The following is a 57,671-nucleotide window of genomic DNA, read 5'->3' on the forward strand; positions in this document are numbered from 1 at the left end:
TTAGATGTCATCTCAACAGACGACTTAATTATCTTACCGAAGATGCAAGATCAAGTCAAGCATTTCTTTAAAATAATTTGGAATCAACAGCCAAGCGATAAAGCTTGAAAGCGTTGATGCCATTGCTCTGTCGCAACAACAAGATATATATTACCAATTAGCAAAGAGGTGTGCAACCCTTTTTTACAAAAAAGTTCATTTTTTTTGATTTTTGTCTTTAATTCGACTCATAGCTTCATTCACCCAGTCACTTTTATGCTGTGCTATGGTCTTATAACCTATCTTATTTCGATAATTGGTCCAAAAATGCTTATGTAGAATTGGTCTTCCCACTTTCATTGGATGCAATGCTCGTGTTGATAAACTAATTTTTTGATTATACTCATCAATATCCATTACAATTACATCGATTTCATCTCCGACTGAATACTTGTCATTCAGATCCGAAACAAAACCATGTCTTAATTCTGAAATGTGTATGAGTCCTTGATGCTCATCATCTAGCTTTACAAATACTCCATATGACTGAATACCAGAGATAGTCCCTGTTAGTTTATCTCCTATTCTCATTAATTTTCCTCCCTTTTTGATTTTCAAATGTGTAACAATGTATTTATAGATTATATAACAGAAAATGGTGACTAAGATTATGAATGATAAAATTTACGACATTTCAATTATTGGTGGTGGCCCCGCGGGTATGTTCGCTGCTTATTATGCCAGGTTACGTAACCTTGATGTAGCTTTAATAGAAAGTTTGCCTAAACTTGGTGGTCAACCTGAGACACTCTATGCCCAAAAACACATTTATGATGTGGCAGCTTTGCCTAAAATATCAGGTACCGATTTAACTAAACAATTAACTGATCAACTAGCCATTAGAAACTGTGATCAATATCTCAAAACATCCGTTTCTTCTATAGAAAGAAACAATGATCTATGGGAACTTACAACTACTCAGGGTGTATTAAAAACTAAAGCTATTATTATTGCAATCGGTAATGGTGCTTTTCATCCCCGTAAATTAACCTTTGATTACAATAAAGAGCTTGAACTTAATAATTTAAATTATTTTGTTAATAGTATCGACGATTTTAAAAACAAAGACGTCTTGGTGGCTGGCGGTGGAGATTCAGCTGTTGATTGGGCTATAGACTTGAGCAAAGTTTCTAAACGTACATCCCTAATTCATAGAAGAAACCGATATCGTGCTATGGAATCAAGTGTTGAAAAACTTAATCAATCCTCAGTAGAACAATTGAATCCATATATTATAAAAAATGTTGAGTTTAACCAGAAGGATCACAAGAAAATAGACGTTACTCTAAAGATGATTAAATCAGATGAACTAAAAATTGTCACCACAGATAAACTATTAGTTAATTATGGCTTTATCTCTGATTCAAAAATCCTTCATGATTGGAATGTGGAACTAAGTGGTCCCTTCATTAAGGTATCTCAAGAGATGGAAACTAATTTACCGAATGTTTTCGCCATTGGCGATATTGTAACTTATCCTGGCAAATTACAACTAATTGCCACAGCTTTTGCTGAAGGACCAATAGCAGTAACTAAAGCTCTAAGAAATCTGTATCCTGATAAAGATTATTTTGAACACAGTACCTCGCTTTTTGACAAATAATCTTTAAATTCTATTAATTTTAAAGTTATTTTAAGTTATGCTGGTATAATGGAATTTAATTTGAAATCTGGAGTTGATTGATTGAGTTACGTAATGGGTCTAATTGATTTTATTCTTCATATTGACAGCCATTTAGTTAATATCGTGAATAATTTTGGTATTTGGACATATTTAATACTGTTTCTAATCATCTTTATTGAGACCGGAGTTGTTATCTTACCGTTTCTTCCCGGGGATTCACTAATCTTTGCTGCAATGGCATTAGCCGCTAACCCAAAATATGGATTAATATCTTGGTTAATGTTCATCATCTTTTTAGCAGCTGCTGTCTTAGGTGATTCGCTGAATTATGAAATTGGTGAACACTTTGGAGAATATGCAACGAGGAATAAATACCTTAGCAAATTAATCAATAAAGATCATTTAGATGAAGCACATACTTTTTTTGAAAAACATGGTGGTAAGACTATTGCCATTGGTAGATTTATTCCACTAATTAGAACCTTTGTACCTTTTGTTGCTGGTAGTGGAACAATGCATTATGGAACTTTTCTAAAATACAATTTTATTGGAGCGTTCCTTTGGGTAACAGTATGTTCATTGGCTGGACACCTCTTTGGTAATATTCCCGCAGTTCAAGAACATTTTTCAATGATTATTCTCGGAATAGTTCTTGTATCATTAGTACCTGTTTTAATTACTGCACTTAAAAATCGCAAAAAGAAAAAAGCTTAGGAAATTATTCCTAAGCTTTTTTTTGTCTAGCTTTCCAGAAATTCAATCCTTCAAATAGAATGAAGAACAAAACAAAACACTGTGTAAAGAAATCCTCAGGCAATATATTAATAACCGGATCCTTGTTAGGATCAAAAAGCCAATCACTATTTCTGAACAATACTTCATGAAAAATAACAAAAAACTGATCAAAATTTAATACCATTAGAATTGCAACTGCTATTCCTACTACTCCAATCCATAAAAAGGTCCGATTAAACTTAGCACGAATCTTCTTATACTTGGCTACAATCAATCCTGTTCCAATAAATACACCAAAATTTAGCAGAAAAAGTTTTTTACAATCTTGAAAATGTAATCTACCTGCCGCTGACGAGGCAAAATTGCTCAAATGAAAATGCCAATTAAACGGATTGATCAAATAATCCATCATCTGGACATAATTTTTCATAATCGTTCCATAATCCATATTAACCACTAAATCTAGCTGATAATACCTTATATCAACAGCAAACAATAAATAACTAGCAAAGATTGTAATTGTGATAGATGCTGTTAACAGGAAAAAGGCCAACGTAACAGTATATAACAAGTCTTTTTGTGAGTTAGACATCCCATTGATCCAAGCTTTCTACTTGATGAGTTGGTTTAATTGGAGCATTGTCAATATCCTCATGCGTACTTACACCAGTATTAACCCACAACGTATCAACGTTAGCATTAATTCCAGCTTTAATATCAGTATTATAATTATCGCCAACCATCACGGCCTCTTTGGGATCAAATCCCTTAGCTTTAGCTGCAAAATCAATCATATCTCGTTCAGGCTTACCAATATAATGAGCCTTTTGTTGAGTGGATGTTTCGACAAGAGAGATAACCGAACCAGCACCTGGTACTAAACCTCTTTCATTAGGCAAATTAGTATCTGCATTAGTTCCAATGAAAAATGCTCCACGTTTAATAGCCAAAGTAGCCAACTCAAATTTATGATATGTAACATCATAGTCCAACCCAACAATAACAATATCGGGATTAACCTCATTCAGCTTAATACCTGTTCCAAAAACAGCACTCTTTAAACCGTACTCCCCAATAACATATGCAGAATGATTTTCCATATCGTCATCAAACATATTCTGAATATAAGCTGCCGTAGCAAGTGATGGTGTAATTATTTGATCGATATGAGCTGTAATCTGATGATTATTAACCAAATTATCCGCTACTTGCTGCGGTGTCTTAGTAGTATTGTTTGTCAAAAAATAATACTCTGCACCTGAATCAATCAAATTATCAATAAAAATCTTTGCTTCTGGAATCTTATCCTTGCCACGATACATCGTTCCATCTAGATCAATTAAATATGTTTGATACTTCATTTATTCTGTTCACCTATTTTTCTAATTTTAAAAGTTTTCTTAACACTTGCGGTCTTCTTACTATTGGCTGACCGACGTTTGGAGAACTTATTTTTTTTATTTGAACTATTATGATTCTTATTGTTCTTAACGGGACCAGCTTTTGGTTTAACAGAATTATTTCTAGTTCTAAATTTATGACTGTTAGTTTTATGATGATTTTTTAAAGGTGCTTTTCTAACCTTTTCCAAAACAAAATAAGCACAACCAAAATTACAATATTCTATTAGATAATCTTCTAAGTGAGAAATTCGATTATCTAATGTGGCCTCTTTACGTTCATCTTCGTAAAAGCCCTTAAATCTTAATTGATCATAACCCCAATCGCCAACGATATAATCATATTTATCCAGAACGTTATTATAACGTTCTTCAATTTTTTCTTTATCAAAACCACTATCGTGGTCTTCTACAATTTTATACTGAGCTTTATCAATAGTAATCAATTTGTCAGCCAAAACGATCACATCAACTAGCTTAGTTGTATTATCCTCAACTTCCTGCAAGTAATCACCTCAAATCGGATATTTTTTACTTAAGTAATCGCCAAATACACTTCGCAAAAACTTAGGATACAAGATTTCATTCTCACCTGATATTTCAATTGATGGGAAATAAGGTACAAATAAATAATGATCCAATAATGCTAAAGTATACTCCTGATTCTTATTTAATTCTTTTCCATTTATATAAACATTACGTTTATCGTCAATTTTAATACCACGATAAACCAATTCGCCAAATATCTTACCACGAAAACCCATCCCTTTTTGCATATGACTACGCAAATAAAGACGATTTTTCTCCATTTCCATAACTAAATGCCAAACATTATCACCCGTCATGGTTGTTCTCATTACGTGGATTGCGTGTGGCATAACATCATGCATATTTTTCTCGGTAACAATCCCTTTGGGAATATCCTCTAAGAATAATCCTGAACTCAAAACTGACACATCTGTATTAGCATATTCTTGTACGGCCAACAGAGCCTCCTGAATAATCGAATCATCATCTTGATAGTTACTACTTAATGCTTGGGGCAAATCAGCAATTTTCTTTTGATCTAGCAGATTTTCACCCTTATCATATTGAGCTTTAATCCACTCATCATCACCCGCCTCTTCAAGCATAGTTTCAGTTTTGGTAGTAAATGCAGTTTTCTTCACTATTTTTTTATCATTTAATTCCAAATTAATTGTACCAACATGTTGCCCATATTTACCGGCAGCAGCTAGCAAAACGCCATTATCTAATTCTCCTTTTGGAAAAAGATGATGTGTATGCGAACCAATAATAATATCAATTTCTGGATGATCCTTAGCAATCAGTCGATCCATCGACACTCCTAAGTGAGATAAGAGGATTTTTACGTCACAATTTTTTATGCTTTCAAGTGCTTTCGGCAATGCCTCTTGAACCAATTTAATATCCCAGTCTAATAAAGGATACGTCAAAATGTATGGTGCCGTTAGACCAATCAGACCTATTGTAGTCTTTTGTTTGGTTTCTATGATTTTATATGGCACGGCAAAATCTGCCAATCTCGAAGGATCATTTTCATAAAGATTAGCTAAAACAACCGGAAAATTAGCATGATCATACAGATGTTCCAAATGTTCATGGCTATTTCCCAAACCTTCATTATTACCAATTGTTGCTGCATCATAATGTAGCGGATTCATCCATTCAATATTACTTTGTCCATTAGTTGCTTCACTAAGTGGATGGGCTCGATCCATGGCGTCCCCTAAATCAAACAAATAGAATTCATCTGCTTTATTTCTTGATTGTTCAATAAATCTTTTTACTCGTGGAAAATTTTCGAAATGAGAATGCAAATCGTTCGTATGTACTATCTGAATTTTTTCCATGATATCCTACTTTCTTTGTAGTTTAGCCAAATCTAATTTTTTCTTGTCATACATCTCAAGAATTTCCTCACCGCGTAATGGAGAACCCCATGGTAAATTTTCAGACAAATAATCCCTTTCAGGAGCATCAACTCCAACGTTAATATTCTCAGGAATTGGCACTGCATAATGATGAATATGGCCATGTAAATTGATGATTTTTTCTACTTTTCCTAATAATAAAGGATAATGAGTACAATAAAACTGATGATGATCGAATTTTAACAAAGCTCCAACGTCTTCAAATTCAAATCTTTTTTTACCATCTGACATTAATTCGTTATGTTTATCCAAATATTTAAATAATGAACGATAATCATGATTCCCCTTGATCAAAGTCATATGACCATTCAATTGGCGTAACATATCGTAAGTCTCTTCATCTGTGGGTGTTTCTTGCGGACGCATTGAGATGTCGCCTAAGTGATAAACACGATCGTTTTCATTCACCCTTTTATTCCAAGCCGTTATTATAGCTTGATTCATTTCATCAACATCACTAAAATGACGTGGTGCAAAATTATTTGGCTCCAATAATTGATAATGATAAAAGTGTGTATCCGCTATAAAGTAATTCATTCTTCAGTTTTATCTTCCTTTGAAATTATTCGGTTCGCTTTTAAAATCTCGTTGAACGCATCACGAACTTTACCTTCTGGTTTCTTATATTCAACCCATTCTTTTAAATCCATCGGTGGAACTGTATAATTTTCGTTGACGTAATCTTCGTAGACGCTGACAGCTGATGAATGTGGAATATTAAGTTTTAAAATTCTAACTTCTTTAATTAAGCCTAATTCAGCAGCCTTTTCTGCTCTACCGTTCATTACGATATTAGCTAATTCGTAGTACTTAGTTCCATCATTACGAGTAATTTGTTCAATTATGTCTAATATTTGTTTTTCATTGTCCATTTATTAATACCTCACATTTCACTACTTATCTTAGTATATAATATCTAAAAAGTTAGGGAGCTAATTATGATTTCAAAAAGTTTCAATTTTTTTAAAATATTACTAGCTTTATTCATATTTATTTTTGCCAGTGGTTTCACTGTAATTGGTCATCGTGGCGATCCTATTAATGCACCTGAGGAAACCTTTGAAAGTTTTGACAAAGCATTCTCTGAGGGCGCCGATTATGTTGAATTAGATCTACACGTTTCTAAAGATAATGTACTTGTTGTCAGCCATGATCGTGATCTGCAACGTGTTACAGGTACACCAGAAATAGTTTCAGAGCATAATTTTTCAGATCTATCACAATTACATCAAAAAAATGGTGAATCAATCCACAGTTTAAATCAAGTCTTTGAGCATTATAAAAATAATCCTAACGCTAAATTTCTGATTGAAACAAAGAAAACGAAAAAGGGTAATCCTCAAAATATGGAGGAATTACTCAAACAAACAATTGATCAGTATGGCATGCAAGATCGAGTTATGTTTCATTCGTTCTCAACCAAAAGTTTAGAGAACGAATCTCAACTAATGCCAGATATTCCTAGAATATTTATTGCTGGAACTATTAAGCGAGTTAATTTTGATATTTTACAGTATGTTACTGGAGTTAATCTTTCATCAACAATCGTTACACCTCAAATCATCGATACACTTCATTTCATGGGCAAAAAAGTTTATGTTTGGGATGAAATGAATGAAAGCCCTAAAAAATGGAATACTTTAATTAATATGCCTATTGACGGTGTGGTTACTAATTATCCCGCCACTGGTAATGAATATCGGGAACTAAAAGATCAATCTAAAAGTGAAACAATGAATCAAAACGTCTTTTATATGAGTAATAAATCAGAACCAATCTACGAAAACCCTTATCGTCTGATCAAAACTGAAAAAGTAGTTAAACCATTAGACGGATATCATATTTCAAATATTGTTAAGTTTAAAGGTAAAGAATATGTTCAATTAAGTGAAAATGAATTTGCCAGTGCCACTGGTTTTAACTCAGAATATTCACTTCGTGATCTTAGACAATATTTTGGAGCAAAAGCCATTTTTAGAAACCAACAACCCAATAATTTCCTATATAGCACTCCAGGAGATACAACAACAATCATTAATAGAATGGAACTAAACAAGCCTGAACAAATTTTAACTATTCAAAAAGTTGGAACACAAACTTGGCTTCGATTAAAAGACGGTTGGATTAATGCTCACAATGTTTTGATTCAATTGAATCCTGATAATTACTTAGGTAACAATTCTGAAGAAAGTTATTATGACTTACCAAAGGGACAAAGAATTAAGAATATTGATCTTCTGGAAAATATTTCTCTTACTAGACCGAGTGATGACCAAACTCTCAAAAGTACTGATTTAATAAGAGATTTCAATAATATTTTTGTTTATTATTCCTTTAACAATGACAACGATTCCATAAATAAGATTTAGGTAGATTAGCCTTTAAGTTCAACCTTTGGTAAAATATAAAAAACTTCATGTGGAGGTCAAAGATATATGTCTATAGATTGGGAAAAGGAAGTTTCGCATCGTTCGGATGAACTAATCAACGATCTTTCTGAATTAGTAAGTATTGATAGTTCTAGAGATACAGAACATAAAACTAGTGATTTTCCACTAGGACCAGGTCCTGCTAAGGCTCTTCAAACATTTCTACATTTTGCAGATCGTGACGGTTTTGAAACAAAGAACGTTGACAATCTTGCTGGAAGAATTCAATTTGGAGATAATGATGAATCAATTGCCATTTTGTCTCATGTTGATGTTGTGCCTGAAGGTCCAGGTTGGGAAACAAATCCATTTGAACCAGTTATTAAAAATGGCAATTTCTATGCTCGTGGAGCCTCTGATGATAAGGGACCCGGATTGGCTTCCTACTATGCCATGAAAATTATCAAAGAGTTAAATTTGCCTACAAGTAAAAATGTTCAACTTATTCTAGGTACCGATGAAGAAAGTGAATGGGTTGGCATCAACCATTATATGGAAAAAGAGACTATGCCTGAAACAGGATTCTCTCCAGATGCCGAGTTCCCTGCTATCAATGGTGAAAAGGGGATTGTCTCCTTCAGAGTTAGTTTTCCTACACCAATAATCGGATTAGTTAAGAATTTTGTTGCTGGTATCAGACCAAACATGGTTCCTCAAAACGCTGAAGCTGAACTTGACTTAAACATTGCCGATGTAGAAGAACTAAAAACTAAATTGTCTGATTTTTTGAAAGATAATCCTGAAATTAAAGGTGACATTAAAGTTGAAGCCGACACTGCCAAAGTTATTATTATTGGTAAAGGTGCTCATGCAATGGAACCATTCAATGGTATCAACGCTGCTACTTATTTGGCTAAATATCTAACAACTTTAAACTTAAATAATAGTGAATCAAGTTATTTTGGATTCATTGCTAACGATCTACATCTTGATTTTGCTGGTCAACATCTTGGCATTGCAAATTCTGATCAAGTTATGGGTGAATTAACACTTTCTCCTAATATTTATGAATACAATACTAACAAGGCAAATATTTTATTAAATATTCGTTATCCTAAGGGTGACAATGGTGATACTTTAACTGAAAAAATTAATCAACATCTTCCGGAAAATGTTTCTGCCGTTATTGAAGGACATAATCAATTGCCACATTTCGTTGATGCAGATGATCCATTGGTTAAAGCATTAGTTGGTGCTTATAGAGATCATACTGATGATCAAACAGAGCCATTCACCGTTGGTGGTGGTACTTATGGACGTATTCTAAAGCATGGAATTGCCTTTGGAGCTATGTTCCCCGGTGATGAGAATGTTATGCATCAACCTAATGAATATATTAATATCGATAAGTTATTAAAGTCGACTGCAATCTACGCAGACGCCATTTACCGCTTGATTAAGTAGTCAGTTAAAAAGTTCTGTAGAGCTTCTTTTCTACAGAACTTTTTTTGTTTTCTCACTTTAAAATCGATTTTATTATATAATTACGGTATGTAACTTTTTAAGGGAGCTTATTTAAAAGTGAAAAATTTATGGAATAGCATCGTCAACAGCTTCAAAAGTATCAAAAGCTGGTCTGATTTTGCTAACAAAGCTAATCTAACGATTGAGATTATTCGAAGGATTATCCTCTACTCTATTGCAGGGTTAATGATTCTTTTGAGTTTAGCAATCGGTTTAGGGATGGGGTATGTTTCTGCTTTAACTAATCAAGTGGCTGTCCCTACAAAAAATGAAATGAAAACTCAACTCCAAGATGTTAATAATTCGGCCACGTTATATTTTGCTGATGGCACTAAAGTCGAAAGTTTGCAAAAGGATCTTGAGGGTAAAAAGATCTCACTATCTGAAATGTCACCATATTTAAAAAAGGCTATCGTCTCAACTGAAGATAGTGATTTTTACCGTCATAAAGGTGTTGTTCCTAAGTCAATTCTTAGAGCTATTATCTCTGATGTTACAGGAATCGGTGCACAGACTGGTGGTTCAACTTTGACCCAGCAAACCGTTAAAATGCAAATGTTATCTTCAGAAACGACTTGGAAACGTAAAGCTGTAGAAATTTTCTTAGCTATGCGAGTAGATAAATACTTCTCAAAAGACCAAATTCTTGAAGATTATCTCAATGCTGCTACTTTTGGTACTAACAATAAAGGTCAAAATACTCAAGGTGTTCAGGCCGCTGCTCAAGGATTGTTTGGTAAAAGTGCTAGTGATTTGAATCTGGCTGAATCTGCCTTCATCGCAGGTTTGCCTCAGAGTCCTTCGGTTTACACGCCATATACTAAGGTTGTTAATGAAAACACCAATAGTCAACGTGGTGATTTTAAGGATGATATCAGTCTCGGCATGAAGCGTAAAGATATTGTTCTTTACCGTATGTACCGTGATAAAAAAATCACTGAACAGCAGTATAATGATGCTAAAAGCTTCGATTTAAAAGGTGATTTTCTAAAACCTGCTAAAGCAAGCTCAAAAGAAATTAAATATGGCTACATTTACAATCTTTTAACCGAACAGGCTAGAACAATCCTCATTAAACGTTTAGTCAAAAATGATGGATTAAAGTATAGTGATGTTGTAAAAGACAATAGTCTTTATGAAAAATACTATACTCAGGCCGATACTGAACTACATAACAAAAACTACAAAATTCATAGTACTATCGATAAAAGTCTTTATGTTGCTATGAATCAACAAGCTCAACAATTCAAAAATAACCTAGGAACAACTCATTCTGACAGTGCTACTGACTCAGCAACTGGTAAGTCTATTAAGGTGTCTGAACCGGTTCAAAACGGTTCCGTCTTACTTGATAATAAGACCGGTCAGGTTCTCGCCTTTGTTGGTGGTGTCAATTTTAAAAAATCTCAAAATAACCATGCCTTCGACACTAAGAGATCCCCAGGTTCATCAATTAAACCATTGATTACCTTTGCCCCCGCTATCGAGAATGGGTTGATTGGTTCACAATCAATGCTTGCTGATTTTAAGACTAAGTTTAAAAAATATTCACCAACTGATTATGGTGAAACTATTCAAAATCGTTTTGTTTCAGCTCGTGAAACTTTGGAGGAATCGTATAATATTCCTTCTGTTAACCTTTATAATTACATCAGACAACATAATGTCAGCTCTAAGAGTTATATGTCAAAGATGGGTATTAACCTAAGCGATAATGAGTATAACCAACTAGGTATTACACTTGGTGGTACGGAAACTGGTGTAACTGTATTACAGCAAGCTAGTGCCTTCTCAACTTTTGCAAATAAAGGTGTCCATGTTGATCCATATGTAATAACTGATGTTATTGAACCTTCTGGTCAAACGATCTATAAGCACAAGGGTGCAAAGAAACGTGTCTTCTCTAAACAAACTGCTTATATTATCAAGAACATGCTCCATGGGGTAGTTACAAAGGGTACTGCTTCAGCACTTTCATATGAATCTAATTTCAATACTAAAAACCTCTTTGGTAAAACAGGTACTTCTAATGATTACCGTGACAATTGGTTTATTGGTAGTACTCAAGGTATGACCTTGGCCTCTTGGATTGGTTACGATAATTTTTATGGTCACAATTACAACCTGGCAAGTAATTCTACCGATATTAATCAAGAGTTATGGGCGAATATGGCTAATGCCCTTTACAAAGAAAACAAGAGTACTTTTGATGTCAATAATACCTTCTCTAAACCTGCTGGAGTTAAAACTTATAAAGTTGATAAAGAAACTGGAACATACACTGGTTCAATTGATTACAATGGTATGACAACTAAGGTCAACCAACATACGGCCAATTCTCTTTATTACAAGGGCAGCCCTAGTTCTATGTCTTATAGTGGCTTTGCTATCGGTGGAAAATCTAAGAATTATAAACTATTCTGGGATAACTACTTTGGTCGTGATAATGGTTACGCAGTAGTTAAACAATTAGGAGATAATTCAAAGACTGCTTCAGATTTAGCTAATGAAAATGGTAGTGGTCGTACATCTGGATTTAGTAATAGTACTAACGGTAATGACTCATCTGAGGTCGTCACAAATAGTACTTCATCTTCTACATCTAGAACTAATTCAGCGACTGATTCAACTACCTCGAACGGTACATCTGAAACTGGTACTGGCTCATCTGGATCAGGCAGAGATACTTCTTCTGATTCCACATCTACTGGCGATACTGTTACTAGCAATACAACCGGAGACACTTTAACAAGTGATACTGGAACAAGTGAAACGCCTAGTTTGGCACAATAATGATAAGACGGATATAGTAACCTTAAAGGTTACTATATCCGTCTTTATTCTGTTCCGATTCTTTTATTTATATAATATGATAAAATAAGTAAGTCAATTTGATTAAGGAGAATACTATGTATTTTAGTCCAACATTTTTACAAAATTCACTTTATATTGTGGCAGCCATTTTAATTATCTTTATGATTGCCGTTATTGTTTATAAATTAAAACACAATATTAAAATTTGGGATCGATCACTTACTTTGGCCATTATAGTATTAATCAACACGCTGTATTCAATTCTTGGAGGCTTTATTGATCTCCCTTATGAATTAAGTTCCGTAGTAACTGGTGGCCTGTCATTAGTCGCTTTTGGCTATATTGTAGTCATAATCTGGGACTTACATAAACAACGAAAAACAATTAATAATAAATAAAAAGAGTTGCCAGTAGGCAACTCTTTTTATTTATTTAGTTGAACCACGTTTAACAATACTGTATGGCAACTTAATTGTATTATCATCAATTTGTTCTTGATTCATCATCTTAGTTAGAAGGCGCATTGAGACAGCACCAATATCATATAAAGGCTCTTCAATTGAACTCATCTTTGGACGAGTAACCTCACAAAGAACTGTGTCATTACTTGTTACTAATTCAAAATCATCAGGAACTTTAACACCTGATTTAATGGCTGAGTTTAAAATGCCTGAAGCAAGTAAATCTTCAGTTACGTAGGCCGCAGTTGCACCGCTACTACGAATAGCATCCCAAATTGCTTCACCAGCTCGAACAGAATATTCAGCTTCAAAGACCAAATTAGAAGAGAAATTTAAGTGTGCTTTCTTCAAAGCCTTCTTATAGCCATCTAATCTATATTTTCCATCAATTGGATTTTCAAGTGAACCTCCAACAAAGGCAATCTTTTTGTGACCATTTTGTGTCAATTGGCTAACTACGCTTGCAACAGCATCAGTAAAATCAATATTTACACTGGCACTTTCATTATTTTTATCGACTGAACCAGCCAAAACAATTGGCGTCTTTGAGTTTGCTAAAATACGTTTTAATTTCTTAGAAAGTTGCTTGCCCATGTAAATAAGTCCATCAACTTGCTTTGATAACAAATTATTCAAAATTTGCTCTTCATCACCAACAGATTCTTGCAAACTAGTTAAAATGATATTGTACTTATACATTGAAGCAACATCATCGATACCCTTAGCCAATGATGAATAATACAAATTAGTAATATCTGGTAAAATTACACCAATAGTTGTACTCTTCTTACTTGCAAGACCACGAGCAACAGCATTAGGACGGTAATTTAATCGGTCAATAACCTCTAACACACGTTTTCTAGTTTCTTCTTTTACATTTGCATTACCATTAACAACACGAGAAATTGTTGCCATTGAAACATTAGCTGCTTCGGCTACATCATAAATTGTTACTACTTTTTTCTCCATTAGTACTCACTCTCTCAAACAATATTTTCATTAATTATCTCTAATTTATCAAAGTTTTTTACATTTTGCAAGCGGTTTCTACATCATTAGCTTATGTTTTCATATTTTTTCAAAAAGAAAATCATTTTCAGTGATATACTACTAATAAATATTATCGTAAAGGAGTATTTTCATGAAGAAACAATTAATAGCACTACAAGAATATTTAGCACAAAATGGACTTGATGCAGCTTATGTTTCAAATCCAACTGATATTAACTATTTTACTGACTTTTATAGCGACCCAGTAGAGCGTATTCTTGCTCTTCTAGTTTTCCCAGATAAAGATCCTTTTATCTTTGCTCCTCAACTTGAAGTCGAAGCTGTTAAGGAAGTTGGGTTTGATAAGAATGTCTTCGGATATCTTGATCACGAAAACCCATTTGCTTTAATGGCAGGTCATATTAAAGATATTGCCGGTACACCTACAAATTGGGCCATTGAAAAAGATGATCTATCAGTTCAAAAGTTAGAAGCCCTGACGCAACAATTCCCTAATGCGTTATTCCCTAATAACCTTTCCCGTTATATGGAGAATGCAAAGTTAATCAAGACAGAAGAAGAAATTGCCGAATTAAAAGCCGCAGGTGCTGAAGCCGATTACGCATTTTCAGTCGCTTTTAATGCTATTAAAGAAGGACGCACTGAACAAGAGGTTGTAGCTGAAATTGAATATGCCATGATGAAAAAGGGTGTCATGCATATGAGTTTTGATACCATTGTACAAGCTGGTGCCAATGCTGCTAATCCCCATGGTGGCCCTGAAAAAACTCCACTAAAAAAAGACGAATTAGTTCTTTTTGATCTTGGAACAGTTCATAATGGATATATTAGTGATGCTTCCAGAACAGTAGCCTTTGGTAAACCCGATGAAAAATCACTTGATATTTATAAAGTAGATTTAGAAGCACAATATGCTGCTATGGATGCTGCCAAACCTGGCATTACAGCTGCTGAACTAGATAAAGTTGCTCGTGATATTATTGATAAGGCCGGATATGGAGAATACTTTATCCACCGTCTTGGACATGGTATGGGAACATCCGAGCACGAATTTCCATCCATCATGGAAGGCAATGATATGATTCTCAAACCAGGTATGTGTTTCTCAATCGAACCCGGAATTTATATTCCTAATGTTGCTGGTGTTCGAATTGAAGACTGTGTTTATATCACAGAAAATGGCTGTGAACCTTTCACACATACAAGTAAAGAATTGAAGTATATTAATTAATAATCTCACATTATCCATGCCATATTAGAACACTGGTCATTCTACAAAGAATCCTTTCTATGTGGCATGGTACGAAATAATCATTCACAAAAATACAAGCATCAAAAAAATCCTAGCTAATAATTAGCTAGGATTTTTTGATTTATAAAATACTAATCAGTAATATCATCTTCAGTAAAAACAATATCTGATGTATCTTCATCATCTTTAATTTTATCAACTGTTGATGCCATATGTTCTTTTAGCGCATCAGTCTTTTCGTTGAATGAATCAACTAGATCGCCATTAGTACTTAAACCAACGCCACCATTGTTGAAATCACCACGAATAGTTTTAATATTCTCTATGAGCTTTTGACCAGCTTCACTTGTTAAATACTTAGAAGCAGCATAACCTGATGCACAGCCCAAAATTAAGCCTAATAAAAAACGATTATTATTCATAATTAATTATTCTTCTTTCTTGGCCAAATTCTTGCAGCCGTTTTTGCAATAGTTGCTAAGTTACCAATAGTCATTAAATTTTGAAAATTAAAACCACTATTTGGTTTCTCTTCTGTGGCTTTAGCTGTCTTTTTACCAAGGTTTTCTACTGTGTCGAACAATGGATTCAATTTACTTGATTTACTATTTACATCGTCCATCAAAGTGTTAGTCTTATCAACTAACTTAGTACTTTGATCCATAATCTGTTCAGTGTTTCTTGATAATACATCAACCATCTTGGTTGTTTCCTTCATTGTTTCTTGTAATTCTTGAAGCAACTTAGCTGTCTGAACCAAAGTTCTAGCTAAATATACAACTAATACTACGAAAGCAATTGCTGCGATTAAACCTGCAATTTGTCCACCAGTCATAATATTACCCTCCTGTATTTTAATAGCACTTTCATACTAGCATTATAACAAGACATCGGCAATAAATTACCAATTTATCCAATCTTGCCACTGCTTTTCCAGCTTTTCAATGGCATGACCACGATGGCTAATTTGATTCTTTTGATCAACACTCAATTGTGCCATTGTTTTGTCTAATTCAGGGATATAAAACAAAGGATCATAACCGAATCCATCATCTCCCTCAGGAAAATCAGCAATCAATCCCTTAACCTCACCCTCAACAATTAGATCATGTTCATTCTTGGGATTAGCAAATACTAATGTGGAAACAAACCTAGCAGTTCTCTTTTCTCTAGGAACGCCACCAAGTTCACTTAACAACTTTGCGTTATTGGCTGCATCATTGTGATCACCCGCATATCTTGCCGAATAAATACCTGGTTGGCCGTATAAAGCATCAACTTGCAAACCCGAATCATCAGCAATGGTTGGTAAACTAAAGCGTTCCATCACTGCATGAGCCTTGAGAGTGGCATTTTCTTCAAAAGTAGTTCCATTTTCTAATATCTCTGGAAAGTCTGGGAAATCTAGCAAAGTTTTTAGAATAAAATCTTGATCATTGAAAACACGTTTGAACTCACGAGCTTTGCCAGGATTCTTAGTTGCTATGATTATTTCTTTCATCGTTTCCTCCAATATCAACCAAACTGATTTCATCAATTTCGGTATCTAACCAACGTTTTGCCAATTTAGAAAAATCAGTTATATTTGCTGTAGCGTGTAGCTTCAAACTTCTAACACTTTCATCTGATAATAAATTATTCTTAGTTAAATAATCTTTAGTTACTTGTACTGTACTTAGTGCTGGGTCAACTAACGTAATAGCTGGCAAATACTCATTAATTTGTTGCTTCAACATTGGAAAATGTGTACATCCCAAAATCAAAGTATCACATTTACTATCCTTAAATGGTAATAATGTCTGGGCGATACTATCTTTCGCCATTTTGCTGTTAGCTTCATCGCGTTCAACGATTGAAACAAAACTTTGTGCTGCTTTCCCTATTACTTTAACATTAGGGTCAATTGCAGCTATAGTTTTACTATAACTCTTTGAATTAATTGTTGATTCAGTACCAATAATACCAATATTCTTTGTTTTCGTCGTCTTTACAGCTTCTTTAGCTCCTGGTTCAATGACGCCTAACATTGGTATAGTGAATTCCTGACGTAATTCTAAAAGTGCATTGGCTGTAGCTGTATTGCAACCAAATATAATTAATTTTGCATTTTGACTAATTAAATACTGTACCATTTCTCGAGTATAAGATATGATTTGTTCATGCGTTTTTACTCCATATGGCATCCTTGCCTCATCACCAATAAAAACAACGTTCTCATCGGGCAATTGGCGAATTACTTCTTTCACAACGGTTAAACCGCCCAAGCCAGAATCTAGTACTCCAATTGGTCTTTGATCACTCATAATGTTACCCCTGCCTTCATCTAAGCGAATTATCTGTATTTTTATGAAAGTATTTATGTTCTATCTTTTACATTGACTTAAAAAGCAATTATTCTAATGATATAATAAATTGTCTGAAAAAAGGAGTTAAAGCAATGGCCGAAAAATCAAAAGATCTTAACAAACCAACGTTAACTGATGTTCTACCCAAAGATAAAGATGGTGAAAGCGCAGATACGTTAACTGAAAACTACTTTGCAGTTTCGGTACTCCGTGATTTTATCCTTCCCGATCTTCTCGATAAGGATACCGTTGAATTATTATATTGGGCAGGCAAAAATCTTAGCCGACAATTAATTCTTGATATGGAAAGCCTACCTGAACTATTTAATAAAGCTGGCTTTGGAACATTGGAGATTATTAAACAAACACCAAGTAGTTATACTTACAAGTTATCTGGTCCCGAAGTAGCTCAACGCTTCGATACTAATAACGATGATCCAGAATTTTCATTAGAAACTGGAATAATTGCTGAAACTGTTGAAAAAACAATCGCAGCATATTGTTTAGGAACATATACTGTAAACAGTAAAGCCAAAAGCGTTTCAATTAAAATACAAATTGATCGAAACTAAAGTATACACCAAAATTTGATTAATGTGGGCAGGCTTCAAGCCATTTCCACTGAAAAGTTATCAATTCAATTAGGATTGATAACTTTTTTATTTAAATAAAAAAGGCCTCATAACTGTTGTAATAACAATTATGAGGCCTTTTAAAACTATTAATCTGAATAACCATCAAGTATCTTAGTCAATTGTGCCTTATTGTGAAAACCTGTTAATTTTTCAACAACTTCGCCATCTTTTTTAATAACCAAAGTAGGAATAGCCATAATTCCAAAATCTTTAGGTGTATTAGGATTTGCATCGACATCCATCTTTAAAAACTTAACTGAATCATCATTTTCTGATAGTTCCTCAATTACTGGTGATTGCATGCGACAAGGACCACACCATGTTGCCCAAAAATCGACTAATACAACTCCATCTTTAGTTTCTTCAGCAAAATCTTTATCTGTTACTTCATCAACCATTTTAATCACTCCTTTGACAAATTAAATATTATCATTAATAACTACTATTTAGAAAACATTTGCTCTCATTAAAGATCAACAATCGTTGCCCCTGAACCGCCTGAACTAGCTGGAGCATAACCAAATGATTTAACTCTTGGATTTCTTTGCAGATAATTAGTTACACCTTTTCTAATAACACCAGTACCAAATCCGTGTACGATCGTAACCTGATTATAGCCTGCCAAAAGCGCCGAATCGATATAAGAATCCAATTCAGTCATTGCTTCTTCATAACGTTTACCACGTAAGTCTAACTTACTTGATAAACCTGAACTTTTCGTTCTTCGAACCATAGTTGGTTTCTTTTCAGGTTCTGGTTCAGAACTTTGAACTTTTTCCAAATCTTCTGCGCCGAATTTCATCTTCAAAATACCCAATTGAACCTCGAATTGACCATTTTTATCTTTTCGCACAATTGTACCAATTTGGTCATAAGGTAAAGCCTTAACATCATCGCCTACTTTTAAGTTTTGACGACGTTTATTTCGACGTAAGACCTTATTCTTTTTAATGGTTTCATCCTGATGCAAACTCTTCAAATCAGTCTTAGCTGAAATTATTTGATCTTCTTTGACAGCTACGCCATCTTGTTCCATTTTATGGAGTTTGTCAATGATCTTATCTGATTCTTTTCGAGCCTTAGAAACAATTTGATTGGCTCGAACCTTAGCTGCCTGAATTTCAGAATTCTTTGATTTATCTAATGCATCACTTTTCTTCTCATATTCCTTTTGAACATCTTTGTTCTTTGACAATTGTACTTTTAATTGTTCATTCTTTTGTTCAAACTCTTTACGGCGATTCTCAAGATCAGCAATCATATTATTAAGATCCTGACTTTCACCATCCATTAAAGACTGACCACGGTCAACAACTCCCTTATCCATACCCAATCGAGCTGCAATATTAAAGGCATTACTTGCCCCAGGGATTCCAATCAACAATCGATAAGTAGGTTTTAATGATTCATCATCAAACTCCATACTTGCATTAATCGTTTCAGGTGTGTTGTAAGCAAAAACTTTTAATTCTGGATAATGAGTGGTTGCCATAATAAAACAATGAGACTGAGCTAATTTTTCCAGAATAGCAATAGCAATGGCTGCTCCTTCCTGAGGATCAGTCCCAGCACCCAATTCATCAATTAAGACCAAACTATGTTCTGAAACTTTTTTGATGATATTTATAATATTATCCATATGTGAAGAGAAAGTACTCAAATTTTGTTCAATCGACTGTTCATCACCAATATCAACAAATACCTCATCAAAAACAGCAACCTCACTCTCTTCTCGAGCAGGAATAAACAATCCAGCTTGTGCCATTAATTGAATCAATCCCAAAGTTTTCATAGTGATAGTTTTACCACCAGTATTGGGACCAGTGATTAACATTGTTTTGTAGCCTTCACCCATTTTAATATTATTAGCCACAACTCTATTGGGATCAATCAGGGGATGTACCGCATTATGTAAATCGACCACATGTTCTTTAGAAATGATTGGTTCAGTAGCCTTAATTTCTTTGGCATACTTTGCCTTAGCATTAATTAAATCAAACTGTGCTAAAACTTCGTTGTTTTTCACAATTTCATCAATTTCCGGACGAACCATATCTGATAATCTATTTAAAATTCTAATTTCTTCAGACTTTTCAGAAATCTTTGCTTCATGTAATTGATTATTTAATCCTACAACAGCCTGTGGTTCGATATAAAGTGTTTGACCACTAGCACTTTGATCGTGTACTACACCACCAAACTTGGCCTTATATTCGGTCTTAACAGGGATAACAAACCGATCATCACGCAAAGTAACTAGAGATTCAGTTAAATACTTGGTATTTTTACCTCTAGTAAATTGTCCCATTGTCTGACGAATTTGATCATTAAGTTTCTCCATATGATTACGAATATACTTTAGATCCTCCGAAGCAGTATCTAATACTCTACCTGTATCATCTAACGAACGGGCAATTCTTTTAGTTAATTCTGGATTATCAACCAGATTATTATTTAGGTCATAAAGTTGACGTAATTCAATTTGATTATCTTTTAAATCTTCAAAAAACTCTTTTAATTCACTAGTATTTTGAAGAACTTGACCTATTGCGGCCAATTCTGTTCCATTTAAGTTTCCATCTTTTTTAAGACGATTAGCCTGATCATGAAGATCAGCTAACTTTCTAACCGGGATTTCGCCCTTAATACGAATAATATCGGCTCCATCTTTGGTTTGATCAATTAATCTCTGAACAATTGATTCCACCGACATTGGCATTAATTTATTTAAGAGAGTTTTCCCGCGCGTTGTGATTAGATATTTGGCAATTTCAGTTTTGATCTTGTCAAACTCTAATACTTTCAAAGCTTTATTATTCATGTATCTCTCCTATACTACAAAATAAGGCCGAAACAATATTGTCTCAGCCTAAAAGTTAAATAGCTCCAATCCATAAATGACTAAGCATCTCCGTAAGTACTGGCGTACTCTTAATCATTGCTGAAGCTACGAATGAATGTTGCAAAGCATGTTGAATACCGGCTACTGGAATCATTGCCAACAATAACAACACCATAAAAATGGTGACATATGTGACAACCAATCCAATAATACCCCCGCTCAAAAGGTTTACATCATTGTACATTGGAAAATATGTTAGTTTCTTGAAATACAAACCGACAAATCTAACAATTACCCAACCAATAAAACAAACAAATATAAAAGCAAAAGCACGGTAAAATGCATTATCTAGTTCCATACCAACTTTTGTTGAGAAAAAGGCAAATTCACTGCCCAAGTTTGCCGATGGATATGGTACAAGCATTTCAAATTTTGGTCCTAAAGCACGAAATGTAACTAAAGCCAAACCAAAAAACAAGGCATATCCAACTGCATAAAATGCTTCCATAGCCAAACCACGGCGAGCACCAATATAAAAACCATAAATCAAAAGTAAAATAAGTAACAGACTAAGCATTATTTCCCCTTACTTCAACCATGCTAAAAAAGCGAATTTATAAATCATTTTTATGAATAGACCATAAACAACCAAACGATTGGCTTACGCCAATCGTCAATTTATTATACTCTATTCATCTTCGTCACTTGTGAAGGTGTTCAAAACCTCTTGAACCATATCCCATTCCTCTGGATCATCAATTGAATCCAAATCTCCAGCATCAACATCACCATTTTCATCAGGTGTGAATGAGAAAGCTTGAATTTCGATTTCATCAGAATCCTCATCAGCTTTAGGATATAAGAATACGTATGATTTACCATAATCATCTGATTCAAAAGTAAAAAGAATTTTATAAACTTCTTCGTTACCTTGGTCATCACTTAAAATAACTTCATCTAAATCTTTTGGTGGTTGTTCTTCACTCATATTTATCACCTTAATTTCGTGTAAGTTTACCCTTTGCATCAAGATAATTCTGAAGAATCATCTCTGCGGCAATCTTATCGATAACTTTCTTACGTTTTTTGCGGGACACATCAGCTTCATCAATCAACATTCTTTCAGCTTGAACAGTTGTCAGACGTTCATCAATAAAGTCAATTGGCAAATGAAACCGCTGTTCGACCATTGTGCCATATTCACGAGATTTTTCTACTCTAGGCCCTTCGGTATTGTTCATATTTTTAGGTAAACCTAGCACAATTCCTGTAGGTTGTTTTTCTTTGATTATTTCACCTAAACGATCCAAACCGAATTCTTCTTTATCTTCATTGATACGAATAATCTCTACTCCCTGAGCAGTCCAGCCTAAAAGATCGCTACAAGCCACTCCGACAGTCCGTGAACCAACATCTAAACCTAATAATCTCATTTATTTACCTTGATTGAGATAACTCTTAACTAATTCTTCGATTATCTCATCTCTTTCATGTTTCAAAATCAAGTTACGGGCGTCATTATGGCGTGGAATATAAGCTGGATCACCGGAAAGAAGGTAACCTACAATTTGGTTAATTGGATTATATCCCTTTTCTTCCAGTGATTGATAAACACTTTGCAGTGTTTCTTTAACATCTTTGCCTTTGTTTTCATTAAAATCAAAACTCATAGTTTTATCAAGTGAACTCATGGCAAACCTCCATATAACTAAAATTTAAGTGACCGAAAAGCTTCATTTCAATTATAGCCCACTTTATAGAGATTTAATAATATCTTTGGCCAATTGTAACGCATTTGTTAAACCAGCAGGATTCTTACCTCCAGCTTGCGCCATATCTGGACGACCACCGCCGCCACCTTGGATTTCCTTAGATATTTGTTTAATTAAATCTCCAGCTTTAATACCTTTTCCCTGTGCATCTTTATTAACGGCAACAACTAAACTTGCTTTATTGTCACCACTAGCACCTAATACTAAAATATCAGACTTATCGTCATTCTTCCAGTTATCGGCCAATTGACGCAATGTTGCCATATCAGCAGGAATGATATTTGAAATAACCTTAAAACCATTAATATCTTCAACATTGTCAAAAACCTCTGCTGATTTTTGACTTGTAAGTTGAGTCTTCAAGTTTTGGTTATCACGTTTGAGGGCCTTAATTTCTTCAACCATTTGTGATGCTCTTGATGGAACATCTTTCAATTGATTAACTTTCATATTTTGTGCTGTTTCTTGTAATGCTTGTAATTGTTCATTCAAGTATTCGAATGCTTCTTCACCAGTCACAGCTTCAATTCTTCTTGTACCTGAACCGATTGCTGATTCTGATGTGATTTTGAATAATCCTAATTCAGAGGTGTTACGAGCATGTGTACCACCACAGAACTCAGTTGAATAATCATCAATTTCAACGACACGGACCATATCACCATACTTTTCACTAAATAAGGCAATAGCACCCTTTTTCTTTTTAGCCTCTTCAATTGGCAATACTTCTGTTTTAACAGGAATAGCTGCCCAAATCTTTTCATTAACAATCTTTTCAAGTTGACTAATTTGTTCTTCTGTTAAAGCAGCATTACTGTTGAAGTCAAAACGTAGATAATCTGGTTCAACCAGTGAACCTGCCTGATGGGTTCTATCACTGACAACATCACGCAAAGCTTGATCCAATAGATGAGTTGCAGTGTGATTATGACGTACCTTTTCACGGAAAATTCCATCAATTACTAGCTTATACTCTTCATCAACAGAAATTGCTGACATAACATTAACCAAATGAATATTTTGACCATTTGGAGCATGTTGAACGTCAATAACCTCAGCTACTTGGTTACCTTTCAAATCATAGATATTACCAACATCGGCAACTTGACCACCCATTTCAGCATAGAAAGGAGTTGTATCAAAAATCAATTGAGCTTGACCTTCAGCAATAGTCTTGATTTCTTTATCATTAGCAACAATATCTTTCAAGGTACTTTGAGTCTCATTGTGATCATAACCAACAAATTCACTAGGTGTCTTGATCTCCATCAAGGTTTCATCTTGCATACCCATTGATTGTAAATTACCACGAGCATCACGAGCACGTTGCTTTTGTTCTTCCATGTTTTGTTTGAATCCAGCTTCATCAACTCCCAAGCCCTCATCATTAGCATATTCACGAGTCAATTCCATAGGAAATCCGTAAGTATCGTAAAGTTTGAAAGCATTAGCTCCATCAATTACAGTTTGATTCTTCTTACGCAAGTCAGCAATTACACCATTGAGTAAAGCCAATCCTGCATCCAGAGTTTCTGAAAAACGTTTTTCTTCTTGTTGAATTGTTTTAACAATAAATTCTTGTTGTTGGCTAACCTCTGGATAATAGCTTTCCATAATTTTACCAACAATTGGTGTCAATCTGTATAGAAATGGTCCATTAACCCCTAATTTTTTACCATTCAAAACAGCACGTCTAATTAAACGTCTGATAACATATCCTCGACCTTCATTAGAAGGCAAAGCACCATCACCAATGGCAAATGAAACCGTTCTAGCATGATCAGCAATAATCTTGAAAGAAATATCATCTTCAGCATTTTCGCCATATTTTTTACCGCATAATTGTCCAACATCTTCAATTAAAGGCATAAATAGATCTGTTTCGAAATTAGTCTTTGTACCTTGCACAATTGAAACTAAACGTTCTAGTCCCATACCCGTATCAATATTTTTATGTGGTTGTTCAACATATTGACCGTTTGGCAAATGATTCAATTCTGAGAAAACAATATTCCAAACTTCCAAGTAACGTTCATTTTCACCACCAGGATAATTTTCGGGATCATCTTCTGATAAATTATTAAATGATTGTCCACGATCATAAAAAATTTCTGAATCAGGACCACATGGACCTTCACCAATATCCCAGAAATTATCTTCATTTTTTAATATATGATCAACTGGAATACCAACTTCTGCCCATAGTTTTTGAGTTTCAGTGTCTTTAGGATAAGTTGTAACGTACATCTTATCAACATCCATACCGATCCAATCAGGACTTGTTAAGAACTCAAAAGCCCATGGAATTACTTCTTTCTTGAAATAATCACCGACTGAAAAATTACCCATCATTTCAAAGAACGTTTGATGGCGAGCCGTCTTACCAACATTTTCAATATCGTTTGTTCTGATACATTTTTGAGCATTAGTGATACGCGGATTCTTTGGAACAACTGTACCATCAAAATACTTCTTTAAAGTAGCAACTCCTGAATTGATCCAAAGTAAAGTTGGATCGTCTTGTGGAATTAATGATGCACTGGGTTCAATCATATGACCCTTTGTTTGGAAAAAGTCTAAAAACATCTTTCTTATTTCAGCACTTGATAAATTTTTCATTTTATCTCCCCATAAAAAACGAAAAATCGCTGCAATTCCAAGGACGCCACTGCGCGGTACCACCTTGTTTGCAACGATTTTCGTTAGCCTCTCAAAAATATTATTATATACAATTTAAATTGGCAGCATCTTTATTTAAAATATTTAGGCTTTCACATCAACTAGCCTTCTCTGAAAAATACTAAAAATAAGATATATCCAAGGAAAATATTAACCATCAACTTAAGAATTGTCAATATTTAACGAGTCTAACTAATTATTTTTATTACGTCTTTCTTCACGTTCTTGTCGTCTATTTTGACGAATTTGGATCTTACGTTGTTGACGATGCTCCTCATTAATAGCCTGCTTGATCTTCTTTTTATAACCAGGCTTACGTTTTGTCTTTTGTTTCTTAACAAAACCAACTAACTTAGTATCAAGTTTTTCTTGACTAGCACGACGATTAACTCGACGATCACGTTCAACAGCATCAACAATTTCGCCCTTTTTAATATCTTTAGGTTCAAATTTGATACCCATATGCTCAATTTCATCAACCTTATGTTCTTCGCCAGGAGCATAGAAAGTAATGGCCGTTCCAGACATTTTATTTCGTCCAGTTCTACCAACACGGTGAATAAAGAAATCTAAATCATCTGGGATTTCAGCATTAATAACATGTGAAACACCATTGATATCAATTCCACGGGCAGCCAAATCAGTTGCCACTACATATTGATATTCCATATTTTCAACTTGTTTCATAGCACGTTTACGTTCTCTTGGAGTTAAACCACCATGAATCCTGGCTACTTTCAATCCCTTACCACGAAGATATTGATAAATTTCATCAACTGTCTTTTTAGTATTAGCAAAGATCAATACTAAATATGGTTCTCCTAAAGTAATTAATTGATAAATCAACTCATTTTTATTACGACCATGTGTCGACATTAACCAATTATCAACGTTTTTAGGAATAATAGTTCCATTTTTAATTTCAACACGTTGTGGTCCATGCATATACTTGTTCAAAAATGGTTCCAGTTTTTGTGGAATAGTGGCTGAGAACACCATCATTTCTCGGTTTTCAGGCAATTTATCAGTTATATGATCAATATCATCTAAAAATCCCATGTCTAAAGTCATATCGGCTTCATCAACTACGAATCTTTCAACATTTTCAATATGTAAATCATTCTCTTTGATCAAATCCCAAAGACGCCCGGGAGTTCCAATTGCTATTTGTGGTTGATGTGCAGCCAGTTTTTTCTTCTGACGGTCTCGGTCAGCACCACCTACAAAAATAAAAGCATTATATTCTTCTGGATAATTCTTCAAAATAGCTTGTGTATCTTCATAGATCTGATAGGCCAATTCCCTACTAGGCGTTGCTATTAAAAGCTGTACCTCTTGTTTATCTGTCAAAGCATTCATTGATGGTAACAAGAACGCATGAGTTTTACCTGAACCGGTTTCAGATTGAACAATAATATCTTTTTTCTTATTTACTAAAGATATTACAGCCTCTTGTACCTGTGTTGGTTCATCAAAATTAATTTCTTTTAATGATTTATTAATAGCATCATTAAAATTATATTGTGAAAATTTAGTCATCTATTCACCCTTCTGGTTATATTCGTTAACAATATCCTTTAACTCTTCAAACATTTGCTTAACCTCATCAAGGTCCTTAGCGGTGGCTCCACTTGCTAATGGATGTCCACCTCCATCATGTTTTTTAGCTAATTCATTAATAATTGGTCCTTGAGAACGCAAGTGCATTCTGAAAGTTCCATCATCCTTTTGAACAGCTTCCATCCATGAACGAACTTCTTTTAGGCGACCTGGAGTTGAAACAACTGAATTAGCCTGTTCCTGATTGATATTCAATTGTTTCATCAATTCAAGATCAATCACTGCATAGGCAGCACCTGATTTGTCAATTTTCAGATTATCAAACAAAACGCCTTGTAACTTAGCTTGTTGTAGCGTTATTTCATTCATTTTATTATTAATACCAGCTGTATCTACACCTAAGGCAATGAATTTTCCGCCAATTTCCATAGTATGTTGAGTTGTAGCAGGATATAAGAATCTACCTGTATCACCGACAACCCCAGCATATAGATAATAAGCTACTTCCTTAGTCAATTCTAGTTCATCACTACTTTCAATTAAGTCGGCAATGATTTCTGAACTTGAGCTGGCGTTAGTATTGACAAAAAGTTGGTCCCCATAAGCATCATCATTTGGATGATGATCGATTTTGATTAAAAAGTCCCCATCATCAAAACGTTGATCGTCAATTCTTGGTTGATTAGCGGTATCCGTCACGATGACTAAGGCGCCTTTATAGTCCTCATCTTTTACCTCTTCAACCGTTGAGAGCCACTTGAGACCTTCAGTATTATTACCACCAATTAAAACTTTTTTGTTTGGAAAAGCTCGACGAATCGTTGTTGCTAAACCAGCTTGAGATCCCAATGCATCAGGATCTGGATTTTGATGACGTAGAATGATAATTCTATCATATTTTTTTATTGTTGCAATTATTTCAGCAAAGCTATTCATAATTGTCCTCCTTATAAGACAAATTCAAAGAAACCTCTTCATACGACAACGGGTCCAAGTTTGTTACCGTAATCCCTAGTAAACGAATCTTTTGATCAGTTACCTTTAATTTATCATAAATATCCTTTGCAACACGATAAATTTCTTCTTTTGTTTGAATATAGTCTTGAAAACTCTGGCGTTTTGTAATAGTTTCAAATTCTGAATTTCTTAATTTGAGGACAATCGTTTTACCATGTTGACGTTGTTTTTTCAAATCCTTTTCAACTTTTTCGGATAAAAAAACTAATTCATTATTAATTTGTTCATCAGTAACCAAATTGCGATTATATGTTCTTTCGCGACCGATCGATTTACGGGTCCGGTGCCCTTCTACTGATGAATCATCAATTCCATGTACTCGTTTATAAATTACGTAACCCATTTTACCAAACTTCTGTAAAAATTCGTCCTGATCAATATTTTGTAGATCTTCGCCTGTATAGATATCCATCTCATGGAGTCGTTTCTGCATTGCCTTACCAATCCCATTGAATTTCTCAATTGGTATTGGTTTTAAGAATTCTTTGGCATATTTTCCTAAAATTATTGTTCTGCCAAAAGGTTTTCGATAGTCTGAAGCCATCTTAGCTAAAAACTTATTATAAGAAATTCCTACCGAACATGTTAAACGTGTTTCTTTAACAATTCTTTGTTGAATATAATTAGCAATCTTAATTGTATTATTCTCGTTCAATTTATTAACAGTTACATCTAAATATGCTTCGTCCAATGCAACGGTTTGGTAATTGTCAGTAACATCCCCAAAGATATCATGAATTTGATCAGAAACACTTCGATATAATTCAAAATTAGGTGGAGAAATAATTAATTTATTCTTAGGTATCAAATCGACGGCTTGTTGAGCTGGCATAGCTGAATGTGCTCCATATTTACGTGCATTGTAATTAGCCGTTGTTACTACGCCATGATGGTTATGTTTACGCGGATCTGGTGCTACAATCAAGCATTTCTTTTTATACTCCGGATGTTCTCTTTCTTCTACTGAAGCGAAAAAAGCATCCATGTCAACATGGATGATTTTTCGTTTTTCTTCAATTTTAATTGGTATTTTTAAAAAGATTAGCTGACACCACCTTTAATCCCAAGCCCAAGAATTACCATCACGTTCTAGTAACATTTCTGCAGCATCGGGACCCATAGTTCCACTTAAATAATTTGGAAAATCAGGAGTTTGACTATCCCAACGCTCTCTGATTGAATCGATATACTTCCAAGTACTTCTAAGTTCATCCCAAAGTGTAAAGTGAACTCTATTTCCGGATAGAATATCGATAATCAAGCTTTCATAAGCCTCACGAGCACTATCAAATTCCTCTTCTTCAGGGAATTTAATAAAATCTTGTCCAGATTCTTTGTAATTAATGCCATTAATTAGGATACTATTTCCATCTTCTGGTTCAATCAAAAGTGTGACAACTGTATTAGCCTTAATTCCCAAATCAGCAACTTTTTCATTGAAGACGATATCAATTCTAGAAGACTTTGCAGGCATTCTTTTACCCGAACGAACATAGAACGGAACTCCAGACCAACGATCTGATTCAAATTCAATTCTACCAGCAGTAAATGTTTCAATCTCTGAATCTTCGGCCACATTGTCTTCTTGACGGTATGCTTTTTGATCACCTAATTTATCAGTATCATATTGGCCACGAACAAAATCAGTATCAACCTGCTCTGCTGTTAAAACTTTTAAACTATTGAACAAGTTTGTTTTATCTTTATGAATAATTTTAGCATCTGTAGCTTTTGGATCATCACTTGCTACTGCACCGATAATTTGCATAATATGATTTTGAACCATATCTCTTAGAACACCAGCAGTCTCGTAATAGCCGCCACGATCCTCAACACCAAGTGACTCGGCTAATGTAACTTGAACATTTGAAACATATTGATTATTTAAAGCTTTCTCAAATACAGGGTTATTAGCACGAATATGGGGAATATCTTGAATCATTTCCTTACCAAGATAATGATCAATACGATAAATATCATCTTCTGGGAAGGCCTTAGAAATATTTCCATTTAATTCACAAGCGGAATCTAAATCACGTCCAAATGGCTTTTCAATGACCAAACGATTGTAACCATCGGTCTTTAAACCTTCGGAGTTAATATGTTCGGCAACAGTACCAAAGAATCTAGGAGCAATTGCCATGTAATAAACACGATTATGACCAGTTTCAAATTGATCATCCAACTTGGCTGCCAAATTTTTTAATGCAATATAATGTTCAGAATCATTTACATCGTGTGATTGATAGAAGAAATGTTTTGCAAATTCCTCCATAATCTTCTTATCATCCTCAAAATAATCCTCTAAAGAAGTGATAACCGTTTCCCGGAAATAATCATCGCTCCATGGACGACGTGCAGTCCCAATAACTGCAAAGTGATCCTTCAAAATTCCGGACTTATACAGACGGAACAATGATGGATAAAGTTTACGGTGTGCTAAATCACCGGAACCCCCAAAAATAATAAAAATTGCTGACTTCTCTGTAACCATTTTTAAACTCCTTTGAAAGCATCATATGTATATATTTTACAACATGAATTATTAAACATCTGCATTATTGACTTATTATTTTTTCAATAATGCACTTGACAGGATCATTTAAAAAAATCCTCCCTCAATAATGTAGATATTAAACCTTAGAGTATACTTTAAGGCAAACAAAAAGGTTTTCTAGGATATACGATTAAGACCTAATAAGCGGATTTAAATATTTCTAATTCTTGAATCCATAAAAAAAAGTCTGGATTGATATCAATTATGTTCTTTCTTAAATACGATTGATAATCAATGCAGACTATTTATTTTGACCAATTAGAACCATTTTAATGACAAGATATACAACGGTTGACCAGTCTGAAACAAAAATTGATTACTGGCTCTGTGATTTTTAAAGATTTTCTTCTAAATCCTCTAATAGTCCAATATGTTCTGGTTTCCAACCTGTTTCTTTTTGAGTCAACTCACTTGATGCAGGGATGTCAAGACCAAACAAATTATTAACATCAAATGCTTGCTCGGTTGATAAATTCTCAAAATCCAATGCTGGTTGAGCTTTCAATGGTAAAGATAATTTTTTTGAAATTTTATCGGCAATATCCTTAGTTTTAATTTGTCCTTCAGCAGCAGCATTGAAAATATGCAATGAATGTTCCTGTTGTAAAGCATAATCCAGTACCAAAACAAACAAATGACCAGCGTCCTCACGATTGACAGCATTCCAACGGTTTTGTCCATCACCAAAATAAGCTACGGCCCCCATCTTTTTAGCTTGAAAAATTATTAATGAAATAATTCCATAACCTCCATTACCATGAACTGAAGGAGCTAGTCTAACAACATTCGCATTTACACCTGTTTCAATCAATTGACGTGCTAAGAACTCTGATTGGCGTGGCATAATTTTTTCCACACCTTCAAATCCCATATCGTTTTCAGTTAGGATATGATTAGGATCAAGACCAGCTGTTCCAGCTGTCACGATTAAAGGCTTGTTTGTTCCTTTTAATACCTCTCCCATAGCTGCAATAGCCTCTGCATCAACTCGACTTGCTTCTGCAAAATGATCAAAATCATTTACGAATCCGAGATGTAATGTAGCATCAGTTTCTTTTGCTGATTGTTTCAATACATCAATATCTTCAAGGGTTCCCATCACAGGAGTTCCACCCATTGCTTTCAATTTGTCAGCGCTCTTTTGAGAACGAGTTAATCCTAAAACATCAATTCCCTTTTTAATCAATTCCTTGGCTACTAAAGTACCAATATTTCCAGTTGAGCCTGTCATAAATACACGCATTTTAAATACTTCCTTAATCACATTTTTTATTTTTATTATTTATTTATCTGTACAACACGTTTATAATAACACCGTAGATTAAATAAACTATATTCAATAAATGAATATAGTTTTATAAATAGACACTGTAGAAAAAATGTGGAAAAAGAAGACAGCTAATGACCACCTTACAAAATGAAAGAACCCAAAAATTAATTTTTATGGGCTTAAAAGAACTATTACTTAAAGAACCCTTCAGTAAAATCACTGTCAATCAAATATCTGATCAAGCCTTAATTCATCGCTCGACTTTTTATACTCACTTTGATGATAAATATGATTTATTAAATAAATACCTTATCCATCAACGTAAACTGGCTGATTTTAAATTTGAAGATATTTCTGATCATCCCTATACAACTATAGCAACTATCAATAACCAAGAATTATTACCTATTTTAAAATATCAAAGTAATGATCGTGATTTTTCTAATGGATTTTTTCAATTTATTATTGATACCATAACTTTAGGAGCCGACAAGAATACTGAGTTAGAGCGATTCTTTTACATCGGTAGAATTAAAGCCATAAACCTTTGGATCGAAAAAACCAATCAACCATATAATCCCTTTGTTGATTATGAATATTTAGATAAAATATTCATTACTGGAAAAAAATAGTCTTTGAACTATTAGTTACTCTTTTCAAAGAAACTAGTTAAATAATTAATTGCCTCTTCAGTAGTCTTAAAACCATGTTTCTGTTTTATCTCTTCTAATTTATTCTGAGATCTTCTACTTAAATTTGAACTATCAATTATTTTTTCTTTTGAATCTGATATTTTTTCTGCCATTCTTATCACCTTTTATTAAATTGTTATACTACCTTAACAGATAAATAAAAAAGATTGAAACTTTTTAGGTTTCAATCTTTTTTTGTTAAATTATTTTGTTTCTTTTTTTGTATCTGCATCGTCAGTCTTTGGTGCTTCTGATGTTTCAGCAGCATCAGTTGTCTTTGTTTCAGTTTCTGTCTTTTCAGCAGGTGCTTCAACCTTTTCAGTTGTTGCCTTGTCATCAGCTTTTTCAGCTGGTTTCTTAGCACTGTCAGCAGGAGTTGAACGACGAATGAAGTTCAAATCAAATGTTAGATAAATCCCATCACAGTCAACAACGACTTCTTTATTATCACGATCTATTGAAGCAATAACACCCTTAATACCACCAAGTGTAACAACCTTGTCACCCTTGTTCATGGCCTTAAGCATTTCTTGACGCTTTTGTTGTTGTTTCTTTTGTGGACGAATAGTTAAGAAATACATACCAACAAACATAACAACAATAAGGATCATAAACATTGATGATCCACCAGCACCAGCGGCACCTAATGTAAGCATATTCAAATTTTCCACCTCTTAATAATTTGCATAAGTATAGAGTAACAAAAAAAACGGTGTCTTTCCATACCAGTAAGTTCTTCTTAGTAAAATCTTCTAAAAATTCTTAGCATTTTCACGATTGAAACCATAATCTTCAAAAACGTGTTCTCTAAATTCTAAAAGATTATCATCTTTAATAGCTTGACGAACACCCTTCATCAAATTCAATAAGAAATAAAGATTATGATAACTCGTCAAATGTGTACCAAATAATTCATTAGCATTGATCAAATGACGGATATAAGCCCTTGAATAATTACGGCAGACATAACAATCACAATTATCATCCAATGGTCCAAAATCACGAGCATATTTAGCATTTTTAACCACCAAACGTCCATGACTTGTCATACAAGTACCATTTCTGGCAATTCGGGTCGGTAAAACACAATCAAACATGTCGATTCCACGAATAACGCCATCAATCAATGAATCGGCTGTACCAACACCCATCAAGTAACGAGGTTTATCTTCTGGCAATAATGGAGTTGTAAAGTCAAGCACACGGTTCATTTCACCCTTTGATTCTCCCACAGATAATCCACCAATTGAATAACCAGGGAAGTCCATACTTACTAAATCACGAGCACTTTGTTTACGTAAATCTTCAAAGCCAGCACCTTGAACAATACCAAACAGCGCTTGCCAATCAGGATTACGATGTGCCTTTAAGCCACGTTCAGCCCACCGACTAGTTCTAGCGACTGATTTTTGGATGTAATCGTAACTTTCAAAAAATGGTGGACATTCATCTAGACTCATCATAATATCTGGGCCCAAATAATTTTCAATCTTAATAGCTTTTTCTGGTGAAAGAAATTCGCGTCGACCATTTAGATGATTGCGAAAATGTACCCCGGCCTCAGTAATATCACGAGTATTGGCTAATGAAAAGACTTGAAATCCACCAGAATCAGTTAAAATCCCCTTATTCCAGTTCATGAATTTGTGTAATCCACCGGCCTCTTTAACGATATCTTCACCAGGTCTTAACCATAAATGATAAGTATTAGCTAAAACAATTGTCGCACCAATTTTATCAAGATCTTCTGGAGACATATTCTTAACTGAAGCTTCAGTTCCAACTGGCATGAAAATAGGAGTTTCAAAAGTTCCATGTGGAGTCTCTAACAATCCTAAACGTGCGCCAGTATGTTTTTCCTTCTTGAGTAATGTATATTTAACGGCTGGTTCCATAAGTTCCCTCTACTTAATGAACATTGCATCACCGAAACTAAAGAAGCGATATTTCTCTTCTACAGCATGATGATAAGCGTTCAAAATATTTTCTCGGCCAGTAAATGCGGCTACCAACATAACAAGTGTTGATTTTGGTAAATGGAAATTAGTGATAAATTCATCAACGACTTTCCATTCATAGCCGGGTTTAATGAAGATATCGGTCCAACCTGAATCGGCTTTGATTTCTCCATTAAATTTAGTCCCGATTGTTTCCAAAGTTCTAATTGAAGTCGTTCCAGTAGCAACAATCTTACCACCGTTTTTCTTAACATCATTTAAAGTTTTAGCTGATTCTTCATCTAAACGATAAAATTCTGAATGCATAACATGCTTATCAACATCAGATTCCGTCACTGGTCTGAAAGTACCTAAACCGACATGTAATGTTACATAAACTAATTTAACACCCTTATCTTCAACCTTTTTCAACAACTCCTTGGTCCAATGAAGACCAGCGGTTGGAGCAGCGGCTGAACCGTTCTCTTTAGCATAAACCGTTTGATAGCGATCAGGATCATCCAATTTTTCTTTGATGTATGGAGGTAATGGCATCTCACCTAATTTTTCCAAAATTTCCATGAAAATACCTTGGTAATGAAATTCAATAATCTTGCCACCATGTTCTAGGTTCTCCAGAACTTCAGCTTCAAGTTGACCATCTTCACCAAAGCGCACTTTAGTTCCAACTGTGGCACGACGAGCGGGTTTCATCAAAACCTCCCACTTATCTCCTTCAATATTATTCAATAATAATACTTCTTCATGACCATCAGTATCTTCTTTAGTTCCATACAAGCGAGCAGGTAAAACTCGTGAATTATTCATGACCAGAGCATCCCCAGGATTTAAATAATCCAAAATATCATAAAAATGTTTGTCTTGATATTCACCAGTTTTAGAATCAAGAACTAATAAACGTGATTGATCACGATTCTTAATTGGTGTTTGAGCTATAAGTTCTTCGGGTAAATCATAATCAAAATCTTCAGTTGAAAGTGACATATAAATTCTCCTTTAATAAGTGATTTTATGAATTTCTTTAGAGAGTAAATCATTTTATTCGTTTTTTTCAGGGTACGGCATATCTAAATGTTCATAACCTTTTCTTGTTACAACACGTCCCTTTGCGGTTCTCTTCAAAAATCCCATTTGCATTAAATATGGTTCATAAACTTCCTCAATTGTCTCTTGTTCCTCACCGATATTGGCTGCAATAACTTTTAGACCAACTGGACCACCATTATACAATTCAATGATCATTTCCAAAATCCGTCTATCGATATGATCAAGTCCCGCATCATCAACTTGCAGCTGATTCAATGCCGACTTGGCCATTGCATAATCGATCGTATCCTGATGAGCAACCTGAGCAAAATCACGAACTCGTTTTAATAAACGATTAGCAATTCTAGGTGTCCCTCGAGAGCGACGGGCAATTTCATGGGCACCTTCTTCATCAACATTGATATTTAAAACGTTAGCTGATCGAAAAACAATTTTAGATAATTCATCTATGGTATAGTACTCCATTCTTTCGACAATTCCAAACCGATCTCTTAAAGGAGCTGAAAGTTTTCCAGCGGCTGTAGTTGCACCAATTAAAGTATAGGGAACCAACTGATGATGTAGTGATCGTGATTCACTTCCCTGACCAACAATAATATCAATATAGAAATCTTCCATAGCCGAGTAAAGGACCTCTTCAACTGCTCTTGGCATCCGATGAATTTCATCTATAAATAAAACATCCCCAGGTTCCAGCTCATCTAATACAGCCACCAAGTCTCCTGATTTTTCAATTGAAGGACCAGTTGTCGTATGAATATTGACACCCATTTCATTAGCAATAATCATTGCTAACGTAGTCTTACCTAACCCCGGAGGTCCATATAATAAAACATGATCTAGTGTTTGCTGACGTTGTTTAGCTGCTTCAATATAGATGTCTAATTCTTTCTTAGCCTTTTCTTGACCAAGATATTGATCAAAAGTTTGGGGACGTAGCGTCTGTTCAACAATATCTTCTATATTGTCCAATGAATCAGCATCAGTTAAGCGTTCATTTTCATCTTCGTTATTTTCGATTTTTGACACTCCCTTCTTATTTGATATTGGTTATTTATTTACTTAACATCTTCAAACCTGCACGTAAATATTCATCTGCGCTTTTAAGATTTTCTTTTTCAAGTTGTGTTTTGATTTTTCCAATCTCTCGTGTTGAATATCCTAATGATTCCAGAGCGGCTAATCCATCTTCTAACTCCTTATTGCCAGAACTAAATACAACTGGAGTCTCACCGAGTGTCATTTGTCCTTCTGCCGTAAATTTACCTGATAAATCCAAAATAATCTGTTGAGCAGTCTTCTTACCAATTTTAGGAAATTTAGTTAAATATTTGACATCATCATTTTCAATCGCATGAATTAGACCTTGTAGATCCTGGCCAGCCAATATTGCTAATGCACTTTTAGGGCCAATTCCTGAAACACTGATCAAATGAAGAAAGATATTCTTTTCATTTAAATCATAGAATCCATAAAGCGATTGTTCATTGTCACGAACTATCTGCTCAACATAAACTTGTGCTTCTTGATTTTCTTCATAACGATAAGGATTTGCTACTTGAACTTTGTAACCGACACCCTTTACATCCACAACAATATATGACGGAGTAACAGTTGTAATTAAACCATTTAAATATTCAAACATAATTATTCATCACTTTCTCATCAAACGAGTTCCGTGAGGCAGCTCCCTGTGGTTAAGCCAACTTTGAAGCCATTTACTTTAGCAAATGACTCAAAGTGATCTTAATCCTCAGGAGCTGTTCAGCCTCACTGCACTCTCTATTCATCACTTTCTCTGGTATCATGTGGATCCTGTATTCTTTTAAACATTTTTTCAAGATCTTTATTACTAAATTCTACCAACACCGGACGTCCATGTGGGCAATTATATGGATTCTCAGCCTTGGTTAAATTATTAAGTAATTGAACTGCTTCACGATCATCAATATGATGATTGGCCTTGATGGCTCGCTTACAACTCATCATAATAGCATTTTTTTCTCTGAATGCAGCCACACTGATTTTGGAATCATTCAAAACATAATCAATCATTTCTTTAATAGTTGATTCCTCTTGTCCCGGTACAAACCATGTTGGATGAGTATTAACTACAAAACTATTTTGTCCAAAGTCATCTAAATATAAACCAATACTTTCTAAAATTGGTTTCTTTTCTTTAATCAAAATACTTTCTGAATTAGGATAATCCAAAACAATAGGTACTAATAATTTTTGTTGATCATTTGAAACTTTTCCAATTTCCTTACGATAATATTCGTAATTAACTCGCTCTTGAGCGGCATGTTGATCAATTAAATAAAACCCATCCTGACTTTCTGCTACCAAATATGTACCATGAATTTGACCAATATAGCGTAAATCTGGAAAATCCGAGACTTCTTGTGACTTCTCTTCATTATCAGTTGCAGGAACCACTCTTATTTTTTCTTCAACTTCTTGTTTTAGTCTTTGATCCCATGAATTCAGGTGTTTGGGGTCTTTAAAAATAGGCATCCCTGTCATTGGAGTTTCAAATCTCTCCGAAACTTTAGGAATTTCTTCCATTGGCACTTCTTGTTCTGATTCAATCGCTCTCGTTGATAAGGGTTCATTAATTTTATCAATAGTACCAATATCACTTAAACTGATTTGTTCAGGCTTATAAGTATCAATCTTAGAAATTGTTTCTTTACGACCAAGATTCTTAACTGCATCCGGAATCAAATTCTGATTAGACAAACGTTGTCTAATTCCTTCGCTAATTAAATCACTGATATGTCCTTCATTCGATAAACGTACTTCTTGCTTTGTAGGATGAACATTGATATCGACCAATGCTGGGTCCATCTTAATGTCCACCACAGCAATTGGAAAACGAGCCACCATCAGTTTAGAACCATATCCTCGAATAACTGCATTAGTTAGTTGAAAGTTTCTAATATATCGACCGTTTAAAATTAGTGAAATATATGAACGATTAGATCGAGTTGTATCAGGTTTTGAAAAATAACCTTTAATTTCATAATCTGGATCAGAATTTTCAAAATCCAGCATATGACTAGCAATTGTACGACCGTAAATTCCTGCAATCGTTTGTTGTAAATTATCATTTCCAGACGTCCAAACAAGATCCTTGCCCTCATGGATCAATCGAAAGGAGATATCTGGATGTCCCATTGCCAAACGGTCAACAATATCGACAATCTTGTTTAATTCAGTATGTAGCGACTTAACATATTTTAAACGAGCAGGTGTGTTAAAGAAAAGATCCTCGACAGTCATAGTTGTTCCCTTAGAACGTGCAAAGGTTTCCTTTTTAACTAACTCATTTCCAGAAAACTTAGCTCGAGTTGCTACCTTACCATCAGTACTAGTATTAACAGTCAATTTTGATACAGAAGCTATACTAGCTAAAGCCTCACCACGAAAACCGAGCGTTCTTACATTGAACAAATCATGATCTGTAGAAATTTTACTAGTTGTATGCGGTAAAAAGGCGACCTCAACATCATCTGCTGAAATCCCCTTTCCATTATCGTTAACCTCAATTGACTTTAAACCAGCTTGTTTGACTGTGATCAAAACTTGACTAGCCTGTGCATCGATGGAATTTTCCACCAGCTCCTTAACAACTGATGCGGGGCGTTCAATAACCTCGCCAGCTGCAATTTGATTACTTAATTCAACTGGTAGTTCATGAATAATACCCACGTTTTCCACCTTCTTTATTTAAGCTTCTTTTGCCACTTATATAATAAATTAATCGCTTCGATCGGTGTGATTCCCATTAAATCTTGGTCGCCAATCTCTTTAATTACTTGCGATTCTTTATTGGATAACTTTTTAACCTTTTTATCTACTTCAGGGAAGAGCGATAGTTGTGCTTCATCATCAACTGTTATTTCTTCTGGTTGAGAAACAACTTCAATTGGTTCTTGAATTGTTTCATGAATGCTATCCGAAGTCGTTGTATGGACAGACGTTTCTTCCAGACTGCTCAAAATTTTGGTTGCCCGAGTTAAAACATCATTTGGCAATCCAGCCAATTTTGCGACATGAATACCATACGATTTATCAGCTGGTCCTGGTAATACCTTATGTAAAAATACTAAGTCCCCGTTTTCCTCAGATGCATCAACATGAACATTTTTTAATCCTGGTAATTGTTCCTCTAATTCTGTAAGTTCATGATAATGCGTTGAAAACAAAGTCATCGCTTTAACATTCTTATCAATATATTCAATAATTGCTTGTGCTAAAGCCATTCCATCATAAGTTGCGGTTCCTCGACCAATTTCATCGAAAATAATCAAACTATTTGGAGTGGCATTCTTTAAAGCATCATTTGCTTCACGCATTTCAACCATAAAAGTACTATCGCCAGAAATCAAATCATCTGCTGCTCCAATTCTAGTAAAGATATGATCAAAGATAGGCAGCTTAGCCGAGTCTGCAGGCACAAAACATCCGATCTGAGCCATGATAACAGTTAATGCCATCTGACGCATGTAAGTACTCTTACCTGACATATTGGGACCCGTAATCAATAGGATATCGGTTTTATCATCAAAATTAACATCATTAGGTATATAACTATTATTACTTAAAACTTTTTCCACAACCGGATGACGTCCATTAGTAATATTTAATTGATGTTTTTCCACAAATTCAGGTGATACATAATGATACTCTTCACTGACGACCGCAAAGCTTTGTAATACATCAAGTCGTGACACAATATTGGCTAATGCCTGAATTCTTCTAATTTGATCCTTAATCTTCTTACGAATCTGATCAAATAAGTGATATTCAAGACTCTTAGACTTTTCTTCAGCCTCCAGAATCAAACTTTCCTTTTCTTTCAACTCCGGCGTGATGTATCGTTCTGCATTGACTAATGTTTGTTTGCGTTGGTAGCGGTCTTCTGGAACTTTATCCACATTGGCGTGACTGACTTCAATATAATAACCAAAGACTTTATTATAACCAATCTTTAAATTATTAATACCAGTTAATTCTTGTTCTTTAGCCTTCAAAGATGCTAACCATTGCTTACCGTTTTTGGAAGCATCCAGATACTTATCAAGTTGATCATTGTAGCCCTCTTTTATCAGTCCACCACCTGTAATAGAGATAGGGGCTTCTTCCACAATCGCCTTGTCAATAAGTTCACGAATATCTTGAACTTCATCAATCTTTTCCACATAGGCTGTTAATTCATCATCACCAATATCTAAAAGAATTGATTTAATCTCTGGAATCTGCTCCAAAGAGGTTTTTAATTGAATCAAATCACGACCGTTGACGGTTCCGTAAGCTACACGACCAGCTAAACGTTCCAAATCATAAACTTTAGTTAAGTAATCCTGAAAAGTTGATCTTTGAAAATAATTATCCAAAAATACCTGTACTAAGTGTTGTCGTTGTTGCAATTTTTCCACACTGATCAATGGACGTGCCAACCATTGCTTTAATAATCGACTACCCATGGCTGTTTTAGTCTCATCTAATAACCACAACAAAGTTCCAGACTTTTTGTTAGTTCTGATATTCTTGAACAATTCCAAATTACTCTGTGCTGAATGATCCATCAACAAATACGCTGAGGTTTCATAAGATTGAGCCGGTTTTAGGTGATCTAGCGAGCGCATTTGGGTTTTGATCAGATAACTTATTAACAGTTTGACTGTTGATACTTCATTATCTCGACTAATCTGCGAAAAATCAAAACTATAATTATTATCCAATTCATCCAATTTTGAAATCAAAATACCATATTTACGTAACTGGTCTAAATACTTTTGTGGAAAACTGCCAGAAACAACCGTTTCTTTAGTATCCAAATTTTGTAACTCATTAGTTAAATCTAATTGACTGTCAACAGTTGTAACTTTGACTTCACCTGTTGATAAGTCCGCATAGGCTAACCCGAAAACGTCTTTCTTTGCTGTAATAGCTGTAATATAGTTATTTTCTTTGGCTTGATCAGACTTATCCATGATGGTACCTGGTGTAACCACTCTTGTTACACCACGTTTAACCATCTTTCCTTGTGCATCGGCAGGATTCTCTAACTGATCACAAACTGCCACTTTATAACCTTTATCGACAAGTGTATCAATATATCCCTCGATAGCATGATGTGGGACACCACACATTGGTATGCCCTCATCGGCTTTTTTATTACGGGATGTTAATGTCAATTCAAGAATTTGTGAACCTTTAACAGCATCATCGTAAAACATTTCATAAAAGTCACCTACACGATATAACAAAAAAGCATCTGGATACTGTTTTTTGTATTCCAGATATTGCTCCATCATCGGTGTTTCTTTAGTTTTTTGAGGCATAAGTTCCCTCCATTAATTCAAAAATGATTGATTATTCGGTGTAATTACATAATTCTTAATACTGCGTGCATTGTTAGTTGTATCGTTGATATCAATAACAGCAAAACCAATTTGCATTCGACCGTCTTCGTCAACATCAAACTTATTAGGTCTTTGTGTCAAAAAACGATTAATAATTGGTTCTTTTTTATCGCCCAAAATACCATCGTATGAACCTGTCATACCAACATCGGTTAGATAGGCTGTTTGCTTGTTGATAACCTGTGCATCATTTGTCTGAACATGGGTATGAGTTCCACAGACTGCCGAGACACGTCCGGTCATGTAATTAGCAAAGGCAATTTTTTCACTAGTAGTTTCAGCATGAAAATCGACAAATTTTACTGCGTCGTCATCCAATTTAGAAACTAACTTATCAGCTTTAATAAATGGATTTTCGATTGGTTGCATCAAGGCAGTTCCCATCATGTTAATGACATAAACCTTTTTGGTATTTACCTTAATTTCTAAGTATCCACGTCCAGGAACATCCCCCGGAAAATTATATGGACGAAGAATATTTTTCTTTGGATCATCAATGAAATCTAAAATCTCACGCTTATCCCATGTATGATTTCCTCCCGTTACAACATCTGCACCGGCACGAGTGATTTTTTGATAATCAGGTTCTTTAGTACCCTTACCACCAGCAGCATTTTCACCATTAACAATTGTTAATTGTGGCTTAACCTTTTTCTTGATCTCAGGTAGATATGTTTCTATAGCCTTAATGCCGACTGATCCTACGACATCGCCAACGAAAAGAATTTTCATTATATTTTTGTCCCCAATCTTTACCTATAGTATTGTATCAATTTTGTTGGAAATTAAAAAGACCAGACGTTCGTCCAGTCTTTCCATTAAAACAATCCCATAATCGCAATCACAATAATAGGAACTGCTAATGAAGGCAATAAATTTAATACCTTGATCTTTTTAATATTTAATAATCCCAACCCTGAAGCAAAAATCAAAATACCACCAACAATTGTAAGTTCAGTAATCATGTTGGTATTAATAGAGTTCTGCAATAACATAGCGATCAAATAAATACTTCCCTGCCAACACAAAACAGCAACTGCCGCCAAAGCCATCCCTATACCAAAAGTCGATGCCAACACAATAGATGTAATTCCGTCTAACATCCCATTAGTAAACAAAAACGTATAGTCTTTGTTCAAAGCTGCTTGGATTGGTCCTAAGATCGACAAAGATCCAATACAGTACAATAACACAGCTGTCGCTAATCCTTCAGCCAAATTGCTGCTACCATCAAGATTGGGCTTAGAGAATCTGCCAACCAAATTATTAAAGTGTTTCTCAAAGTCTAACCATTGTCCAAACAGTCCCCCAATAGCTAAACTCACAATAAAAAGTACTGGATAGTGACTTTTAGGCATATGTTGAACAACAGCATTTATTCCTATCATGATAGCCACCATACCTAATGCCTGTGTGAGGATCTCGTTATATTCTGCTTTAATTCCCTTTTTAAAATAACTGCCGACAAAACTTCCTATTAAAATCATGCCGACATTAAAAATTGTTCCTATCATAAAATTATCCCCCAGTTAAGTATTAACTTAGAATTATACCCTCTCAAAGGAGCTTAAGACTAAATATTTTTAATAGAACTTTCTATATGCTTTACACATTCTTGTGATAATAGGCAAAATTCATTCATTTTTATTCCTTTATTTTATTATTATGACCATTATGAAAAAAAAGTTTTCCATAATTGAAGTTATTAATTAATTAATTTTATCTATAATTAATTTAATAAAACATAGAACTAATTTGGGGATAAAGCAATGAGGAAAATTATTAGGGATCTATTTAAAACACTTATATCTATTCTTGCCGTGATTTGTTTATTAATGATTCTTGACAAAAGTACAACTATCAAAGTTGACGCTACGGAACAAGATGTTGTTAATAACATTGCGCTTATCGATGACGGCATACTTCACCAAGCCGCTAATTCTTATATTGGTACCGGAGGATATCCAGAAAGAACATCCGACACCTCTCTCGATTTTGCATTTGTCAATGGTATTTCTGCTCTTTCTGGGACAAATTACGGTATCTTACCAAAATTAACATATAAGGTCTTTTATAAGGGAACTGATGCTAATAATAATCCAGTTTATAAAATTGGTGGTTACCTTAGTAATCAGCGTTTATATGCCGAGATATTATTGCGCCCATCTCTTTCAGGTTCTCCAATAGTACAAAGAGAACTATATCTCTATAATCCTACAACCGAATCTGCTAAATCAAAATTTCAAATTTACTATGGTGAGGATACCTCAATTGATGCAACTGGTTCTCCTGCGGTTGATGATGTGCCTTTATACTCAATGGGCAATGACGAAGGCCTTTACTTGTACAGCGCAAAAAATCCAGCAACTAGTGACGCTAAACTTTATGTCACAAATGACGTAAAGGATGGATTTTCGGCCTACATGGGTAAAGCTTATTCTTCCTCTATAAACTGGGATTCTAAAGGTAAGGCTGATATCAATGCAGGTGGTGCTATTACAAGCCCATCGCTTAAATACTCCGGTGGTACAACCACAGTAGATGCTGATTCATTTGGTGATAATGGTCGCTTAGCAGGTTCAAATCTTCTTTATGGTATTAGAAATGGCGTTACTTACCCCGTAGTTGACGAAAATCATAAGCAAAACTCAGCTTACACATTAAGATGGCCTATGAAGGACAAAATGCAACCCGGTGAAACGCTACATTATGCTTCTAACATAGGTGCTACTCTAGCTGGCTACTCAATCCCTAATGTCAAAAAAACTTATACCAATACTACTCCTCACAGCGATGGTTTGAATCATCTTGGTGATAAACTACGTTTTACCTTAACAGTTCAAAATGATGGTTTAAGATCATCTTGGAATTTTAAGCAGATTCAAGATGCCATGCCAACAGGTTTAACTATTGATCCTAACTCTGCTTCTTACAAGTGGACAGAGATGACTACCTCTGGTACTGGGAATAATCAAGTTGATACTGAGGTTACCAAAGGATCTGGCGATATTCCTAGTTCTTATCTTTTAGATAACAAATTAAACTTCACTCCTAATACTAATATAACCGAAAAAGGTAAGTACTATATAACCTTTGACGCTACTATTAATAGCAAAGCATCTGGTACTTTAACCAATACTGCTAACTTCACAGGTGCAAACGTCACATACGCCGATGGTGATAAATCATATAAAGCCAGTGTTGATATACCAGTTGCAGCTTCCAACTTCAAGCCCGACTTCTCAAACCAATTGAGAAATGTATCTAATAATGATAGTACTTTTAATAGCACCGCTACTGGTGAAGCTGGTAACATAATTGAATTCAAATCAATTTTAACAAGTACTGGTTCCGATGCTATGAAAACTGGTAATTATGTCAACTCTGTAATTAATGATAACCCTAGCAACCTGAAATTAGTTTCTGGAAGCGTCTCTGTTAACGGAGTTCCTCAACCTGATTCTGTAGGGACTAGTCTAAGTGTCACTGGACCTTCAGCCACGGTCATCTTCAGAGCAGAAATTATTGGTAAAACACAAACATCAATATCAAATACTGCTTTAATGAACAATGTTACAACTAACAGTGGTGATACTTATACCAACTTAATTTCTAATCCTGCAGTTTTGAATATTACTGAAAAACAACCAACTACCTCTTTCGTAGAGGTTCCTTCCTCAATCGATTTTGGTTCCATTAATTCCAGTGGTTCGGAAAGGATGCTATTGAATAAAAAGACAGAAGGAAATTTAATTATTAATCATAGTAATAATTCTCCATTTCAAGTTTCTGTCAGCTATGATAATGATATCAATCCTATAAAAAGTGGAGATAACAAATTAGTTAATGACAATGGCACAGTTCTGTTCTTTAAACAAGCGACTTCAGATGGGAGTACTAAATGGACACCGCTATCCACGACTGCCGTTCCTATTAAAAGTGACGGCTTCGATGGATCCTATGAAAACTTTTCGATTTCTCAATACGTCGGTTTAAATAAATGGGAATTACGTGTTCCAGGAACAGCCAAATCTGGAAAATATACTGGTCAAATTACTTGGTCAATTCAAGATACGCCTCAAAATTAACATGAAAATATTGAGGAAATTCCAAATGCTATTCTAGTTATATTTATTTTTACTGATAAAAGTAAATAGTATAAAAATACCTGTCTAGTAACCAAAATGGTTACCAGACAGGTATTTTAATTTGATTGTTTAACAATATCAGCAGGAATTTCAGCCTCCGAACAAATCAAAGCAATAATATACTCAATTGTTTCAGAATCATCCCAATCAGCTGACAAGTCCAAATTTATTTGTCGTCCATCTTTTAACGTTAGTTCCAAATAATATGGAGTTGGAAGATGAAACATTATTTTCTTTGGTGCATAAAATGATCCGCCCAAAATATTTGCTGGAGCGTTCATTTCTTTACCAACGACCACGGTTAAACTTTTAATATCTTTAAATTCAAATTTATCCTGTTCTTCATAAAATGGAAATAACACAGATTGCAATCTCACACTAAAATTTAAGTAATTATGTGATTTAATCCCTTTATCATCGACTTCCCAATATCCATAGAAATCCGATAAACTCCGTGCAAAAATCAATGCACTGATAACTAAAAATGTAATTCCTAAAATAACTGCTAACAACCACTGATGAGAAAAAATAAATATTAATAATCCCACTATCAACCCAACAGCCCAACTCACAAGCATGGGGGTATAATTTATTTTTCTACCAAATCCGATACTGTCCATTATGATTCTCTCTTCTATTTATTCGCTAATGAACAATTTTATACTTTTATTAACTAGATTGGAAATAAAAAAACATTGATAGAGTGTATCCATCAATGTTTGGAATTTACTTGATTCATCTATAGAAAAATCTTTCTACATCATACCGCCCATACCGGCAGCTGGGTTAGCAGCTGGAGCAGCAGGTGCATTTTCATCTGGTTTGTCAGCAACAACGGCTTCAGTTGTCAACAATAATGCGGCAACGCTGGCAGCATTTTGAAGAGCTGAACGTGTAACTTTAGTTGGGTCAATAATTCCGGCATCAACCATGTTTTCCCATTTGTCAGTTGCAGCATTGTAACCAACTTCGTTCTTTTCACCCTTGATGTGTTCAACGATGACAGAACCTTCCATACCAGCATTTTCAGCAATTTGACGTAATGGTTCTTCAAGAGCACGAGCAACGATATTGATACCTGTTTGAACGTCGCCTGTTTCTTTAAGTTCTTTAACCTTGCCAAGAACATTCATCAAAGCTGTACCACCACCAGCAACGTAGCCTTCTTCAACAGCGGCACGTGTGGCATTAAGAGCATCTTCAATTCTATATTTCTTTTCTTTTAGTTCTGTTTCAGTAGCAGCACCAACTTTAATTACGGCAACTCCACCAGCTAACTTAGCTAAACGTTCTTGAAGTTTTTCTTTATCAAAGTCTGATGTTGTTTCATCAAGTTGTTTCTTGATCGTTTCAACACGTTCATTGATAGCATCCTTATCGCCAGAGCCTTCAACAATTGTAGTGTTATCCTTTGTAACAGTGACCTTACCTGCTTGACCTAATTGATCAATTGTTGTGTCTTTCAATTCTAGACCAAGATCGGCTGTGATAACTGTACCACCAGTCAATGTAGCAATATCTTCTAGTTGAGCCTTACGACGATCACCAAATCCTGGAGCCTTAACGGCAACAACATTGAATGTTCCACGAATCTTGTTCAATACAAGTGTTGGCAATGCTTCACCATCAATATCATCAGCAATGATTAACAAAGCTTTACCTTGTTGAACAATGCTTTGTAGCAATGGCAAGATATCATTGATATTTGAGATCTTCTTATCTGTGATCAAGATATAAGGATTATCTAAATCTGCTTCCATCTTGTCATTATCTGTAACCATATACTGTGAAATATATCCACGATCAAATTGCATACCTTCAACAACATTTGAAGTTGTTTCGATACCCTTTGATTCTTCGATGGTGATAACACCATCGTTACCAACTTTTTCCATTGCGTCAGCAATCAACTTACCAGTATCTTCACTAGCTGATGAAACTGAAGCTACTTGAGCGATATCGTTCTTACCTGAAACCTTATGAGAAATGTTGTGAAGTTCATCAACAGCAGCCTTAGTAGCTTTTTCGATACCAGTTCTGATACCAACAGGGTTAGCACCAGCTGTAACGTTCTTCATTCCTTCTTTAACAATAGCTTGAGCAAGTACAGTAGCAGTTGTTGTACCATCACCAGCGATATCGTTAGTCTTTGAGGCAACTTCTGAAACAAGTTTAGCACCCATGTTTTCAAAGTGATCTTCTAGTTCAATACTCTTTGCGATTGTAACACCATCATTTGTGATTTCTGGTGCGCCATAGCTCTTTTCAAGAACAACATTTCTACCCTTAGGTCCGATAGTTGTCTTAACTGTATCAGCTAGCTTATTAACACCATCTAGCATTTTTGAACGTGCATCTTCTGAAAATTTAATTTCTTTAGCCATTTATTTTTCACACTCCATAAATAATTTAAAATTTTTAATTGATTAATATTTAATGTTATTCAACAATTGCCATGACATCTTTTTCATGAAGGATCAAATATTCGTTATCTTCATACTTAACTGTTGAGCCAGCATACTTATCAAAAAGAATCTTATCACCTTTTTTAATATTCATAGGTAATTTCTTTCCATCGTCAGTAACCAAGCCGTCACCTACAGCAATGACTTCGGCTGTTTGTGGCTTTTCTTTAGCATTATTTGCTAAAACAATGCCACCGACTGTCTTTTCTTCTTCTTTATCGACTGTTACAATGACTCTATCTCCAAGTGGTTTTAACAATTTAAATCCCTCCGATTAATTATTTTTAGTTTTTGTTTTTTTATTATTTAGCACTCAAACATCTCTTGTGCTAATCACAAGTTTTATATTAACATTATATTGTGAAGTTGCAAGTATTTACCTTTAAAAAAATGGAGGAAATCATGTCTTACCAAAGAAACCAATTTTTCACTTTGCTTACTTATATCCTATTACTGTCTCTAGGATCTGTTTTATCTATGCTTTCTATCACTGGTACCAGCTATTTTATCATCGTTACACTAGGGGCAGTTTTGGCCTGTGGTTTGATGATATATTTAGTAAAATTAAGTGGTCCTAATAATTTTGAAGAAAAAACCACTTTGAATCATGATTTACAATGGATAATTTTGGGAACCGTTGGTGCAATCATTATCCAATTTGGAATCGGATTTTTGGATAGCTTATTATTCCACAGTACTAGTTCTCAAAATACCATCCAATTATTATTAATGGTCAAGGCTTATCCATATTATTTCATTTATGTAATGATTGCTGCTCCTATCATGGAGGAAATCATCTTTAGACGTGTTTTCTTTGCCAATTTGATAAAGCCCACTAATATTTATATAGCAGGTATTATTTCAGCTTGCCTATTTGCTTTTATGCATCAAGATACTAGGTTCTTTGTTTATGTATTGATGGGACTTTGGTTCTCATTTATTTATTACAAATCAAAAAATATCTATGTAAGTGCTGGTAGTCATATTTTAATGAACGCCTTTGTTCTAACTATGACTATGATGTAAAAAAAGTAGCCTACCGAAAATTCGGTAGGCTATTTATGTGTGTTTAAATCGTTTGTTTTCTTACTACATGAAGATTAGTCCCCACGTTTGTAGGATGCAACATACTTTTCTCGTTTATCATCATCAAACTCTTTTTCACTTTTAGCAATAATAACTGTTGCAAGTGAGTTACCGACAACGTTAACGGCAGTACGTCCCATATCTACGAGACGGTCGATACCAGCAATGAAGGTTAATCCCTGCATTGGTACACCAATGGTTGATACCGTGGCTAAGAGTACAACGAAAGATGCTCCGGGTACACCGGCCATCCCTTTAGATGTTAACATCAAAACGACCACAAGGGTAATTTGTTGCCCTATAGTTAGATGAATATTATAAGCCTGTGCTAAGAATAACGCTGCTAACGATTGATAAATTGCCGATCCATCAAGGTTAAAGGTATAGCCAGTTGGAATAACAAATGAAACTATTCCTTTTGACGAACCGTATTTTTGCATTTTTTCCATCATCTTAGGCAAAGCAGCTTCAGAACTAGCAGTTGTAAAAGCTAATGTTACTTCATTTTCAATGATTCTAAATAATTCATAAAATTTAACATGGAATAAATGTCCTACTGCCGCCATCACAACAAAAACGAAGAAGGCCATAGTCGCATAGGCAATAATAATAAATAATGCCAAGGGCTTTAATGAGTTAAATCCCATTTCCCCAACAGTTACTCCAATTAAGGCACAGACACCAATTGGAGCTAATCTCATAACCCAGTTAGTTACCTTGAACATTACATTAGCAACAGCATTTAAGGTATCAGTAATAATTTGTCCCTGTTTACCAATTGAAGCTGTTCCTAATCCAAATAATACTGAGAAGAAAATAATTGGTAACATATCACCTTTGCCCAATGAGGCAAAAATATTAGTTGGAATGATGCCCATCAAGATTGACCAAATACCCGAATGTTTGGCTGTTTTAGCCGTTGCAGTGTATTGGCTAATATCCGAACCTTTTAGACTATGAATATCAATATAGGTACCAGGGTGGGTAACATTAGCCACTATAATACCGATAATAATCGCTAATGTTGTCATAATTTCAAAATAAATTAAAGTTTTTAATCCAATTCGTCCAAGTTTCTTAATATCCCCCATATTAGCAATACCAACTGTTAAACAAGAAATGACTATTGGCAACACAATCATTTGGATCATTGAAATAAACATTGTTCCAATATTCTGCATTACTTGAATAGCAGCCTTATTCTGATAAAATATCTGTCCTAAAACAATACCTAGGATCAAACCGATAATAATTTGCCATCCTAAACTGACTCGAAAAAACCGTTGTTTTTGCACTTTGAAAGTCCCCTTCTTAAATAACTTACTTTTAATTATAGAAGATTTTTCCATAAATGTGGGGATGATAACGATTTCAAATTAGAATATTTTTCATTTTCTTAATTTAAGTGAACATTACTGAACTGTACTTTGATTATTGTTCGATTTCTGGATAATTTTGACAAAAAAAAATACAGAATATACGTGTTTACTTTTTGTATGTTCTGCATTATATGAATTATTTTTAATATTTTTATTAGAATTGTATTCTATTCTTCGCCAGATTCTGAAGCAATAATATCTAAATCACCACTAAGTGTCCAAGCGTCAACTGTTGCGGGAACAATTAAATGAATTCCCTTCTTCAAATCGTAGTCTTTACCATCAACAGTAATTTTACCTTCACCATTCAAAACAGAGATCAAAGTATACTTACCGATTTGATGATGTAATTCAACTGGTTCAGCAATTTCCCAATGATAGACTGAGAAAAATGGTGATACTGGTGGTTGAACAAACGTTGTAAATTTATTCTTACCATTTTGTTTTGATTCAATATTTAATTTTGGATCTTGGTGTGGAACAGTAATTGTATCTTCTGATTGTTTGATATGAAGATCACGTTTCTTGCCGGTTGTCTTATCGACACGGTCATAATCATATAAACGATATGTTGTATCACTGCTTTGTTGTGTCTCTAGAGCCATAATACCTTTATTCAGAGCATGAACTGTTCCACTTGGTACATAATAAAAATCACCAGTCTTAACAGGAACTTTTCTTAGCAAATGATCCCAATCTCCTGATTCGATCATTTGATCTAATTCGGCTTTATTTTTAGCATTATGACCATAAATTAGATATGAACCCGGTTCAGCATCAATAATATACCAGCATTCAGTCTTGCCTAATTCATGCTCATGTTCAGCAGCATATTCATTATCAGGATGTACTTGAACAGAAAGACTAGCTTCAGCATCCAAGATCTTAGTTAATAATGGGAATACTTTTCCCTTTGGATCGCCAAATAGTTCACCATGATTTTTCCAAAGATCATCAACATATTGTCCAGCAAATTCACCATTCTCAACCTGTGATCTACCATGTGGATGTCCAGAAATAGCCCAGCATTCACCAATCGTACCTTCTGGAATATCATAACCAAATTTTGTTTCTAACTTTCTACCACCCCAGATTTTCTCATGAAAAACTGGCTTTAGAAATAAAGGTTCACTCATAAGTAATTTCCCCCAAAAAATTAATTTGATTCTTCTGTCGCTGACTTATCACGATCTAAGAAGAAAATCAGTGTCTGTAATTCATTTGCTAAATCGACATAATGAACACGGATACTGCTTGGTACATTGATAATAACTGGCGTAAAGTTCAAGATTCCACGTACACCGGCATCAGCCAAGATGTCAGCAGTCGCTTGGGCAGCGTTTGAAGAAACTGTCAAAATACAAACATCAATCTGTTGTAAGTTTAGTTGTTCCTTTAATTCACTAATATCATATACAGGAACTCCACTCTTGACCGTTCCAACAATTTCTTTATTAATATCAAAAGCTGCAGCAATTCGAACATTATTTGTCCGAGAAAAGTTATAATTTAATAAGGCGTTACCCAAATTACCGACACCAACTAAGGCCACATTAGTACGCTTATCTTGATTCAGCAACTTCTTGAAGAAAGTTACTAAATCGTTTACATCGTAGCCATAGCCACGCTTTCCAAGCGCACCTAGATATGAAAAGTCACGTCTAATTGTAGCACTATCTATCTTGACCCCTTCTGATAATTCTCCAGAGGAGATTTTTTTTGTACCCTCATCCTTAAGGAATTGGAAGTAGCGATAATAAATTGGTAAACGCTTTATCGTTGCGTTTGGAACTGTTGTTTTTGTCATAATTTACCACCATATGTGTGTCATTTCACTAACATTCATAGTAAATAAAAATCACAAAAAACGCAATACGTTAGAGCTATAAAGACATAAATTATTATTTAATGATAAAATTGTGAATAAGGTAAAGGAGCAATCAACTTGATTTTATTACAAGCACAAAACATTACAAAAAATTTTGGAACTAAAAAACTTTTCTCAAATGTTAGTTTCGAAGTCCAAGACAACAGCCGTATTGGTTTAGTTGGACGAAATGGAGTTGGGAAATCAACTCTACTAAAAATAATCTCTGATCAAGAGAGTTATAACAGTGGCAATATTGCCCTGAAAAAAGACACTAATATTGGTTATTTGGCACAAGATTCTGGTTTAAATAGCGATAGTGAAATTTTTTCAGAAATGGAACATGTCTTTGATTACTTGAAATCTCAAGAAAAGAAAATGCATGCTCTCGAAGCAAAAATTGCTGACCCAAATACTAAAGATTACGACGACATTTTAAAACAATATGATCAATTACAAAACACTTTCCGTCAAGAAAATGGATATGGTTACCAATCTGAAATTCGTAGCGTTCTCAAGGGTTTTGGATTTGAAGAGGAAGTATGGCATGACAAAATTTCTACTCTTTCTGGTGGCGAACGTTCTCGCTTAGCTATGGCAAAAATGCTACTAGAACATCATGATATTTTATTATTAGATGAACCTACTAACCATTTGGACATTAATACCGTTGAATGGTTGGAAAATTATCTTAAAGGTTATCGCGGTGCCTTAGTAATTGTTTCTCATGATCAGTACTTTCTTGACAAAGTAGTTACTGAAATTGTAGAGATTAATCAACATTCATCTACACATTATTCAGGAAACTACACCTTCTATCTTCAAGAAAAGAAAAAGAATCAAGAGGTAGCTTGGAAGCACTACGAAGAACAACAGGCTGAGATCAAAAAAACTGAAGAATATATTCAAAAGAATATTGTTCGAGCTTCAACAACTAAAATGGCTCAAAGTAGACGTCGTAAATTGGAGCATATGGATGTCCTAGACCGTCCAGGTAGCGACCAAGGTTCAGTTCATTTTTCATTTGATATTGATAAAGAAAGCGGTAATGACGTTTTGTTAGTTAAAGACGCCGCCATTGGATATGACGATCAAATTATGTCTGAACCAATCAATCTTGATGTCAAAAAAGGCGAACGTGTTGGTATTATTGGTCCAAATGGTATCGGTAAATCTACCTTTTTGAAATCTATTCTTGGTAAAATTCCAATGATCAAAGGTACTAGTCAATTTGGTGCCAACGTGCAAATTGGATACTATGATCAGAACCTGAAGGGCCTTGATCCTAAAAAAGATGTCCTTCATGAAATTTGGGATATATATCCTCGTCTTGATGAACAAGTCATCAGAAATAAATTAGGTGCCTTTCTGTTCAGTGGTGATGACGTTCTTAAACCAGTTGCTGGACTTTCTGGTGGTGAAAAGGCACGTCTAACTTTAACCAAGTTATCAATGGAAAACGATAATTTCTTAATTATGGATGAACCTACTAACCATCTGGATATTGATAGCAAGGAAGTTCTGGAAGATGCCTTGAAGAACTTTGCTGGAACTGTTCTTTTCGTTTCCCATGATAGATATTTACTGAATACCTTAGCTAATCGAATTGTCGATATTGGTGAACACGGCAGCAAAGTTTATCTAGGCGATTACGATTATTACGTAGAAAAAACTACTGATACCCCTGTTGAGGAAAATACCAAGACATCAACTGTCAGTGAAAAAAAGGTTCAATATCAACAATCCAAGGAACAACAAAAACAAGAGCGCAAGATTCGTCGTCAAGTTGAAGATTTGGAAAATCAAATTGCTGAATTAGAGTCAAAAAATGATGCCATCCAAAAGGAAATGACTAAAGAAGAAAATCTAACATCATATAGTAAGTTAGCTGATCTTCAAAAGGAACTTGATGAGAATAAGGCTCTACAAGATAAAGTTGAAGAAGAATGGACCGAAAAATCAATCGAATTAGAAGATTTCAACAATAAATAACTTGCTTAAATATCCGTAATTTGATAATTTTAATAAAATATATTTTTAGAAGAGGACCTATGAAAACAAAACGAGATAACGTTATCACTCGCTTTTTTAAAGGCGTGATTATCGCTTTAGGATTCATTCTCCCCGGAGTTTCTGGTGGTGTTTTAGCTGCTGTTCTTGGTTTATATGAACGGTTACTAGGTTTTATGGCCCACATCAGAAAAAACTTCAAAAAAGATTTTCTTTATTTTCTTCCCGTAGGTATCGGTGGAATCGTGGGAATTGGTATCTTATCAAGGCCCCTGAAATATTTACTTTCAAATTATCAAGTGATAGTCCTTTGGGGATTTGCAGGTACTATTATCGGCACCCTGCCAACTCTTATTAAAGCCTCAACAACTAAGAAAAAGCGTGATAAGTACGATATTTTTTGGTTCTGGATCACTTTGATTGGCGGAGGACTTTTTCTCTTCTTTATGAGTGAAATTCTAGGTACAATCCCAGCCAACTTCTTTGGGTTTACTATTGCCGGTATCTTAATTGCTTTAGGAGTCTTTGTTCCTGGACTTAGTCCTTCCAACTTATTAATTATCTTAGGAATCTATACACCAATGTTACAAGGATTCAAAAATTTTGACCCAATGGTGTTTACTCCAATTGCTTTAGGTGGCGTAATTGCCATTTTAACCTTCTCTAAGGTTATGGAAAGCTTAATTGAGCATCATCATTCTAGGGTCTATCATTTCATCTTAGGTATCGTTTTAGCCAGTACTGTTTTGATTTTGATTCCTAACCCTTATCTTGAAGAAAGTATTTCCTATCAAGGAATCACTGGGTTAGAAATTACACTTAGCTTAGTACTATTCGTTGCAGGTTGTTTCTTAGCTTTGTGGATGAGTAAATTAGAAAAATCTATTTAGACAAATAAAGACCGATCTACTAGCCACTGAATGGTTACTAGATCGGTCTTTATTATTTTAAAAATTTCCTACTTCTTCAAATATTCCTTCTTAAACTTATAAGCTGTCGTCAAATGATCATCTTTAATTACTTGAATAGAATCCGCATACTGACGTTCAAAAGTTTCATTACTTCCAGCCTTTAAAGCATCAATTCCTAATAAATCTTGATAATGCTGAACTTGCTTCATTGTGAAGAAGTCCCCCGATAACAATCCTAAGATTGGAAAATCACGGGTTTGTTCAGTAATAAAATACATTACATTATCAAAATTAATTCCATCATTATCACCAGAATTAACTCTAAAATTAGTGAAGGCACTATTATTCAGTTTCATATCAATTGGATCAGTTACACCACTGCCCCATTCCAAATTCCAAACCTGTCTTTTATGATTGAAATTGATCCTATACCAAGACTCATAACTCATTGCTGAAAGGGCAGTCTTATTTGATTCAAAAACAATTGCCACATAATCGTAAATTATTATCTGATTTTCAAAAGATATATTCACAAATGGAATAAATATATCTCTCTCGTTTAAATAAACATCAAAATCTATCATTTTTTCTAAAATATACCTTTTGACATCATTTAAATTGCCATCCTGTTTTTGAACATAGTCAAAGGTCGGCAACTCGTATAGATGATTTTCATTATTAGTCACCTTAGTAAAAATATTATCAGTTTGATCGTCATACTTTAAAATCACATATGAAATTTTGATTTTGGTTTTCATGAATGCACCTCACTACTTTTGTACCACAGATCAAAATATTTTTTAAATAAAAAGTTGTTAATTTCTAAAAAAAGAATTAACAACTTTATTTTAATTAGCTTCGACGATATTTTTCAAACAGTTTCTCATTGTACTCATCGCCGCCATCAATATTACTACTTCTAAAAACAGGCACATCTATTCCCTTGTCAACCTCTTGTTGTACAAAATCACTGACCAAAAGTTGAGCGATGAAACAACTCATTATCGTAGATGTAGGACCAGTTTTAACTTTATCGGAATGGGTAATACTTGCATCTCCATAAACCGAACGATTATCTAAAACAACATCAGCTATTTCATATAGACGAAGACCACTTTTGTGCCGACTAGTACTATTTTTAGAGGCCGTTAGTGCTGTTATACCTATGATTTTCACACCAATTTTCTTAAGTCTCAACCCCAGTTCAATTAACAGAGCATTCCTACCAGAATTAGACGTCATAACAATCACATCACCTTTTTGGAAGGAATATAGTCCCATTAAAACATCGGCGTATGAAGCTGTTCGTTCAATCAAAGTACTCTTAAAAGCATGATTCATCCCCAACTCATTTTCCAAAATAGGAATAAATTGTGCATATCCACCTGCTCTAGCAAAAACCTCTTGACCAACAATATATGAGTGCCCAGTTCCAAAGAAATAAATTTTGTTGCCTTGCTCAACGCTACTAGTTATCAAATTGGACGCGCTTTGAATGGCTGCTTTTTCTTCTGTAATTATATAATTCATATCTTGGTTAATTGTTTGACAGTACTCTCTCATTAGATCCATATTGGATTCTCCTTTTAATATTGTATATACAATATTTATATATTGATTGTACTATCATTAAAAATTAATTCAATATCTTTTATAATGTATAGATAAGTATATAATGAATTAATTAAGTACTAAGGAGTGACACAATTGGCATCTATCAAGCCCTCAACCAAACAAATTATTAAAACACTGCATAATGAAATCAGTCATATGAAAAACGCGGATAATAAAAAATATGCGACTGAAAGAGAAA

56 protein-coding genes (1 of these 56 running past the window's edge) are annotated in these 57,671 nt (G+C 34.5%); 14 read left to right on the forward strand and 42 right to left on the reverse strand.

Annotated elements, in window-relative coordinates:
* Window positions 1-195: 195 nt before the first annotated feature.
* The gene (locus tag CBP76_RS09505; protein WP_102196652.1) at window positions 196-570 is read right to left on the reverse strand and encodes a CvfD/Ygs/GSP13 family RNA-binding post-transcriptional regulator; all 375 of its coding nucleotides are present in this window, start codon (window positions 568-570) and stop codon (window positions 196-198) included.
* A gap of 79 nt (window positions 571-649) precedes the next feature.
* On the opposite strand from CBP76_RS09505, the gene CBP76_RS09510 reads away from it, so the two are divergent.
* A complete protein-coding gene (locus tag CBP76_RS09510; protein WP_102196653.1) occupies window positions 650-1,642 on the forward strand; it encodes an NAD(P)/FAD-dependent oxidoreductase in 993 nt (330 codons plus the stop codon).
* 93 nt (window positions 1,643-1,735) lie between these two features.
* Window positions 1,736-2,377, forward strand: a complete 642-nt coding sequence (locus tag CBP76_RS09515) for a DedA family protein (protein ID WP_102196749.1) — start codon at window positions 1,736-1,738, stop codon at window positions 2,375-2,377.
* Window positions 2,378-2,387: 10 nt separating this feature from the next.
* Here the strand turns inward: CBP76_RS09515 and CBP76_RS09520 are convergent, their stop codons facing one another.
* The 6 genes from CBP76_RS09520 to CBP76_RS09545 are packed head-to-tail and all read right to left on the reverse strand — an operon-like array spanning window position 2,388 to window position 6,625.
* Window positions 2,388-2,990, reverse strand: coding sequence for a TIGR01906 family membrane protein (locus CBP76_RS09520; protein ID WP_102196654.1), 603 nt, complete (start codon window positions 2,988-2,990; stop codon window positions 2,388-2,390).
* The gene (locus CBP76_RS09525) at window positions 2,983-3,759 is read right to left on the reverse strand and encodes a TIGR01457 family HAD-type hydrolase (RefSeq protein WP_102196655.1); all 777 of its coding nucleotides are present in this window, start codon (window positions 3,757-3,759) and stop codon (window positions 2,983-2,985) included. Before CBP76_RS09525 ends, CBP76_RS09520 begins: the two co-directional genes overlap by 8 nt.
* Window positions 3,756-4,304 (reverse strand): YutD family protein, encoded by a 549-nt coding sequence (locus CBP76_RS09530; RefSeq protein ID WP_102196656.1) that lies wholly within the window; start codon window positions 4,302-4,304, stop codon window positions 3,756-3,758. Before CBP76_RS09530 ends, CBP76_RS09525 begins: the two co-directional genes overlap by 4 nt.
* 9 nt (window positions 4,305-4,313) lie before the next feature.
* On the reverse strand, window positions 4,314-5,672 hold the full coding sequence (locus CBP76_RS09535; protein WP_102196657.1) for a bifunctional metallophosphatase/5'-nucleotidase: 1,359 nt from the start codon (window positions 5,670-5,672) through the stop codon (window positions 4,314-4,316).
* A 6-nt stretch (window positions 5,673-5,678) separates the two neighbouring features.
* The gene (locus tag CBP76_RS09540) at window positions 5,679-6,290 is read right to left on the reverse strand and encodes a metallophosphoesterase (protein WP_102196658.1); all 612 of its coding nucleotides are present in this window, start codon (window positions 6,288-6,290) and stop codon (window positions 5,679-5,681) included.
* A complete protein-coding gene (locus CBP76_RS09545; RefSeq protein WP_102196659.1) occupies window positions 6,287-6,625 on the reverse strand; it encodes a hypothetical protein in 339 nt (112 codons plus the stop codon). The genes CBP76_RS09540 and CBP76_RS09545 overlap by 4 nt, the downstream gene beginning before the upstream one ends.
* Before the next feature lie 66 nt (window positions 6,626-6,691).
* Between CBP76_RS09545 and CBP76_RS09550 the strand changes: the two genes are divergently transcribed.
* From CBP76_RS09550 to CBP76_RS09565, 4 genes are all read left to right on the forward strand, one after another.
* The gene (locus tag CBP76_RS09550; RefSeq protein WP_102196660.1) at window positions 6,692-8,122 is read left to right on the forward strand and encodes a glycerophosphodiester phosphodiesterase; all 1,431 of its coding nucleotides are present in this window, start codon (window positions 6,692-6,694) and stop codon (window positions 8,120-8,122) included.
* 66 nt (window positions 8,123-8,188) lie between these two features.
* A complete protein-coding gene (pepV, locus tag CBP76_RS09555) occupies window positions 8,189-9,586 on the forward strand; it encodes a dipeptidase PepV (RefSeq protein WP_102196661.1) in 1,398 nt (465 codons plus the stop codon).
* A 117-nt stretch (window positions 9,587-9,703) separates the two neighbouring features.
* A complete protein-coding gene (locus CBP76_RS09560; RefSeq protein ID WP_102196662.1) occupies window positions 9,704-12,439 on the forward strand; it encodes a transglycosylase domain-containing protein in 2,736 nt (911 codons plus the stop codon).
* Between the two features lie 116 nt (window positions 12,440-12,555).
* Complete coding sequence (locus CBP76_RS09565; RefSeq protein ID WP_102196663.1) at window positions 12,556-12,858, forward strand: hypothetical protein; 303 nt, start codon at window positions 12,556-12,558, stop codon at window positions 12,856-12,858.
* Between the two features lie 30 nt (window positions 12,859-12,888).
* On the opposite strand, the gene ccpA is transcribed toward CBP76_RS09565, so the two are convergent.
* Window positions 12,889-13,890 carry a catabolite control protein A gene (gene ccpA, locus CBP76_RS09570; RefSeq protein ID WP_102196664.1) on the reverse strand — a complete coding sequence of 334 codons (1,002 nt, stop codon included), beginning with the start codon at window positions 13,888-13,890 and terminating at the stop codon, window positions 12,889-12,891.
* Window positions 13,891-14,062: 172 nt separating this feature from the next.
* Here ccpA and CBP76_RS09575 point away from each other — a divergent pair, with 172 nt between their 5' ends.
* Window positions 14,063-15,163: a M24 family metallopeptidase gene (locus tag CBP76_RS09575; protein WP_102196665.1), complete on the forward strand. Its 1,101-nt coding sequence runs from the start codon at window positions 14,063-14,065 to the stop codon at window positions 15,161-15,163.
* A gap of 152 nt (window positions 15,164-15,315) precedes the next feature.
* Here the strand turns inward: CBP76_RS09575 and CBP76_RS09580 are convergent, their stop codons facing one another.
* The 4 genes from CBP76_RS09580 to murI form a co-directional block, all read right to left on the reverse strand.
* Window positions 15,316-15,606 (reverse strand): hypothetical protein, encoded by a 291-nt coding sequence (locus CBP76_RS09580; RefSeq protein WP_102196666.1) that lies wholly within the window; start codon window positions 15,604-15,606, stop codon window positions 15,316-15,318.
* Window positions 15,607-15,608: 2 nt separating this feature from the next.
* Window positions 15,609-16,019, reverse strand: coding sequence for a DUF948 domain-containing protein (locus CBP76_RS09585; protein WP_102196667.1), 411 nt, complete (start codon window positions 16,017-16,019; stop codon window positions 15,609-15,611).
* Window positions 16,020-16,085: 66 nt separating this feature from the next.
* Entirely contained in the window at window positions 16,086-16,685 is a 600-nt protein-coding gene (locus tag CBP76_RS09590; protein ID WP_102196668.1) for an XTP/dITP diphosphatase, read from the reverse strand.
* Window positions 16,660-17,487: a glutamate racemase gene (murI, locus tag CBP76_RS09595; RefSeq protein WP_102196669.1), complete on the reverse strand. Its 828-nt coding sequence runs from the start codon at window positions 17,485-17,487 to the stop codon at window positions 16,660-16,662. Before murI ends, CBP76_RS09590 begins: the two co-directional genes overlap by 26 nt.
* A gap of 134 nt (window positions 17,488-17,621) precedes the next feature.
* Between murI and CBP76_RS09600 the strand changes: the two genes are divergently transcribed.
* Window positions 17,622-18,101: a DUF2507 domain-containing protein gene (locus CBP76_RS09600; RefSeq protein ID WP_102196670.1), complete on the forward strand. Its 480-nt coding sequence runs from the start codon at window positions 17,622-17,624 to the stop codon at window positions 18,099-18,101.
* Window positions 18,102-18,250: 149 nt separating this feature from the next.
* Here CBP76_RS09600 and trxA read toward each other — a convergent pair whose 3' ends face one another.
* From trxA to CBP76_RS09660, 12 genes are all read right to left on the reverse strand, one after another.
* Complete coding sequence (gene trxA, locus CBP76_RS09605; protein ID WP_102196671.1) at window positions 18,251-18,562, reverse strand: thioredoxin; 312 nt, start codon at window positions 18,560-18,562, stop codon at window positions 18,251-18,253.
* A gap of 68 nt (window positions 18,563-18,630) precedes the next feature.
* Window positions 18,631-20,985 (reverse strand): endonuclease MutS2, encoded by a 2,355-nt coding sequence (locus CBP76_RS09610; protein ID WP_102196672.1) that lies wholly within the window; start codon window positions 20,983-20,985, stop codon window positions 18,631-18,633.
* A 55-nt stretch (window positions 20,986-21,040) separates the two neighbouring features.
* Window positions 21,041-21,583 (reverse strand): CvpA family protein, encoded by a 543-nt coding sequence (locus tag CBP76_RS09615; protein ID WP_102196673.1) that lies wholly within the window; start codon window positions 21,581-21,583, stop codon window positions 21,041-21,043.
* Window positions 21,584-21,694: 111 nt separating this feature from the next.
* Window positions 21,695-21,994: a DUF1292 domain-containing protein gene (locus tag CBP76_RS09620; protein ID WP_102196674.1), complete on the reverse strand. Its 300-nt coding sequence runs from the start codon at window positions 21,992-21,994 to the stop codon at window positions 21,695-21,697.
* A gap of 10 nt (window positions 21,995-22,004) precedes the next feature.
* On the reverse strand, window positions 22,005-22,439 hold the full coding sequence (ruvX, locus tag CBP76_RS09625) for a Holliday junction resolvase RuvX (RefSeq protein WP_102196675.1): 435 nt from the start codon (window positions 22,437-22,439) through the stop codon (window positions 22,005-22,007).
* Window positions 22,440-22,697: an IreB family regulatory phosphoprotein gene (locus CBP76_RS09630; protein ID WP_010018752.1), complete on the reverse strand. Its 258-nt coding sequence runs from the start codon at window positions 22,695-22,697 to the stop codon at window positions 22,440-22,442.
* A 63-nt stretch (window positions 22,698-22,760) separates the two neighbouring features.
* Window positions 22,761-25,397, reverse strand: a complete 2,637-nt coding sequence (alaS, locus tag CBP76_RS09635; protein WP_102196676.1) for an alanine--tRNA ligase — start codon at window positions 25,395-25,397, stop codon at window positions 22,761-22,763.
* 252 nt (window positions 25,398-25,649) lie between these two features.
* Window positions 25,650-26,996, reverse strand: a complete 1,347-nt coding sequence (locus tag CBP76_RS09640; protein WP_102196677.1) for a DEAD/DEAH box helicase — start codon at window positions 26,994-26,996, stop codon at window positions 25,650-25,652.
* Window positions 26,997-27,953, reverse strand: coding sequence for a DHH family phosphoesterase (locus tag CBP76_RS09645; protein WP_102196678.1), 957 nt, complete (start codon window positions 27,951-27,953; stop codon window positions 26,997-26,999).
* A complete protein-coding gene (gene dinB, locus CBP76_RS09650) occupies window positions 27,946-29,076 on the reverse strand; it encodes a DNA polymerase IV (protein ID WP_102196679.1) in 1,131 nt (376 codons plus the stop codon). Before dinB ends, CBP76_RS09645 begins: the two co-directional genes overlap by 8 nt.
* Before the next feature lie 15 nt (window positions 29,077-29,091).
* A complete protein-coding gene (gene zwf, locus CBP76_RS09655) occupies window positions 29,092-30,528 on the reverse strand; it encodes a glucose-6-phosphate dehydrogenase (protein ID WP_102196680.1) in 1,437 nt (478 codons plus the stop codon).
* 397 nt (window positions 30,529-30,925) lie between these two features.
* A complete protein-coding gene (locus CBP76_RS09660; protein WP_102196681.1) occupies window positions 30,926-31,834 on the reverse strand; it encodes an SDR family oxidoreductase in 909 nt (302 codons plus the stop codon).
* A gap of 158 nt (window positions 31,835-31,992) precedes the next feature.
* Between CBP76_RS09660 and CBP76_RS09665 the strand changes: the two genes are divergently transcribed.
* Window positions 31,993-32,493 carry a TetR family transcriptional regulator gene (locus tag CBP76_RS09665; protein WP_102196682.1) on the forward strand — a complete coding sequence of 167 codons (501 nt, stop codon included), beginning with the start codon at window positions 31,993-31,995 and terminating at the stop codon, window positions 32,491-32,493.
* Between the two features lie 11 nt (window positions 32,494-32,504).
* On the opposite strand, the gene CBP76_RS13215 is transcribed toward CBP76_RS09665, so the two are convergent.
* The 10 genes from CBP76_RS13215 to CBP76_RS09710 all read right to left on the reverse strand — a co-directional run bounded on the left by CBP76_RS13215 (window position 32,505) and on the right by CBP76_RS09710 (window position 43,506).
* Complete coding sequence (locus tag CBP76_RS13215; RefSeq protein ID WP_166667248.1) at window positions 32,505-32,666, reverse strand: hypothetical protein; 162 nt, start codon at window positions 32,664-32,666, stop codon at window positions 32,505-32,507.
* Between the two features lie 90 nt (window positions 32,667-32,756).
* On the reverse strand, window positions 32,757-33,209 hold the full coding sequence (yajC, locus tag CBP76_RS09670) for a preprotein translocase subunit YajC (protein WP_102196750.1): 453 nt from the start codon (window positions 33,207-33,209) through the stop codon (window positions 32,757-32,759).
* 96 nt (window positions 33,210-33,305) lie between these two features.
* A complete protein-coding gene (gene tgt, locus CBP76_RS09675; protein ID WP_102196683.1) occupies window positions 33,306-34,448 on the reverse strand; it encodes a tRNA guanosine(34) transglycosylase Tgt in 1,143 nt (380 codons plus the stop codon).
* Between the two features lie 9 nt (window positions 34,449-34,457).
* Window positions 34,458-35,495 (reverse strand): tRNA preQ1(34) S-adenosylmethionine ribosyltransferase-isomerase QueA, encoded by a 1,038-nt coding sequence (gene queA, locus CBP76_RS09680; protein ID WP_102196684.1) that lies wholly within the window; start codon window positions 35,493-35,495, stop codon window positions 34,458-34,460.
* 54 nt (window positions 35,496-35,549) lie between these two features.
* Window positions 35,550-36,578, reverse strand: coding sequence for a Holliday junction branch migration DNA helicase RuvB (ruvB, locus tag CBP76_RS09685; RefSeq protein WP_102196751.1), 1,029 nt, complete (start codon window positions 36,576-36,578; stop codon window positions 35,550-35,552).
* A gap of 34 nt (window positions 36,579-36,612) precedes the next feature.
* Entirely contained in the window at window positions 36,613-37,203 is a 591-nt protein-coding gene (ruvA, locus tag CBP76_RS09690) for a Holliday junction branch migration protein RuvA (protein ID WP_102196685.1), read from the reverse strand.
* Window positions 37,204-37,340: 137 nt separating this feature from the next.
* Window positions 37,341-39,272, reverse strand: coding sequence for a DNA mismatch repair endonuclease MutL (mutL, locus tag CBP76_RS09695; protein WP_166667249.1), 1,932 nt, complete (start codon window positions 39,270-39,272; stop codon window positions 37,341-37,343).
* A gap of 14 nt (window positions 39,273-39,286) precedes the next feature.
* The gene (gene mutS / locus CBP76_RS09700) at window positions 39,287-41,911 is read right to left on the reverse strand and encodes a DNA mismatch repair protein MutS (RefSeq protein ID WP_102196687.1); all 2,625 of its coding nucleotides are present in this window, start codon (window positions 41,909-41,911) and stop codon (window positions 39,287-39,289) included.
* Between the two features lie 12 nt (window positions 41,912-41,923).
* Window positions 41,924-42,724, reverse strand: coding sequence for a TIGR00282 family metallophosphoesterase (locus CBP76_RS09705; protein ID WP_102196688.1), 801 nt, complete (start codon window positions 42,722-42,724; stop codon window positions 41,924-41,926).
* Window positions 42,725-42,810: 86 nt separating this feature from the next.
* Window positions 42,811-43,506 carry a DUF554 domain-containing protein gene (locus CBP76_RS09710; RefSeq protein ID WP_102196689.1) on the reverse strand — a complete coding sequence of 232 codons (696 nt, stop codon included), beginning with the start codon at window positions 43,504-43,506 and terminating at the stop codon, window positions 42,811-42,813.
* A gap of 255 nt (window positions 43,507-43,761) precedes the next feature.
* Here CBP76_RS09710 and CBP76_RS09715 point away from each other — a divergent pair, with 255 nt between their 5' ends.
* Window positions 43,762-46,080 (forward strand): cell surface protein, encoded by a 2,319-nt coding sequence (locus CBP76_RS09715; protein WP_102196690.1) that lies wholly within the window; start codon window positions 43,762-43,764, stop codon window positions 46,078-46,080.
* A gap of 116 nt (window positions 46,081-46,196) precedes the next feature.
* Here the strand turns inward: CBP76_RS09715 and CBP76_RS09720 are convergent, their stop codons facing one another.
* The 3 genes from CBP76_RS09720 to groES all read right to left on the reverse strand — a co-directional run bounded on the left by CBP76_RS09720 (window position 46,197) and on the right by groES (window position 48,864).
* Complete coding sequence (locus CBP76_RS09720) at window positions 46,197-46,760, reverse strand: hypothetical protein (RefSeq protein ID WP_102196691.1); 564 nt, start codon at window positions 46,758-46,760, stop codon at window positions 46,197-46,199.
* A 135-nt stretch (window positions 46,761-46,895) separates the two neighbouring features.
* Window positions 46,896-48,524 (reverse strand): chaperonin GroEL, encoded by a 1,629-nt coding sequence (gene groL, locus CBP76_RS09725; RefSeq protein ID WP_102196692.1) that lies wholly within the window; start codon window positions 48,522-48,524, stop codon window positions 46,896-46,898.
* Between the two features lie 55 nt (window positions 48,525-48,579).
* The gene (gene groES / locus CBP76_RS09730; RefSeq protein ID WP_102196693.1) at window positions 48,580-48,864 is read right to left on the reverse strand and encodes a co-chaperone GroES; all 285 of its coding nucleotides are present in this window, start codon (window positions 48,862-48,864) and stop codon (window positions 48,580-48,582) included.
* 143 nt (window positions 48,865-49,007) lie between these two features.
* Here groES and CBP76_RS09735 point away from each other — a divergent pair, with 143 nt between their 5' ends.
* A complete protein-coding gene (locus CBP76_RS09735) occupies window positions 49,008-49,631 on the forward strand; it encodes a CPBP family intramembrane glutamic endopeptidase (RefSeq protein ID WP_245865722.1) in 624 nt (207 codons plus the stop codon).
* 74 nt (window positions 49,632-49,705) lie between these two features.
* On the opposite strand, the gene CBP76_RS09740 is transcribed toward CBP76_RS09735, so the two are convergent.
* From CBP76_RS09740 to CBP76_RS09750, 3 genes are all read right to left on the reverse strand, one after another.
* The gene (locus tag CBP76_RS09740) at window positions 49,706-50,986 is read right to left on the reverse strand and encodes a cation:dicarboxylate symporter family transporter (protein WP_102196694.1); all 1,281 of its coding nucleotides are present in this window, start codon (window positions 50,984-50,986) and stop codon (window positions 49,706-49,708) included.
* 251 nt (window positions 50,987-51,237) lie between these two features.
* Window positions 51,238-52,206 (reverse strand): mannose-6-phosphate isomerase, class I, encoded by a 969-nt coding sequence (gene manA / locus CBP76_RS09745; protein WP_102196695.1) that lies wholly within the window; start codon window positions 52,204-52,206, stop codon window positions 51,238-51,240.
* Window positions 52,207-52,226: 20 nt separating this feature from the next.
* Window positions 52,227-52,877, reverse strand: a complete 651-nt coding sequence (locus tag CBP76_RS09750) for a redox-sensing transcriptional repressor Rex (RefSeq protein WP_102196696.1) — start codon at window positions 52,875-52,877, stop codon at window positions 52,227-52,229.
* A gap of 138 nt (window positions 52,878-53,015) precedes the next feature.
* On the opposite strand from CBP76_RS09750, the gene CBP76_RS09755 reads away from it, so the two are divergent.
* Both CBP76_RS09755 and CBP76_RS09760 read left to right on the forward strand, forming a co-directional pair.
* Window positions 53,016-54,929, forward strand: a complete 1,914-nt coding sequence (locus CBP76_RS09755; protein WP_102196697.1) for an ABC-F family ATP-binding cassette domain-containing protein — start codon at window positions 53,016-53,018, stop codon at window positions 54,927-54,929.
* Between the two features lie 41 nt (window positions 54,930-54,970).
* The gene (locus CBP76_RS09760) at window positions 54,971-55,837 is read left to right on the forward strand and encodes a DUF368 domain-containing protein (RefSeq protein WP_342746077.1); all 867 of its coding nucleotides are present in this window, start codon (window positions 54,971-54,973) and stop codon (window positions 55,835-55,837) included.
* Between the two features lie 68 nt (window positions 55,838-55,905).
* On the opposite strand, the gene CBP76_RS09765 is transcribed toward CBP76_RS09760, so the two are convergent.
* Window positions 55,906-56,616 (reverse strand): hypothetical protein, encoded by a 711-nt coding sequence (locus CBP76_RS09765; protein WP_102196699.1) that lies wholly within the window; start codon window positions 56,614-56,616, stop codon window positions 55,906-55,908.
* A 94-nt stretch (window positions 56,617-56,710) separates the two neighbouring features.
* Window positions 56,711-57,430: a sugar isomerase domain-containing protein gene (locus CBP76_RS09770; protein WP_102196700.1), complete on the reverse strand. Its 720-nt coding sequence runs from the start codon at window positions 57,428-57,430 to the stop codon at window positions 56,711-56,713.
* A gap of 135 nt (window positions 57,431-57,565) precedes the next feature.
* On the opposite strand from CBP76_RS09770, the gene CBP76_RS09775 reads away from it, so the two are divergent.
* Window positions 57,566-57,671, forward strand: partial view of a GntR family transcriptional regulator gene (locus tag CBP76_RS09775; RefSeq protein WP_102196701.1) — the beginning only. Its footprint extends 611 nt past the window's final position; the window shows 106 of its 717 coding nt (coding positions 1-106); its start codon is at window positions 57,566-57,568; its stop codon lies off the right edge, out of view.

This window comes from Companilactobacillus nuruki, from assembly GCF_002872255.1.
Lineage (GTDB): Bacteria > Bacillota > Bacilli > Lactobacillales > Lactobacillaceae > Companilactobacillus > Companilactobacillus nuruki.

Excerpts from the sequence above, each read along its gene's own strand:
- CBP76_RS09505 (WP_102196652.1), bottom strand. The coding sequence starts at position 570 with ATGAGAATAGGAGATAAACTAACAGGGACTATCTCTGGTATTCAGTCA.
- CBP76_RS09510 (WP_102196653.1), top strand. The coding sequence starts at position 650 with ATGAATGATAAAATTTACGACATTTCAATTATTGGTGGTGGCCCCGCG.
- CBP76_RS09515 (WP_102196749.1), top strand. The coding sequence starts at position 1,736 with ATGGGTCTAATTGATTTTATTCTTCATATTGACAGCCATTTAGTTAAT.
- CBP76_RS09520 (WP_102196654.1), bottom strand. The coding sequence starts at position 2,990 with ATGTCTAACTCACAAAAAGACTTGTTATATACTGTTACGTTGGCCTTT.
- CBP76_RS09525 (WP_102196655.1), bottom strand. The coding sequence starts at position 3,759 with ATGAAGTATCAAACATATTTAATTGATCTAGATGGAACGATGTATCGT.
- CBP76_RS09535 (WP_102196657.1), bottom strand. The coding sequence starts at position 5,672 with ATGGAAAAAATTCAGATAGTACATACGAACGATTTGCATTCTCATTTC.
- CBP76_RS09540 (WP_102196658.1), bottom strand. The coding sequence starts at position 6,290 with ATGAATTACTTTATAGCGGATACACACTTTTATCATTATCAATTATTG.
- CBP76_RS09545 (WP_102196659.1), bottom strand. The coding sequence starts at position 6,625 with ATGGACAATGAAAAACAAATATTAGACATAATTGAACAAATTACTCGT.
- CBP76_RS09550 (WP_102196660.1), top strand. The coding sequence starts at position 6,692 with ATGATTTCAAAAAGTTTCAATTTTTTTAAAATATTACTAGCTTTATTC.
- pepV (WP_102196661.1), top strand. The coding sequence starts at position 8,189 with ATGTCTATAGATTGGGAAAAGGAAGTTTCGCATCGTTCGGATGAACTA.
- CBP76_RS09565 (WP_102196663.1), top strand. The coding sequence starts at position 12,556 with ATGTATTTTAGTCCAACATTTTTACAAAATTCACTTTATATTGTGGCA.
- ccpA (WP_102196664.1), bottom strand. The coding sequence starts at position 13,890 with ATGGAGAAAAAAGTAGTAACAATTTATGATGTAGCCGAAGCAGCTAAT.
- CBP76_RS09575 (WP_102196665.1), top strand. The coding sequence starts at position 14,063 with ATGAAGAAACAATTAATAGCACTACAAGAATATTTAGCACAAAATGGA.
- CBP76_RS09580 (WP_102196666.1), bottom strand. The coding sequence starts at position 15,606 with ATGAATAATAATCGTTTTTTATTAGGCTTAATTTTGGGCTGTGCATCA.
- CBP76_RS09585 (WP_102196667.1), bottom strand. The coding sequence starts at position 16,019 with ATGACTGGTGGACAAATTGCAGGTTTAATCGCAGCAATTGCTTTCGTA.
- CBP76_RS09590 (WP_102196668.1), bottom strand. The coding sequence starts at position 16,685 with ATGAAAGAAATAATCATAGCAACTAAGAATCCTGGCAAAGCTCGTGAG.
- murI (WP_102196669.1), bottom strand. The coding sequence starts at position 17,487 with ATGAGTGATCAAAGACCAATTGGAGTACTAGATTCTGGCTTGGGCGGT.
- CBP76_RS09600 (WP_102196670.1), top strand. The coding sequence starts at position 17,622 with ATGGCCGAAAAATCAAAAGATCTTAACAAACCAACGTTAACTGATGTT.
- trxA (WP_102196671.1), bottom strand. The coding sequence starts at position 18,562 with ATGGTTGATGAAGTAACAGATAAAGATTTTGCTGAAGAAACTAAAGAT.
- CBP76_RS09610 (WP_102196672.1), bottom strand. The coding sequence starts at position 20,985 with ATGAATAATAAAGCTTTGAAAGTATTAGAGTTTGACAAGATCAAAACT.
- CBP76_RS09615 (WP_102196673.1), bottom strand. The coding sequence starts at position 21,583 with ATGCTTAGTCTGTTACTTATTTTACTTTTGATTTATGGTTTTTATATT.
- CBP76_RS09620 (WP_102196674.1), bottom strand. The coding sequence starts at position 21,994 with ATGAGTGAAGAACAACCACCAAAAGATTTAGATGAAGTTATTTTAAGT.
- ruvX (WP_102196675.1), bottom strand. The coding sequence starts at position 22,439 with ATGAGATTATTAGGTTTAGATGTTGGTTCACGGACTGTCGGAGTGGCT.
- CBP76_RS09630 (WP_010018752.1), bottom strand. The coding sequence starts at position 22,697 with ATGAGTTCACTTGATAAAACTATGAGTTTTGATTTTAATGAAAACAAA.
- alaS (WP_102196676.1), bottom strand. The coding sequence starts at position 25,397 with ATGAAAAATTTATCAAGTGCTGAAATAAGAAAGATGTTTTTAGACTTT.
- CBP76_RS09640 (WP_102196677.1), bottom strand. The coding sequence starts at position 26,996 with ATGACTAAATTTTCACAATATAATTTTAATGATGCTATTAATAAATCA.
- CBP76_RS09645 (WP_102196678.1), bottom strand. The coding sequence starts at position 27,953 with ATGAATAGCTTTGCTGAAATAATTGCAACAATAAAAAAATATGATAGA.
- zwf (WP_102196680.1), bottom strand. The coding sequence starts at position 30,528 with ATGGTTACAGAGAAGTCAGCAATTTTTATTATTTTTGGGGGTTCCGGT.
- CBP76_RS09660 (WP_102196681.1), bottom strand. The coding sequence starts at position 31,834 with ATGCGTGTATTTATGACAGGCTCAACTGGAAATATTGGTACTTTAGTA.
- CBP76_RS09665 (WP_102196682.1), top strand. The coding sequence starts at position 31,993 with ATGACCACCTTACAAAATGAAAGAACCCAAAAATTAATTTTTATGGGC.
- CBP76_RS13215 (WP_166667248.1), bottom strand. The coding sequence starts at position 32,666 with ATGGCAGAAAAAATATCAGATTCAAAAGAAAAAATAATTGATAGTTCA.
- yajC (WP_102196750.1), bottom strand. The coding sequence starts at position 33,209 with ATGCTTACATTAGGTGCCGCTGGTGCTGGTGGATCATCAATGTTTATG.
- tgt (WP_102196683.1), bottom strand. The coding sequence starts at position 34,448 with ATGGAACCAGCCGTTAAATATACATTACTCAAGAAGGAAAAACATACT.
- queA (WP_102196684.1), bottom strand. The coding sequence starts at position 35,495 with ATGTCACTTTCAACTGAAGATTTTGATTATGATTTACCCGAAGAACTT.
- ruvA (WP_102196685.1), bottom strand. The coding sequence starts at position 37,203 with ATGTTTGAATATTTAAATGGTTTAATTACAACTGTTACTCCGTCATAT.
- mutS (WP_102196687.1), bottom strand. The coding sequence starts at position 41,911 with ATGCCTCAAAAAACTAAAGAAACACCGATGATGGAGCAATATCTGGAA.
- CBP76_RS09705 (WP_102196688.1), bottom strand. The coding sequence starts at position 42,724 with ATGAAAATTCTTTTCGTTGGCGATGTCGTAGGATCAGTCGGCATTAAG.
- CBP76_RS09710 (WP_102196689.1), bottom strand. The coding sequence starts at position 43,506 with ATGATAGGAACAATTTTTAATGTCGGCATGATTTTAATAGGAAGTTTT.
- CBP76_RS09715 (WP_102196690.1), top strand. The coding sequence starts at position 43,762 with ATGAGGAAAATTATTAGGGATCTATTTAAAACACTTATATCTATTCTT.
- CBP76_RS09720 (WP_102196691.1), bottom strand. The coding sequence starts at position 46,760 with ATGGACAGTATCGGATTTGGTAGAAAAATAAATTATACCCCCATGCTT.
- groL (WP_102196692.1), bottom strand. The coding sequence starts at position 48,524 with ATGGCTAAAGAAATTAAATTTTCAGAAGATGCACGTTCAAAAATGCTA.
- CBP76_RS09735 (WP_245865722.1), top strand. The coding sequence starts at position 49,008 with ATGTCTTACCAAAGAAACCAATTTTTCACTTTGCTTACTTATATCCTA.
- manA (WP_102196695.1), bottom strand. The coding sequence starts at position 52,206 with ATGAGTGAACCTTTATTTCTAAAGCCAGTTTTTCATGAGAAAATCTGG.
- CBP76_RS09750 (WP_102196696.1), bottom strand. The coding sequence starts at position 52,877 with ATGACAAAAACAACAGTTCCAAACGCAACGATAAAGCGTTTACCAATT.
- CBP76_RS09765 (WP_102196699.1), bottom strand. The coding sequence starts at position 56,616 with ATGAAAACCAAAATCAAAATTTCATATGTGATTTTAAAGTATGACGAT.
- CBP76_RS09770 (WP_102196700.1), bottom strand. The coding sequence starts at position 57,430 with ATGGATCTAATGAGAGAGTACTGTCAAACAATTAACCAAGATATGAAT.